This window comes from Methylohalomonas lacus (genome assembly GCF_024808875.1).
GTDB classification, from domain to species: Bacteria; Pseudomonadota; Gammaproteobacteria; order Methylohalomonadales; family Methylohalomonadaceae; genus Methylohalomonas; species Methylohalomonas lacus.
Genome location: NZ_JANUCT010000018.1, coordinates 1 through 54,145 on the forward strand (window position 1 = coordinate 1; position 54,145 = coordinate 54,145).

General features: G+C 59.6%; 43 protein-coding genes, 1 tRNA gene and 1 other annotated feature. Of the genes, 22 read left to right on the forward strand and 22 right to left on the reverse strand.

Going from position 1 to position 54,145, the window contains the following annotated elements; translation table 11 throughout:
• Positions 1 to 90: 90 nt before the first annotated feature.
• Positions 91 to 1,098: an alpha/beta hydrolase gene (locus tag J2T55_RS11170; protein WP_259056733.1), complete on the reverse strand. Its 1,008-nt coding sequence runs from the start codon at positions 1,096 to 1,098 to the stop codon at positions 91 to 93.
• A 254-nt stretch (positions 1,099 to 1,352) separates the two neighbouring features.
• Complete coding sequence (locus tag J2T55_RS11175; RefSeq protein ID WP_259056735.1) at positions 1,353 to 1,712, reverse strand: sirohydrochlorin chelatase; 360 nt, start codon at positions 1,710 to 1,712, stop codon at positions 1,353 to 1,355.
• 136 nt (positions 1,713 to 1,848) lie between these two features.
• Between J2T55_RS11175 and J2T55_RS11180 the strand changes: the two genes are divergently transcribed.
• The 3 genes from J2T55_RS11180 (at position 1,849) to J2T55_RS11190 (ending at position 7,389) form a co-directional block, all read left to right on the forward strand.
• The gene (locus J2T55_RS11180) at positions 1,849 to 2,667 is read left to right on the forward strand and encodes a M23 family metallopeptidase (protein WP_259056739.1); all 819 of its coding nucleotides are present in this window, start codon (positions 1,849 to 1,851) and stop codon (positions 2,665 to 2,667) included.
• A gap of 158 nt (positions 2,668 to 2,825) precedes the next feature.
• The gene (gene ileS / locus J2T55_RS11185; RefSeq protein ID WP_310521987.1) at positions 2,826 to 6,023 is read left to right on the forward strand and encodes an isoleucine--tRNA ligase; all 3,198 of its coding nucleotides are present in this window, start codon (positions 2,826 to 2,828) and stop codon (positions 6,021 to 6,023) included.
• A gap of 146 nt (positions 6,024 to 6,169) precedes the next feature.
• Positions 6,170 to 7,389 (forward strand): IS3 family transposase gene (locus J2T55_RS11190; protein ID WP_259056742.1). Its coding sequence is split into 2 segments (ribosomal slippage): positions 6,170 to 6,452 and positions 6,452 to 7,389, totalling 1,221 coding nucleotides; the frame shifts between segments, so codons are not numbered across the junction.
• Positions 6,448 to 6,564, forward strand: a sequence feature (AL1L pseudoknot). (Overlaps the previous gene by 117 nt.)
• Positions 7,390 to 7,641: 252 nt before the next feature.
• Here the strand turns inward: J2T55_RS11190 and J2T55_RS11195 are convergent.
• The 5 genes from J2T55_RS11195 to J2T55_RS11215 form a co-directional block, all read right to left on the reverse strand.
• A complete protein-coding gene (locus tag J2T55_RS11195; RefSeq protein ID WP_259056744.1) occupies positions 7,642 to 8,142 on the reverse strand; it encodes a DUF309 domain-containing protein in 501 nt (166 codons plus the stop codon).
• Between the two features lie 17 nt (positions 8,143 to 8,159).
• Positions 8,160 to 9,272, reverse strand: coding sequence for a DUF481 domain-containing protein (locus tag J2T55_RS11200; protein WP_259056751.1), 1,113 nt, complete (start codon positions 9,270 to 9,272; stop codon positions 8,160 to 8,162).
• Between the two features lie 176 nt (positions 9,273 to 9,448).
• Positions 9,449 to 10,015, reverse strand: coding sequence for a hypothetical protein (locus tag J2T55_RS11205; RefSeq protein WP_259056753.1), 567 nt, complete (start codon positions 10,013 to 10,015; stop codon positions 9,449 to 9,451).
• Positions 10,016 to 10,028: 13 nt separating this feature from the next.
• The gene (locus J2T55_RS11210; protein ID WP_259056755.1) at positions 10,029 to 10,727 is read right to left on the reverse strand and encodes a glutamine amidotransferase; all 699 of its coding nucleotides are present in this window, start codon (positions 10,725 to 10,727) and stop codon (positions 10,029 to 10,031) included.
• 176 nt (positions 10,728 to 10,903) lie between these two features.
• Positions 10,904 to 12,802, reverse strand: a complete 1,899-nt coding sequence (locus J2T55_RS11215; RefSeq protein ID WP_259056757.1) for a methanol/ethanol family PQQ-dependent dehydrogenase — start codon at positions 12,800 to 12,802, stop codon at positions 10,904 to 10,906.
• A 444-nt stretch (positions 12,803 to 13,246) separates the two neighbouring features.
• Here J2T55_RS11215 and J2T55_RS11220 point away from each other — a divergent pair, with 444 nt between their 5' ends.
• Together J2T55_RS11220 and J2T55_RS11225 are read left to right on the forward strand one after the other, a co-directional pair.
• Positions 13,247 to 13,537: a hypothetical protein gene (locus J2T55_RS11220; protein WP_259056767.1), complete on the forward strand. Its 291-nt coding sequence runs from the start codon at positions 13,247 to 13,249 to the stop codon at positions 13,535 to 13,537.
• 209 nt (positions 13,538 to 13,746) lie between these two features.
• Entirely contained in the window at positions 13,747 to 14,301 is a 555-nt protein-coding gene (locus J2T55_RS11225; protein WP_259056768.1) for a ferritin-like domain-containing protein, read from the forward strand.
• Between the two features lie 7 nt (positions 14,302 to 14,308).
• Here the strand turns inward: J2T55_RS11225 and J2T55_RS11230 are convergent, their stop codons facing one another.
• From J2T55_RS11230 to J2T55_RS11250, 5 genes are read right to left on the reverse strand one after another with little or no spacing between them, the layout of a single operon-like run.
• Positions 14,309 to 14,914 carry a DUF502 domain-containing protein gene (locus J2T55_RS11230; RefSeq protein ID WP_259056770.1) on the reverse strand — a complete coding sequence of 202 codons (606 nt, stop codon included), beginning with the start codon at positions 14,912 to 14,914 and terminating at the stop codon, positions 14,309 to 14,311.
• A gap of 37 nt (positions 14,915 to 14,951) precedes the next feature.
• Positions 14,952 to 15,755, reverse strand: coding sequence for a gamma-glutamyl-gamma-aminobutyrate hydrolase family protein (locus tag J2T55_RS11235; RefSeq protein ID WP_259056771.1), 804 nt, complete (start codon positions 15,753 to 15,755; stop codon positions 14,952 to 14,954).
• Complete coding sequence (locus J2T55_RS11240) at positions 15,733 to 16,734, reverse strand: amidoligase family protein (protein ID WP_259056772.1); 1,002 nt, start codon at positions 16,732 to 16,734, stop codon at positions 15,733 to 15,735. The genes J2T55_RS11235 and J2T55_RS11240 overlap by 23 nt, the downstream gene beginning before the upstream one ends.
• Positions 16,731 to 17,432, reverse strand: a complete 702-nt coding sequence (locus tag J2T55_RS11245; protein WP_259056773.1) for a TVP38/TMEM64 family protein — start codon at positions 17,430 to 17,432, stop codon at positions 16,731 to 16,733. The genes J2T55_RS11240 and J2T55_RS11245 overlap by 4 nt, the downstream gene beginning before the upstream one ends.
• A gap of 12 nt (positions 17,433 to 17,444) precedes the next feature.
• Positions 17,445 to 17,708: a DUF4404 family protein gene (locus J2T55_RS11250; RefSeq protein ID WP_259056775.1), complete on the reverse strand. Its 264-nt coding sequence runs from the start codon at positions 17,706 to 17,708 to the stop codon at positions 17,445 to 17,447.
• 132 nt (positions 17,709 to 17,840) lie between these two features.
• On the opposite strand from J2T55_RS11250, the gene J2T55_RS11255 reads away from it, so the two are divergent.
• From J2T55_RS11255 to J2T55_RS11280, 6 genes are all read left to right on the forward strand, one after another.
• On the forward strand, positions 17,841 to 18,953 hold the full coding sequence (locus J2T55_RS11255) for an XdhC family protein (protein ID WP_259056776.1): 1,113 nt from the start codon (positions 17,841 to 17,843) through the stop codon (positions 18,951 to 18,953).
• A gap of 4 nt (positions 18,954 to 18,957) precedes the next feature.
• Entirely contained in the window at positions 18,958 to 19,554 is a 597-nt protein-coding gene (locus J2T55_RS11260; RefSeq protein WP_259056779.1) for a nucleotidyltransferase family protein, read from the forward strand.
• A 50-nt stretch (positions 19,555 to 19,604) separates the two neighbouring features.
• Complete coding sequence (locus tag J2T55_RS11265) at positions 19,605 to 20,060, forward strand: (2Fe-2S)-binding protein (RefSeq protein WP_259056782.1); 456 nt, start codon at positions 19,605 to 19,607, stop codon at positions 20,058 to 20,060.
• Between the two features lie 3 nt (positions 20,061 to 20,063).
• Positions 20,064 to 22,241 carry a xanthine dehydrogenase family protein molybdopterin-binding subunit gene (locus J2T55_RS11270; protein WP_259056783.1) on the forward strand — a complete coding sequence of 726 codons (2,178 nt, stop codon included), beginning with the start codon at positions 20,064 to 20,066 and terminating at the stop codon, positions 22,239 to 22,241.
• Between the two features lie 147 nt (positions 22,242 to 22,388).
• On the forward strand, positions 22,389 to 22,955 hold the full coding sequence (locus tag J2T55_RS11275; protein WP_259056792.1) for a DUF3280 domain-containing protein: 567 nt from the start codon (positions 22,389 to 22,391) through the stop codon (positions 22,953 to 22,955).
• A 7-nt stretch (positions 22,956 to 22,962) separates the two neighbouring features.
• Complete coding sequence (locus J2T55_RS11280) at positions 22,963 to 23,604, forward strand: DUF3047 domain-containing protein (protein ID WP_259056794.1); 642 nt, start codon at positions 22,963 to 22,965, stop codon at positions 23,602 to 23,604.
• A 61-nt stretch (positions 23,605 to 23,665) separates the two neighbouring features.
• Here the strand turns inward: J2T55_RS11280 and rlmKL are convergent, their stop codons facing one another.
• Entirely contained in the window at positions 23,666 to 25,780 is a 2,115-nt protein-coding gene (gene rlmKL, locus J2T55_RS11285; protein ID WP_259056796.1) for a bifunctional 23S rRNA (guanine(2069)-N(7))-methyltransferase RlmK/23S rRNA (guanine(2445)-N(2))-methyltransferase RlmL, read from the reverse strand.
• Positions 25,781 to 25,893: 113 nt separating this feature from the next.
• Between rlmKL and yqeC the strand changes: the two genes are divergently transcribed.
• Complete coding sequence (gene yqeC, locus J2T55_RS11290) at positions 25,894 to 26,646, forward strand: selenium cofactor biosynthesis protein YqeC (RefSeq protein ID WP_259056798.1); 753 nt, start codon at positions 25,894 to 25,896, stop codon at positions 26,644 to 26,646.
• Positions 26,647 to 26,650: 4 nt separating this feature from the next.
• On the opposite strand, the gene J2T55_RS11295 is transcribed toward yqeC, so the two are convergent.
• Complete coding sequence (locus J2T55_RS11295) at positions 26,651 to 28,213, reverse strand: bifunctional GNAT family N-acetyltransferase/carbon-nitrogen hydrolase family protein (protein WP_259056800.1); 1,563 nt, start codon at positions 28,211 to 28,213, stop codon at positions 26,651 to 26,653.
• Between the two features lie 305 nt (positions 28,214 to 28,518).
• Between J2T55_RS11295 and J2T55_RS11300 the strand changes: the two genes are divergently transcribed.
• The 3 genes from J2T55_RS11300 (at position 28,519) to cynS (ending at position 32,585) form a co-directional block, all read left to right on the forward strand.
• The gene (locus tag J2T55_RS11300; RefSeq protein WP_259056802.1) at positions 28,519 to 30,861 is read left to right on the forward strand and encodes a putative bifunctional diguanylate cyclase/phosphodiesterase; all 2,343 of its coding nucleotides are present in this window, start codon (positions 28,519 to 28,521) and stop codon (positions 30,859 to 30,861) included.
• A 323-nt stretch (positions 30,862 to 31,184) separates the two neighbouring features.
• On the forward strand, positions 31,185 to 32,045 hold the full coding sequence (locus tag J2T55_RS11305) for a formate/nitrite transporter family protein (RefSeq protein WP_259056807.1): 861 nt from the start codon (positions 31,185 to 31,187) through the stop codon (positions 32,043 to 32,045).
• Positions 32,046 to 32,144: 99 nt separating this feature from the next.
• Entirely contained in the window at positions 32,145 to 32,585 is a 441-nt protein-coding gene (gene cynS, locus J2T55_RS11310; protein WP_259056867.1) for a cyanase, read from the forward strand.
• A gap of 293 nt (positions 32,586 to 32,878) precedes the next feature.
• Here the strand turns inward: cynS and J2T55_RS11315 are convergent, their stop codons facing one another.
• Positions 32,879 to 34,153 (reverse strand): alginate export family protein, encoded by a 1,275-nt coding sequence (locus J2T55_RS11315; protein WP_259056816.1) that lies wholly within the window; start codon positions 34,151 to 34,153, stop codon positions 32,879 to 32,881.
• A gap of 253 nt (positions 34,154 to 34,406) precedes the next feature.
• Between J2T55_RS11315 and J2T55_RS11320 the strand changes: the two genes are divergently transcribed.
• On the forward strand, positions 34,407 to 35,510 hold the full coding sequence (locus J2T55_RS11320) for a D-2-hydroxyacid dehydrogenase (RefSeq protein WP_259056818.1): 1,104 nt from the start codon (positions 34,407 to 34,409) through the stop codon (positions 35,508 to 35,510).
• 7 nt (positions 35,511 to 35,517) lie between these two features.
• Here J2T55_RS11320 and J2T55_RS11325 read toward each other — a convergent pair whose 3' ends face one another.
• Positions 35,518 to 36,102, reverse strand: coding sequence for an NADPH-dependent FMN reductase (locus J2T55_RS11325; protein WP_259056820.1), 585 nt, complete (start codon positions 36,100 to 36,102; stop codon positions 35,518 to 35,520).
• Between the two features lie 194 nt (positions 36,103 to 36,296).
• Here J2T55_RS11325 and J2T55_RS11330 point away from each other — a divergent pair, with 194 nt between their 5' ends.
• Positions 36,297 to 38,441, forward strand: coding sequence for a putative bifunctional diguanylate cyclase/phosphodiesterase (locus tag J2T55_RS11330; protein ID WP_259056822.1), 2,145 nt, complete (start codon positions 36,297 to 36,299; stop codon positions 38,439 to 38,441).
• A 13-nt stretch (positions 38,442 to 38,454) separates the two neighbouring features.
• Here J2T55_RS11330 and J2T55_RS11335 read toward each other — a convergent pair whose 3' ends face one another.
• A complete protein-coding gene (locus tag J2T55_RS11335) occupies positions 38,455 to 40,050 on the reverse strand; it encodes a GGDEF domain-containing protein (RefSeq protein ID WP_259056825.1) in 1,596 nt (531 codons plus the stop codon).
• Positions 40,051 to 40,276: 226 nt separating this feature from the next.
• On the opposite strand from J2T55_RS11335, the gene J2T55_RS11340 reads away from it, so the two are divergent.
• From J2T55_RS11340 to katG, 4 genes are all read left to right on the forward strand, one after another.
• The gene (locus J2T55_RS11340; RefSeq protein ID WP_259056828.1) at positions 40,277 to 41,623 is read left to right on the forward strand and encodes an APC family permease; all 1,347 of its coding nucleotides are present in this window, start codon (positions 40,277 to 40,279) and stop codon (positions 41,621 to 41,623) included.
• 111 nt (positions 41,624 to 41,734) lie between these two features.
• Positions 41,735 to 42,484, forward strand: coding sequence for an NADPH-dependent F420 reductase (locus tag J2T55_RS11345; RefSeq protein ID WP_259056831.1), 750 nt, complete (start codon positions 41,735 to 41,737; stop codon positions 42,482 to 42,484).
• 62 nt (positions 42,485 to 42,546) lie between these two features.
• The gene (locus J2T55_RS11350; RefSeq protein WP_259056833.1) at positions 42,547 to 44,148 is read left to right on the forward strand and encodes a mucoidy inhibitor MuiA family protein; all 1,602 of its coding nucleotides are present in this window, start codon (positions 42,547 to 42,549) and stop codon (positions 44,146 to 44,148) included.
• 390 nt (positions 44,149 to 44,538) lie between these two features.
• On the forward strand, positions 44,539 to 46,728 hold the full coding sequence (katG, locus tag J2T55_RS11355) for a catalase/peroxidase HPI (RefSeq protein ID WP_407660085.1): 2,190 nt from the start codon (positions 44,539 to 44,541) through the stop codon (positions 46,726 to 46,728).
• Between the two features lie 375 nt (positions 46,729 to 47,103).
• Here katG and J2T55_RS11360 read toward each other — a convergent pair.
• The 5 genes from J2T55_RS11360 to rpsU all read right to left on the reverse strand — a co-directional run bounded on the left by J2T55_RS11360 (position 47,104) and on the right by rpsU (position 52,413).
• A tRNA-Ile gene (locus tag J2T55_RS11360) sits at positions 47,104 to 47,180 on the reverse strand.
• A gap of 508 nt (positions 47,181 to 47,688) precedes the next feature.
• Positions 47,689 to 49,530, reverse strand: coding sequence for an RNA polymerase sigma factor RpoD (gene rpoD / locus J2T55_RS11365; protein ID WP_259056848.1), 1,842 nt, complete (start codon positions 49,528 to 49,530; stop codon positions 47,689 to 47,691).
• 271 nt (positions 49,531 to 49,801) lie between these two features.
• The gene (dnaG, locus tag J2T55_RS11370) at positions 49,802 to 51,553 is read right to left on the reverse strand and encodes a DNA primase (RefSeq protein WP_259056850.1); all 1,752 of its coding nucleotides are present in this window, start codon (positions 51,551 to 51,553) and stop codon (positions 49,802 to 49,804) included.
• Positions 51,554 to 51,726: 173 nt separating this feature from the next.
• The gene (locus J2T55_RS11375) at positions 51,727 to 52,179 is read right to left on the reverse strand and encodes a GatB/YqeY domain-containing protein (protein ID WP_259056860.1); all 453 of its coding nucleotides are present in this window, start codon (positions 52,177 to 52,179) and stop codon (positions 51,727 to 51,729) included.
• 18 nt (positions 52,180 to 52,197) lie between these two features.
• Complete coding sequence (gene rpsU, locus J2T55_RS11380) at positions 52,198 to 52,413, reverse strand: 30S ribosomal protein S21 (RefSeq protein ID WP_259056861.1); 216 nt, start codon at positions 52,411 to 52,413, stop codon at positions 52,198 to 52,200.
• A gap of 144 nt (positions 52,414 to 52,557) precedes the next feature.
• On the opposite strand from rpsU, the gene tsaD reads away from it, so the two are divergent.
• Positions 52,558 to 53,631 carry a tRNA (adenosine(37)-N6)-threonylcarbamoyltransferase complex transferase subunit TsaD gene (gene tsaD / locus J2T55_RS11385; RefSeq protein ID WP_259056863.1) on the forward strand — a complete coding sequence of 358 codons (1,074 nt, stop codon included), beginning with the start codon at positions 52,558 to 52,560 and terminating at the stop codon, positions 53,629 to 53,631.
• Positions 53,632 to 54,145 lie beyond the last annotated feature (514 nt).

The following is a 54,145-nucleotide window of genomic DNA, read 5'->3' on the forward strand; positions in this document are numbered from 1 at the left end:
GCGCTATGACAAACTGCAGCGAAACTATGCCAGTATGATTGCGTTGGCCTGTGCAATCATGTGGCTGCCCATGTGAAAGATCAACAGGCCCTAGTTTTGGGCCAGGTAGGTGGCCTGGTTGAGGATCGGCGCGATGACACCGTCGCTGTTGCTGGTAACCGCTTCCCAGTTGCGCCAGCGGGCGCGTGCCGCGGTCGCGGTCAGCAATACCGCGTAGCTGACCGCGCGCGGCTGGTCGAAGTGGACTAGGTGGCCGCTGTCGGCGGCGATGAGCTGTAGCGTGCGCGACGACAGATGGCCGAGTTCGGCCTGCAGTTCGGTCCAGACGCGTTCCATTTCGTCGCCGTAGGCGTTGTTCGGCCAGACCCGCTGGCCGCGGCTCAGCACCAGGATCGGCACGTCCGGCAGCACCATGTTGCGCACCTCGGCGGCGCTGGCCATGAAGCCGCGGAACTCTTCTGCCTGGGCCCGGCGTGCCTTGTAGGTGGCTGCCAACACCCGCGACTGGCGCTGCAGTTCCGCTGGGTAGTTGGCCGGCATGACCGGTCGGCTGATGAGCGTGTGGCGGTTACCGGCAGTTGTGAGCGCGCCCGGCGACTGCCTGCCCGGAAAACGGTCGAACTGGGCCGGATGCGAGGCATCGACCAGCACCAGCCCGGCCGTCTCATTCGGGTGGGCGTGGGCGAAGGCGCGGATGTTGTAACCGCCGAACGAGTGGCCGACCAGCAGGTAGGGCGGCTCGACTTCAGCCCGGTGCAGCAGGGTGTGCAGCTCGCTCGCCAGTCGGCTACTGGTGCGTGGCAACGGACCGCTGTCGCTCCAGCCGTAGCCGGCCCGGTCATAGCTGCAGACGCGCACCTGCGTGGCCAGATGGTTCTGGACGCGCTGCCACTCGAGCGAGAAGCCGCCCATGCCGGCGTCGATAATGACGCTCGGACTGCCCGAACCGCTGCAGTGGATATGCAACCGGTGGCCGCCGACGTCGACGAGCCGGCCGGGACGCTCGCTCGCGGCCAGCGGCACAGTCATGATCAACAGCAGCAGGCCCGATAGCAGGCCGGTGCAAAACGGGTCGGGACGCAAGGGACTGATATGCATGGTTCCTCCTGAAGCGGAGACCCTGCCGTCCGGCAGCGTGCGTGGGCGGCGGAGCCCTTGTTGTGGCTACAGAAAGGTCCTCGCAAAGCCTGTGCCAGCGCCATGATTTTTTAATTAATTATTAAAAATCAAAAGGTTGCTAAAATAAGCTGGTCTAGGCAGGAGCGGGGAACGGGCCGAGATCGCGTTGCGGGCACGCGGAATGGTGCGCTGCAATAACAAATGCACTCTAATGGTGCAATTTTAAGCGGCGGTCAGCGGCTCAGGTTCAGCAGTAATTCGGGCAGCTCGCCGGCGGTACCGAGGTAGGGGGCGATGCGGATCACCCGGTCGGGATATTCGGCCTGCTTGGCGGCGACGATCTCGGGGATGTCCTCGCTGACGTGGCGTCCGGCGGCGAGAAAGTAGGGCAGCACGGTGACCTCGTCGGCGCCGCCGGCGAGACAGGCGTCGATACCGTCCGGGATCGACGGTTCGGCCAGTTCCAGGAAGGCGTGCAGTACGCCGTCGTACTCGCTCGCGGCGGCCTCGGCAAGACGCGCCGCGACCTGCTCGACCTCGGTGTTGGATTCCGATCGGCGGCTGCCGTGGGCGACGAGGAGAAGGAATTTCATTAGTGAATATCCGCTTATGGCTGGCGTGAAACTGTAAACGACGCAATGAATCAGCAATAATAACCGTTTCCGATGTTTTATGTGTCCGCCCGATCCGTCAAATCAATCAGACTCGCATAGGTCAGTCATTATCAGCATGAAGTTCCGTTTTGGTTTGTCATTGTTTATGGCCCTGCTGGCGTCGCCGGTCGCGGCGCTGCAATTGCAGGGCGAACGTGTTCAGGGCGGCCTGGTTCAGGGTCAGCTTGATGACGTCGATGCCGAAGTCAGGCTTGACGGTGAGCCGGTGCCCATCACTGACGACGGCCGTTTCCTGTTGGGCTTTGATCGTGACGCCGCCGCCGAGGTGACGCTGCAGGTCATTTACGCTGACGGCCGCCGTGAGCAGCGACGCCTGGACATTCGCCAGCGCGACTACGATATCCAGCGCATCGACGGTCTGCCGGACAAGAAGGTCTCGCCGCCCGCGGCGGTACTCGAACGCATCGGCCGCGAAAGCGAGCAGATCAGTACCGCCCGCGCCGAACTGCAAAAGGATGACAATCTGTATGCCGGCATCGATTTCGAATGGCCGCTGGCCGGCCGCATCAGCGGCGTCTATGGCAGCCAGCGCATACTGAACGGTGAACCGAAGCGGCCGCACTACGGGCTGGATATCGCCGCGGATACGGGTACACCGATCCGGGCGCCGGCCGCCGGTGTGGTGGCGTTCACGCACCCGGACATGTACTTCAACGGCACCACCGTGATGCTGAATCACGGTCTCGGTCTGAGCTCGGTCTACATTCACCTGAGCGAGCTGGCGGTGGAGCGCGGTGACTGGGTCGACCAGGGCCAGCTGATCGGCCGGGTCGGTCAGAGTGGGCGTGCCACCGGGCCGCATCTGCACTGGGGTATGCGCTGGTTCGATCGCCACATTGACCCGCGTCTGTTGCTCGGCCCCATGCCCGATTGAGGCTTGTCATCATGGTTCGCCGCGGCTGAATCTGCCGCGCCGCTCGCCAATGACGACCTGATTTCTATATCATACAGGCGGCAAAGCGCATGCCGCCTGATTTCAATAATACTAAAAACGCGTCCCCGCGACGCCGACACGCAGACAGCCGTATTCACATGAGCATGACCTTCAAGGAAATCAAGGGCCTTGACCTGCCGGTCCTGGAACGCGAAACCCTGTCCCGCTGGGAGCAGGAAGACGTCTTCCGGCAGTGTCTCGACGCCCGGCGTGACGGACCGGTGTTTACCTTTTATGAAGGCCCGCCGACCGCCAACGGCCGGCCCGGTATTCATCATGTGCTGGGGCGGACGATCAAGGACATCTTCTGCCGCTATAAAACCATGAAGGGCTTCCGGGTCGATCGCAAGGGCGGCTGGGATACGCATGGCCTGCCGGTCGAGATCGAGGTCGAGAAAGAGCTCGGTCTGCAGGGTCGCAACCAGGTCGAGGAATACGGCATCGCGAAATACAACGCCGCCTGCCGGGAAAGCGTGCTGCGTTACAAGAACGACTGGGATCACCTGACCCGGCGTATTGCCTACTGGGTCGACCTCGACGATCCCTATATCACCTTCAAGAACGACTACATCGAAACGGTCTGGTGGCTGGTCAAACAGCTGCATGAAAAGGGACTGCTCTATAAAGGATACAAGATCCAGTGGTACAGCCCGGGCTCGGAAACAGTGCTGTCCTCGCACGAAGTCAGCCTCGGTTACAAGGAAGTCGACGATCCCAGTGTCTATATCCGCTTTCCCCTGCGGGATGCAACGGACACGGCGTTTCTCGCCTGGACCACGACGCCATGGACGCTGGTGTCGAACGCCGGTCTGGCAGTGGGCACCGACATCGACTACGTCAAGGTGGCCGACCCGCAGATCGAGGGACGTTATCTCGTTCTGGCACGCGCGCTACTCGACATTCTTGAAGTCGACGCGCCCGAAATTATCGCCAGCTACAAGGGCAGCGAACTGGTCGGCACACGTTACCAGCCGCTGTTCGAAACGCCGTTACCGGAAGGCGACTATCCGAATGCACACAGCGTCGTGGCGGCGGATTTCGTCTCCACCGAGGATGGTACCGGTGTGGTTCATATAGCACCGGCCTTCGGTGCCGATGACCACGAGGTCGGCAAGAGCAACGGCTTGCCGCTGATCAATCCGGTCCAGCCGGACGGCCGTTTCAATGACGATGTCGAGTTGATCGCCGGCCTCTGGTTCAAGGACGCGGACAAGAAGATCGCCCGTGACCTGAAACAGCGGGATCTGCTGTTCAAGCAGACGCAATACCGGCACAACTATCCGCATGACTGGCGCAAGGGTACGCCGTTGATGAGCTACCCGGTAGAAAGCTGGTTCGTGCGCACCACCGCGGTCAAGGATCGCCTGGTCGAACTCAACAACACCATCCACTGGTATCCGGCTGCGATCGGCCAGGGGCGTTTCGGCGACTGGCTGGAAAACAACGTTGACTGGGCGCTGAGTCGCAAGCGTTACTGGGGTACGCCGCTGCCGATCTGGGTGTCAGACAAACCCGGTTCGAATCATTTCGAGGTCATCGGTTCAGTCGCTGAACTGCGTGACAGGTGCGGCGAACAGTTGCCGGATGACGCGACGCTGGATCTGCATCGACCGTACATGGACGAGCTCACCTGGCCGGCACCTGACGGCGGCACCATGCGGCGCGTTACCGATGTCATGGACGTATGGTTCGACTCCGGGGCGATGCCGTTCGCGCAGTGGCATTATCCGTTCGAGAACGAGAATCGGTTTAAAGAGAATTTCCCCGCCGACTTTATCGCCGAGGGACTGGACCAGACGCGCGGCTGGTTCTACACGCTACACGCACTGGCGACGATGGTCATGGACTCGGTTGCCTATCGCAACGTCATCGTCAATGGCCTGGTGCTGGATGAAAACGGCGAGAAGATGTCGAAGTCCAAGGGTAACTCGATCGATCCGTTCGAGGCGATTGAGCAAAACGGCGCCGACGTGCTGCGCTGGTACATGACCAGCAATTCGCCGCCTTGGGAAAGCATGAAGTTTTCGCTGCGCGGCCTGACGGAAACGCGGCGCAAGTTTTTCAGTACCCTGGAAAACGTTTATTCGTTTTTTGCCAGCTACGCCAACATCGACGGTTTTCACTGCGATGAGGAGCGTTTGCCCGTCAGTGCGCGCAGCGAACTCGATCAGTGGATTATGAGCCGGTTGAATACCACCATCGCCAATATGGATGCGGCGTTCGATCGCTACGAATCAACCACCGCGGCGCGCGCCCTGGAAACCTTCGTCGATGATCTTTCCAACTGGTACATCCGCCGTTCACGCCGAAGGTTCTGGAAGGCCAAGCCCGGCCGCGGCGGTATCGTGTCGGACACCGACAAGTTGTCTGCCTACCAGACCACGTATGAATGTCTTACCGCCATTGCGCGATTGATGGCGCCGGTTGCCCCGTTTTTCGGCGACTGGTTGCATCGTGCATTGAACGGTATTGCTGATGAAGCAGCCGGTTCCGTGCACCTGGCTGATTTTCCAGAGGTTGAAGACAATGTGCGTGATGCCGATTTGGAAAAGCGCATGGATATCGCCCGGCGCATCGTGACCGCAACCCTGCTGCTGCGAAACAAGTCGCGGCACAACGTGCGCCAGCCGTTGCAGCGCATTCTGGTCGTCACCGGCAAGGGGGGCGTCGACCGGCAACTGGTGGAGAAGGTTAGCGACATCATTCTTGATGAAGTGAATGTCGAGGCGATCGAGTACATCCAGGATTCCAGCGATATCGTCCGTTACAGCGCCAAGCCCAACTTCCCGAAGCTGGGCCCGCGCCTGGGCAAGTTGATGGGGCCGCTGGGCAAGCAGGTGCGCGAACTGGATCATGATGTTATCGCGCGTTTCCTGGCAGATAATCAGCTGAGTATGAAAGTCAATGGCGAAACCGTTACGCTGACAGATGACGACCTGGAAGTGCTGAGTGAACCGGTGGGTGACTGGCTGGTGACCCAGGATGGCAGTATTACCGTTGCACTCGATACCACGCTGACCGATGAACTGTTGGCGCGCGGTCTGGCACGCGAGTCCGTCAACCGCATACAGAACCTGCGCAAGCAGGCGGATCTGAATCTCACCGACCGTATCACTATCCAGTACCAGGCCTCGCCAGCGATTGCCGCGGCCATTACCGCGCACGCCGACTGGATTCGTAGCGAAACGCTGGCGCTGGCGCTGGAAATGGCAACCGAACCGGCCGGTGATATGCGGGAATCCTATGACATTGATGACCAGCAACTGACCATTGCCATTTCGCGTGTGACTGGTTGAGTGGTTGATTGTAGGAGCGGCGACCGCGCCGAGAACAACCCATAAAAAAATTCTACGCTGTGGGAGCGCATCAACCAACAGCGCGTAGTGCCACCTTGAACCGCCCGGGATTTCCGGAGACGTCCTAGTTTGAGAGGATGACGTCCATGAGCAAGTCAACGAGATACTCAACGGAAGTGCGGGAACGGGCCGTGAGGATGGTGCGTGAGCAGCAGGCTTCGCATACCTCGGAGTGGGCGACGATCGAATCGATCGCTGACAAGATCGGCTGCAAGAACGAGACGCTGCGGCGCTGGGTCCGTCAGGCCGAGCGCGACAGAGGTGAGCGAGCGGGACCGACGACGTCCGAGCAGGAACGAGTGAAGGCGCTGGAACGCGAGAATGCCGAGTTGCGGCAGGCCAATGAGATCCTGCGTAAGGCGTCGGCTTTTTTTGCAGCGGCGGAGCTCGACCGCGGACGCAAGTAATGGTCGCGTTCATCGACCGGTATCGTGACCAATACGGGGTCGAGCTGATCTGCAGACAACTGCCGATTGCCCCGTCGGTCTACTATGAACACAAGGCACGCGAAGTGGCTACGGCCCGCCGGCCATTACAGGTACAGCGCGATGCCTGGCTGACCGATGAGATAAGGCGCGTCTGGGAAGCCAGCTTCCAGACCTACGGCGCCCGCAAGGTCTGGCACCAGCTGAAGCGGGAAGGCTTTGATGTGGCGCGCTGCACGGTGGAACGGCTGATGCGGCGCGATGGGCTGCAGGGCGTGGTCCGGGGCCGCAGCTGCCGGACCACGCGACCAACACCGGCGGCGGCCTGTCCGGACGACCATGTCCAACGGCAGTTCCGGGCCGGGCAGCCGAACCAACTGTGGGTTGCCGACTTCACCTATGTGGCGACCTGGGCCGGCTTCGTCTATACCGCGTTCATCATTGATGTATTTGCCCGGCAGATCGTCGGCTGGCGGGTGGCAAAGTCGATGCAGACCGGGCTGGTCCTGGATGCCCTGGAGCAGGCACTGCATGAACGCACGGGATGTGACGGGTTGATCCACCATAGCGACCGTGGGTCGCAATATCTGTCCGTGTGCTACACCGATAGACTGGCCGAAGCGGGCATCGAGGGTTCGGTGGGCAGTACCGGCGACTCGTATGACAATGCCCTGGCGGAAAGTGTTATCGGCCTGTACAAGACCGAGGTTATCCGGCATCGCGGGCCGTGGCGCGGTACCGACGATGTCGAGTACGCCACGCTGGAATGGGTCGACTGGTTCAACAACCGGCGGTTACTGGAACCGAACGGTTACCGGCCACCGGTCGAACTTGAACAGCAGTACCATGAAACCCTGAACCGTCAGGCCATCGCCGCCTGACTCACACAAATCAGTCTCCGGTATAACCGGGGCGGTTCACCTTTATCTCTTCCCCCTTGATGGGGGAAGCATGGATGGGGGGTGAGTTAAACATCCTCGATCATCCAATCACCCCCACCCCGACCCTCCCCCGTCGAGGGGGAGGGAATAAAAGGTAGCTGTCAATGCCCGCCGCCTATGGCGCGCATCAACCCATCATTTTTGTGCCGCCGGCGGTTAGCGCAGGGATTCGCGTTCATTAGCGGACAATGATCAATCTTTATCGTTACCCTTGTCGAAGTGCAGAACCAGCTCCGGCAGCGCATCGCGTTCACCATTGATGAGTTCGCGTACGGACCGTTGCAGGGCGCGCGTGTCGAGCCCCAGGTAGATCGGGTCGCGTACGCTGATCTTGTCCAGCCCCGATTGCCACAGGCGCTGGGCACCGCCTTCCTGTTCCTGGTGATGTTTCAGTATGCCGACACCGATCTGTAACAGGCCCTGCACGAAGCGACCCACTTGCGTGGTTCGCTGACCGGCGGCCAGCCAGATGGCTTCCAGTGATTCATGGGCTTCCCACCAGTAGCCGTGGTTGAGCAAATCGATGGCGTATAGATACTCGTCGCAGTTGTGCCAGTCCGCCGGGTCAAACTGCGCCAGCTCCAGCGGTTCGCTGCCGTAGGAATGACCGTCCGGATCCCGGGTCGGGTGCGGCTGCCGACCCGGGATATAACGGTAGGCGGGGAAGGGTTTCCGACTGTAACGCAGGGTCATGGCCCGGCATGATGCATTTATTTCCAGTCGTAGACCAGGTTCAGCTGATAGGTCGTGTCGGTGTTGTCGACACCGGCGGCCGGCTGGTTGTCGTACTGGTTGCGCACGTTGGCACGCAGCTTCCAGGCCTTGCCGTCGGTCAATGGCAGTTCGCCGCCCAAGTTGGTCACGATGCGGAAATCCTCGGCCGGATCGGTGAACGCCGGGTAGTAGGTCAGGTTGTGGAATACACTGATCCAGCTGTTATAAGTGTAGTTGACATCATAACCGAGCTGTCCGGTCGGCTCCTTGTTGGTCGTACCGTCGCTGAAGCTCTCGAACTGGTAACCGACACCGGCGCGACCCTTGAATTTGAGATTCGGCTGGCGAATAAAGAAGTAACCCAGACCCGTGGTTGCCAGGGCGCGCAGATCGAGATTTTCGAATTCATCGATCTCGAAATCAGTCTGGCCGAAGGCAAACAGGCGGTTGGTGATATCGCGTTCCAGCAAAGCGCCGGCCAGTTGCTCATCGACGGTTTTGGAACTGTCCTCGCTCTGGTAGTTGCTTTCCAGGTATAGCGCCAGACGGTCGAAATCGGTTTCCCGGTACACATCCGCACGGCCCTGGATACCAAAGCGCTGGGTGTTGCCACTGGCGCCCTGCAGGCCGAAGGCCAGACTGCCGCTCCACGGATCTTCCAGTTCGTCACGCCGCTGCCGCAGTTCCTGGACTTCGGCCTCGTAGTTCGACTGCAATTGTTGGACTTCCTGTTCCTGGCTCTCCTTGAGTTCAGCAACTTCCTGCTGGTGTTCCTGCTCCAGCTGGTCCATGACCGGACGCTTTTCATCCGTCCTCCACAACCCGTTGATGCGTGCGGTATCAATATCGATGGTACCGAAGGCGGTGCCGGCGATCTGCTGCTGGCCTTCATCGTTGATCACCAGCTGGCCGGCGATGCGGTCGCCGCTGTCCAGTTGTATAAAACGCTTGTCGTCGGTGGACAGGCGATCGATATTCTTCAGCGTGATTTGAACGTCGCCGGCAAAGGCAGTGTCCATGACGAGTGTGCCGCTGGCGATTTGTTTGACCGTGCCTTTCAGTCGACTACCATCGTCAAGCAGTACTTCGTCGGCATTAACGGGAGACATGGCGACGCTGGCCAGAACAAAACAACATACTTTCAGGCGAGAAAACAAAACGCAGTACCCCCTTGCAGATTTAAAAGCGGCGGATTGTAACAACGTGAGGGTGCGGTGCGTACCGGGATACAGCTTTTGTCCAGAAAGAGTCTGGCCGGGATTGTTCTGTTATGGATATGTCTACATTAGTTGCCGGCGCTGAGTGCTTGGCGATAATCGCGCAGGCAGCTTTCGGCCTGTCTGGTTACATAGGTGTCGAACGGTTGTTCGAAGGTATGTGTGTACGGCGTACTGTGCAGGGCAGTGATAAGGGTGAGTTTGAAGGGATCTTCAAGGATGTCGGCATAAAAAGCCTGTGCGTTGTCTCTGTTGTACCGGGCGCGATAGGCATTGTTATTGGCTGCGCGGCCACTGTCGGCAATTTCATCGCGGGTGCTGACTGTTTCTGTCTCGAGCCAGGCAGTCTCGACATAGTCGTAACTCTCGCGGCCATTGGTGTAATCGATATTGCCGGCGGCCACGGTATATTCCAGTTCGCTGTCACGCTCGCCGGCGCGCATTAATTTGATGATGGTGGAAATATATTCGCCGTTGATGCCGGTCGCGGTAATCATCAGGCCGCAGCCATTGAGGCGCCCATCCTCGGTGTATTGCCGGGTATCACTATGCACCATCATGGGCATGTCTTCGGCCAGCAGCGGCGATACGACGCCCGCCATGACAATGGTTGTGATAAAGACTATCGCTCGCATCGTGTCACTCCGATCAGTTTGTCTGTTGCCGCAGCCAGTCGCTCAGACAGTCGTGCGCAGCGGCGGCGAGCGCCGGTGCCCGCTCCCGGCCTTGTTGTCTTAACAGGTTGATATCAATACCGGCCTGAGTGAGTTCCAGCGTGTGGCCGATGTACCAGCTCTCCAGCTCAGCTGCATCGACCTCGGGATGGAACTGCAATGCCAGTGTGTGCTGTTCCAGCTGGAATGCCTGATGTTCGCAACTGGCGGAGCGTGCTAGGTGCACGGCTGTGGGCGGCAGCTCAAACGTTTCGCCGTGCCAGTGTATGACCGGCAATCCATCGAGGTGCCGCAGGCAGCTGTTGCGGCCCGCTGCAGTCAGTTCAACCGGCGCCCAGCCGATTTCCGGGGCAGCGGCCGGGTAAACCCGGGCACCAAGGGCGCGGGCGATAAGCTGTGCACCCAGGCACAGCCCCAGCGTCGGTTTCTTTTGCTCAATACGCTGTTCAATGGCCTGGCGTTCTTCGGCCAGGAACGGGTACAACGCCTCGTCATTGGCGCTGATCGGGCCGCCAAGCACGATCAGTAAATCGGTATTGGTCAGGTGCTCCAGCGACAGCGGCTCGCGGCCGGCGTCGATATACCGGATGTCGTAGCCCAGTGCCGGCAAGTACTGCGCCAGAGAGCCGAGGTCTTCGAATGCAACATGGCGAATGGCGATGGCTTCACGCATGAGAGCGTTTCCTGTTTTGTGAGATCAGGCTCATCTTACTACGCCTGATGCGGGTGGTCAGATGCAGTTCGGGGAAACAGGGTGTGATGACAGGACAAAAAAAACGGCCCGCCGGAGCGGGCCGTTTGATTCCCTCACTAATAGAGGAGGAAGGGAAGTACTTATGACACCTTCACTTACGGCAGGCTGAAGACGTTCAGCGTACCGCCGAGACGGGTGTACTTGTCGAGGCCCTTGTAGGCGCCGACCGCACCCAGACCGTCGGTGTCTTTCTCAAGACCCGCGGCGAAGCCGATACCGGCCCAGCCACCGAGACCGGACAGCACGCCGACATACTGCTTGCCGTCATGCTTCCAGGTATTGGTGTTGCCGATAATGCCGGACGGGGTCTTGAATTTCCAAAGCAGCTTGCCGGACTTGTCATCGACTGCCTTCAGGTAGCCGTCCAGCGTGCCGTAGAACACCACGTTACCGGCGGTGGCCAGGGCGCCGCTCCAGACCGAGAACTGCTCCGGAATGGACCACTTGATCTCGCCCTTGCCAGCATCCCAGGCGATGAAGTTGCCCATGTTGTTGGTGCCGTCATCTTCAACGGCGCCGGCCGGGAACATCGTCAGGATGGCGTTCACGTAGGGCTGACCCGCGGTGTATTCACTACCGCCGGCGGCGTAGCTGACCGGCTCGTAGTTCATGCAGACATGGTTGGTTGGCACGTAGAACAGCTTGGTCTTCTCGGAGAAGGCTGCCGGCTGGAAGTCCTTGGAACCGAGTGCGGCCGGGCAGACATTCTTGGAGTTGGTGTCCTCGCCCTGTTGCCGCGTGCTGTAACGCTCGTCGACCACCGGACGGCCGGTCTTCATGTCGACCTTCTTGGCCCAGTTGACGGCCGGGTCGAACTTCTCGGCAACCAGCAGTTCACCGGTCTTACGATCCAGCGTATAGCCGAAGCCGTTGCGGTCGAAGTGGACCAGGACCTTGCGCTCCTTACCCTTGACCTTGATATCGGCCAGGATATTTTCATTGACGCCGTCGTAGTCCCATTCGTCGTGCGGGGTCATCTGGTAGAACCACTTGGCCATGCCGGTGTCCAGGTCGCGGGCCATTAGGGTCATGGACCACTTGTTATCACCGGGACGGACCACCGGATTCCAGGTGCTCGGGTTACCGGTGCCGTAGTAGACCAGGTTCAGCTCCTTGTCATAGGAGTACCAGCCCCAGGTTGTGCCACCGCCGGTCTTCCACTGGTCGGAGGTCTCGGCGCATTCACCGCCCTCGTTCCAGGACCAGTTGTCATCGGTATTGCCAGCGCACCAGGAGTTCAGCGAGGAATTCTTGCCGATCGGCTCACCCATGTGGGTAGTCTTTTTGGGATCGACCAGCATTTCATCGTCCGGGCCGGTGCTGTAAGCCTTCCAGGCCTGAGAACCGTCCTCGATGTTGTAGGCAACGAGGAAACCGCGGACGCCGAACTCACCGCCGGAAATGCCGGTGATGACCTTGTCACCGAACACGTGCGGAGCGTTGGTGTTGGTCTCGCCCTTTTCCGGGTCGCCGTTCATGACTGACCATTCCTCTTCACCGTTGGCTGCATCCAGGGCCACCAGCTTGGTGTTGGCCTGCTGCAGGAAGATCTTGCCATTACCATAGGCCAGGCCCCGGTTGACCGTGTCACAGCACATCACCGGTACGACGGTGTCGTAGTCCTGCTGCGGGGCGTATTCCCAGACGATCTCCAGGTTATCCAGGTTGATGGCAAAGACGTTGTTCGGGAACGGGGCATGGATATACAGCGTGTCATGATCCAGACCGGTCGCCGAACCCGGCAGTACCAGCGGTCCACCCTCGTGACCGCGCAGAACGCCGGTCGAGAAGGTCCAGGCTGACTGCAGCTTGCTGGCATTCTTGGTGTTGATCTGGTCCAGTTCGGAATAACGATGGTTTTTATAATCGCCCGTGGGTGCGGCCCAGTAATTCGGGTCGTCCATCAGCTTTTCCAGCTCGGCGTTGGCCATAACTGGACTGCTGACTGCCAGTCCCAGCGCGGCAACGATGCCGGATACACTAAGCTTGTTCATGTAACTCTCCTCCTAACACTAGAGTTGTTGTTGCACGTGCTTTTGCACGCTGGTCAGGATGTTACGAGTCCGCGTCTGGGCGTGATATCAGCTTCTATCGAAACAACCATTCGAGACAAACGAATGGATAAAGTATTTGCCGGTCCCGTTTCGAGCTTGAACCAGTCCGTCGGGTGGTTAAATAAATCCATGATTAATCAGGAAAAACAGGCTTTTTTTTTCAGGAATAATTCCTGCTTGAGCGCTGCACCATTCCCGGGACCTTGCAGGCCGGTCACGGTGAAACCGCGCGGATGAATTGTTGCAGTGCGGAACTCTTGGCCACACATTTGTCGGGACGTGATAGAGACATGCACGCCGGTGTTAACGGAGCCGACGGGTTCCGCGGCGGCTCATGGCTCTGATTCAGATACGAAATTTTCACCAACGGAGGTGCAAGCCGTTATGCAGACCACCGTTAAAATACTTATGACAATGGGCTTGTTGGCCAGCCTTGGTAGTGTTCAGGCCGCCACGGATGACGAAGCGGACAAGCCGATGCCGGCAACCGAGCATCAGGAAGATATACTGGCAGTCAATGACGACTCCGATTTTCAGCCCATGTACCAGTTTTCACGCAAATCGGCCGATTATGTCGCGGTTACGCCCGTAACCTATCACCAGGCCGAGGTCTTGCAGCTGCAGTCTGACAAATCGGGTGATAGCGGGTCTGACCGACAGCAACGCCCGGGTTGAACCCGCGCTGAACCCTGGCGGGCGGCATGGCCACTATGCCGCCTTTTTTTTCGGACTGTGTGCGGCATGGAACAGCCTGCCGGTCATCGATATGATGAATTCATAGAGAACACGACAGTCAGATGAATACAGTATAAGTTCAGGCTGGACAATGTGGTTTGGGTCAGCCTTGTTTCGAATAACCATTACTTTGTTAAGGAGACAATGACATGAGCAACGCCACGGGAAGTGCCAGTCAACCCTTCCTCTCGGACATCAAGAAAATCCGTGAACGGGCGCGCGAAAATATCCAGAATGGCGCAATCACCGACGGCTATACCGCCGATCGGGAAACGGTGATCAGCATTCTGAACGAGGCCCTGGCGACCGAGATCGTCTGTGTACTGCGCTACAAGCATCACTATTATATGGCTGACGGGCTGAATGCCGAGATGGTGGCGCAGGAGTTTCTCGAGCACGCCCAGCAGGAACAGCAGCATGCCGACCAGATTGCCGAGCGTATTACTCAGCTGGGCGGCAAGCCAAACTTCTCACCCGAGGGTCTGCTCACGCGCAGTCATTCCGAATACGTCGAGGGCGATACCCTCAGGCAGATGATCGAGGAAGACCTGGTCGCCGAGCGTATCGCTATCGACAGCTATCGCGAGATCATTCAGTACCTGAGTGACAAGGATCCGACCACCCGGCGCCTGATGGAAGAGATCCTTGCCGTTGAGGAAGAGCACGCCGACGACATGGCCGGTCTGCTCGAGGGTTATAATTGAATCAGTGCTAGCGCGGTGTGTGCTGACCGTCTTCGCGGGTGATCCAGCCCGTGAGGGTGTTCTTCATGGCGGAATCCACGGGCATATCAACAGGCGTCAGCCAGTCGTTGGGTAAAAATAATGTGAACCCGCCGACCTGGTAGCTCATCGGTATATAAACCACGCAACGCCCCTCTTTTTCGATCTCTGCCGGCATATCATCCATGTCTTCGCGCATGACAAAGCCGATGATATCGAATTCGTAGCCCGGAAACCGTACCAGCACGACCTTGCTGGCGGCACGCTCGTCGGACGGTGCCAGAAAGTTGGCAAGTTCCTTCAGAGCGTTGTACAGGCTATTGACGATCGGGATGTTGCGAAACGGCAATTCGATGATCGAGTAAATGCGCTGGGCGAACTGGCTCGACATGAGCAGGCCGAGCAGAAACAGCGTCACGATGCCCAGCGCCATGCCGGTGCCGGGAATGTACTCGTACATCGGGATGAACGGCTTGAGCAGATTCTGCGCGATGCGATCGGTCCAGGAGAAGAAGTAATATAACGGATATATGGTCAGCACCAGTGGCAGCAAGGTCAGAATGCCGCGGAGCAGGTAGTTGGTAAACTTTTTCATGGTCATGCTGGCGCCCCAGGGTTGATTAGCCGGTATGTTATTGAGTCTCCCCCTGATACTGGTCGCTGGCGCGGACCAGTTCCCTGAATAACCGTTGTTGTCTGGCATGGTGTGGCAGGTATTCCGGGTGCCACTGTACGCCGATCACGTAGCTGCCGCGATTTGTCTCGATGGCCTGAATGATGCCGTTGGTTTCGCGTGCCGATACCCGTAGCGCCTTACCCAGCGTCTTGATCGACTGGTTATGCAGCGCGTTCACGCGGCAGCGCGATGTTTGCAGAACAGCGTGCAAGCGGCTGTCCGTGTCTATATCAATGGTCTTGCAGGGCAGTATCGACCAGCTCGGTGCGGATTCCGTGTAAAAGCCACTGATATTCTGGTGCAGGCTGCCACGCAGGTAGACGTTCAGCAACTGCGCGCCCCGGCAGATGCCGAGCACCGGCCGGTTTCCTTCTATGGCCCTGGCGAGTAGTTCGTATTCCAGCGTATCGCGTGCCTGGTCGATGCCGCTGTAGCGCTTGGTGCTGAACAGCCAGCGGGCCAGGAACAGCAGCGGGTAGACAGCAGCGGCCAGCAGCCAGTTCAGGAACGAACGTTCGCGTTGCGGGTGCGGCCAGCCCAGTGCTTCATCATACAGCTCCGGGTCGACATCGGCGCCGCCGCCGATGATAAGGCCATCGAATTCTTCCGGCCGGTCGGGCAGCGCCGCGGTCACCCGTCGGGCCCGGCCACCGGCGCGGCGTACCGCCAGCCAGGTGAACAGCCAGGCCAGCTGGCCGCCGCGCTCCGGGCCGCTGACCACGATCAGTGGCCGGTGCCTAGAGGTCACTGATGATCGCATCGACCTGCTCGGGCCAGTCGCCGCGCAGTTGCGTAAACCAGGAGCCGCGGTAGCGGCGATAGGCTTGCATGAGTTCTTCCAGCAGCGCTGCATTCGCGGCCAGCTTTTCCACCCGCACCCAGGTATTCCACTCGTCAGCCACGCGCCAGTCCGGGTCACCGATCAGGCAGTTGGGCAGGCGGTAGTGAAACGCTGGCCGTGGCTTGATGAGTGCCGGCTCCTTTACCTTGGTCAGCAGGCGGTCGCCCTCGAGAGCGACCAGTGCCGGCAGCATGTCGAGGGCATGATTGCGCGACGGTACCAGGCGGACGTAATCGTCGGCCAGTTGTGAGCGGTTCGGCGCATAGTCGACCTGCATGATCAGGTCGATATAGTCATCCGGATAGCGGTTGATGTAGGGACCGACGCGGCGCGACCAGTCAATTTTCGAATGCCTGCAGATCCAGTCGTACAGCAGACAGTAGGCGCGCAGATGCGCGAGTAGCGATGTCGCGCCGGTGTCCGGCAGTTCCGGGTTGAGATGGACGCCGAAGCCGTAAAGCACGGATTCGCGCGTGCCGCGCGCTTCGGCCTTGACCAGTTCGGCCCGGATGTCATCAATCACATGCATGTCGCTCAATGCCAGCGGCGGTGTGACAATTTCGTGCGGTACCATGATGGTGGCCACCGAGCGCAGCAGTTTTTCCAGCGGCGCGCGCAGGTCGAGCTGATCGAGATCGATGCCGGTGCGGTCCAGGTATTTTTCGTATTCCTGTTCGTGCAGCAGGCTGGCGTCGATCTCGACGCTGAACCGGCCATAGGCACTGTCACGGATCTCGTAATGAAACGGGTTGCACTTTTCCAGCGTGCCGCCGGCGAGGCGGTGGACGATATCGGCCGAGGCGTCGATATCGACGCCGGCGTACTCGATCTCGTAACCGACACGGCGTTCATGACCATCACTGCCGTAGCGCACCGGTGGCATGATGAATTCAGTCATTGCCTGAGTCCCTTGTTTGCGAGCTCGCGCCGTGCCCGACGGCCCACCAGCCAACACGCCAGCAGCGTGAATAATAAACCAGCGCCGTATAGTAGCAGATGCAGATAAGGCGACGGTGACGCAGTCGTCTGAAGCTGCGCGGCGGAGGCACCGATGTAACTGAGCAGCAGTATGAGCGGCGCCTTGCCGAAAAAAGTTGCCAGCGTGTAGTGGTGCAGGGCGATGTCGGTGATGCCACAGAGATAATTGAGCAGGTGCGACGGTATCACCGGGCTCAGGCGTAGCAGGAACACGATCAACCAGCCCTGGGCGGCAATGCTGTGCTCGACGGCCATTACTGTGGGATACGGTTGCATGAGTTCGCGGCAGCTGCGGCTGAGCAGGTGGCGTGACAATAAAAACGCGGCCAGCGCGCCGACGGTAGCGGCGAGCAGTGTGACAACAAAGGCCTGTTGCAGGCCGAACAGATAGCCGGCGGCGATGGCCAGTGGCGCCAGCGGCACCAGGATCAGTGTGGCAAGCACATAAAACAGCGCGTAAAACAGCGGCGCCAGCGGCCCCAGCTGTTGCAGAAGCGTGCTGAATGTATCCAGCCAGTCACCGAGCGGCAGGTAATGCCAACCGACGAGGCCGGCAATGACGATCAGGCTGAACAGAAGCAGCCGGCGCCGGGCGCCGATCAGGGCGGCCTTGAACACGACGGGGACGGCTTAGATGCCCATATTGCTCAGGGTGACCATGATGTCGTTGAGGATGGCGGTAGCACGCGGATGTTCGGCCTCGAAGTGTGAGACCGATTCCTGCAACTGATCGAACAGCCCTTCGTCATCATCGTCCTGGTCTTCGGCCAGTTTCGATTCAACGCGTTTGATGACTTCATCCAGCCGCGCGCGGCCGGCGGCATCGTCGCTCGGCAGTTTGGCGGCTTCCTCTTTCAGGCGTTCCAGTTCCTGACGCAGTTTGTCTTCAGACATAATTCCCATCCAGTCGGTGCTTACGATGATATGTTGCCAGTATACGCGAACTGTCGTCACTTGCGCGTGGGTGACCGTTCGCCCGGCAGATGCTAAGCTAGCTTATTATCTGTTCCTCATGGTGTGATTCGAATGTCGCAACCTGCCGCGACTGCGGAGTGTGGTCTGACCAGCCTTGTCGGCCACTACCATCGGCTGGCCGTGCAGTCGCAGCCACTGGTATTGGCCACCGTTGTTGAGACGCTGGGTTCGACCTATCGCAAGGCCGGTGCGCGCATGCTGATCAGCGCGGACGGTCGTTTCCACGGCCTCATCGGCGGCGGCTGTTTCGAGGGCGATCTCTACGAACAGACCCAGGCGGTGTTCGCCGACGGTCAGCCGCGCCTGCTGTTCTATGACATGCGGGCGCCCGAGGATGCACTCTGGGGTCTGGGCCTGGGCTGCAACGGCGCGGTGCGCATTCTCCTGCAACGGCTTGAAGCCACCGGCAGCGATCCGACGCTGGCGCTGCTGGAACAGACGCTGGCCAGCGACGACAGTCACGTGATCGCCACGGTCTGCGACGGTGCGGACGCCGGGACAAGTGTCGCCGACGGCCAGCCGCCGGCGGCAATGGCGGCACAGACCGCGGCCGCCATCCAGGCGGAGACGCGGGCCGTGGCCCTGCTCGGCCAGTCCACGCTGGTGCATCACGATAATAATGTCAGCGTGTTCTACGATTATATCCGCCCGGCACCGCGCCTGTTATTGATAGGTGCCGGTGCCGACGCCGCACCGATCGTCAACCTGGCGCGGCAACTCGACTGGCGCGTGCTGCTGGTCGACCATCGCCCGGCCTATGCCGAACCGGCGCGCTTTCCCGCTGCCGAAGCCGTCGTGCATGCGCGGCCCGAAACGCTGTTCGACGGCATTGCCAGCCGGCGTATCGATGCCGTCGTGCTGATGACGCACAACATCGACTACGACACGCGCTTTCTGCAACAGCTCGTCAACCTGCCGTGCCGCTATCTCGGCCTGCTCGGCCCGCGCGCGCGCCGCGAACAGCTGTTCCGAACGAGCGGACTTGCCGCGACGGACTTCGGCGATCGGCTGCACGCGCCTATAGGCCTGGATATCGGTGGTGCGGCGCCGGAATCGATCGCGCTGTCACTGGTCAGCGAAATTCACGCGGTGTTGCATGAACGCGATGCCCGGCCGCTGCGCGACAAGCAGCAGCCCATTCAGAGCCGGGCGCCGGCGAACTGAGCTCATGGCTGTAACCGGAGAAGAATACGAACTGCATGGGCTGGTGCTGGCCGCCGGCGGCTCGCAGCGGCTCGGCCAGCCGAAACAGTTGCTGCAGGTCGACGATGAAACGCTGCTGCACCGGGCGTGCCGGCAGGCCCTGGTGGTGTGTGACGAGGTGACGGTGGTAGTCGGTGCCGCCGCGGCCGAAATCGGTCAGGCCATCAGCGACCTGCCGCTGGGCCGGCTGATCAACCCGGACTGGCAGAGTGGCATGGCGTCGTCGATCCGCGCCGGTATCACGGCGCTACCGGTGACCGCCGACGGCGTGCTGATCCTGCCCTGCGATCAGCCGGAGCTGACCGCGACCGACCTGCAACGACTGGCAGCCAGCTGGCGTGTTCAGTCGGATCGGATCGTCGCTGCCGCCTACGACGGTATTCAGGGCGTACCGGTGATCTGGCCGCGCGATCGCTTTGCCGATCTGCTGGGCCTGTCCGGCGATCATGGCGCGCGAGAACTGTTAAAAGCCGACGCGGCGCAGGTGGTCAGTGTCGACATGCCGGCCGCGGCGCTGGATGTCGATACACCGGCCAGCGCCCGGGCGCAGGGACTGTTGTAATACCTGCTGATTATTAATGAATCGTTGAGCTGCAACCAAGGGAAAAGACCATGGCTAAACTGACTGTGAATGGTAAGGAACACGATATCGACGCCAGCGACGAGACGCCGTTGCTGTGGGCGTTGCGTGACATCGTCGGGCTGACCGGCACCAAATTCGGCTGCGGCCAGGGACTGTGCGGTGCCTGCACCGTACACGTCGATGGCGAAGTGACGCGTTCCTGCATCACGCCGCTGAAGCAGGCGGCTGGTAAATCGGTGACCACCATCGAGGGGCTGTCCGAGGACGGTGTAAGTCATCCGTTGCAAAAGGCCTGGGTGGCCGAGGACGTGCCGCAGTGCGGCTATTGCCAGTCCGGCCAGATCATGGCCGCCGCCGCGTTCCTCAGGGACAACCCCGAACCCAGCGACCAGGACATCTGGGATGGCATGGCGAATCTCTGTCGCTGCGGCACCTACCTGCGCATTCACCGCGCCATCAAGCGCGCCGCGCGCAAGGAGGTCTAGGCCATGACAACGATCACGAACATTTCCCTGAGTCGGCGCCGGTTTCTCGGCGGCAGCGCTGCCAGTGCCGGTGTCTTTATGCTCGGCCTGCATCTGCCGCTGGGCCGCGCCGCCCTGGCTGACGATGTTGACGGCGACATGAATGCCTATATCGGCATTGCCGATGACGGTACCGTCACGATCCGCAATCCCTACATCGAGATGGGACAGGGGACGTATACCTCGATCCCGATGCTGATCGCCGAGGAACTCGATATCGGCATGGACATTATTCGGGTTGAACAGGCACCCCCGGGCGAGGCCTATCGACTGTTGTACGATGGCAGCCGGCGCTTTACCGGCGGGTCGTTTAGCGTGCGCTCGGCATTCAAGCCGTTGCGCACCGCCGGCGCCACCGCGCGCAAGATGCTCATGAAGGCCGCGGCCGATGAGTGGGGCGTGCCACTGGCCGAGTGCAGCACCGACAATGGCCGGGTCGTTCATGAACAATCCGGCCGTTCGCTGGGCTACGGCGAACTGGCACCGCTGGCCGCACAGCTGGAAACACCTGCTGATGTCGAGCTGAAATCCAGCGCTGACTACCGTCTGCTCGGCACACCGGTGGCGCGCACCGACAGCGCGATCAAGTCAAACGGCCAGGCGCAGTTCGGCATCGACGTGCGGGTCGACGGCATGGTCTACGCGGCGGTCAAGCAGTCGCCGGTATTCGGCGGCAAGGTGAAAAGCGTCGATGCCGCAGCGGTGCGCGATAAACCGGGCGTGATCGCGGTCGATGAGATACCGAATGGTGTCGCCGTGATCGCGCAGACTTACTGGCAGGCGCAGCAGGCGCTGGCTGAATTGCCGGTTGAATTCGATACCAGCGAAACGGACAGCGCCGGTTTTTCCAGCGACGCCTACCGCGACGAACTCGATCAGCATCTCGACGACAGCGGCGTTGCCGCCGAGGACAGCGGCGATGCACCGGCAGCCCTGGCCGCCGCGGCGCGGACGATCAGTGCCGACTATCATGCGCCATTTCTTGCCCATGCCACACTCGAACCGATGAACTGCACCGCGCTGGTGGAAGAGGGTCATTGCACGGTATGGGCACCGAACCAGGGCGTTGACAGTGTCGTCATGGCCGCAACCGAGGTGACCGGTCTCGACGCCGATCGGATTACGGTACATACACCGTATCTCGGCGGCGGTTTCGGCCGGCGCTTCATCATGGACTACACGGTTCAGGCAGTGACGCTGGCAAACAGGCGCAAGGGGACGCCGATCCAGGTCATCTGGACGCGCGAGGAAGACACCCAGCACGACTTTTACCGACCGCTGATCGCGGCGCGTTATCGCGCCGGCTTTGACGATGACAACCAGCCGGTCTCGCTGCACACCACCACCGCCGGCGACGGCCCCATACGGCGGCACATGTCCAGTCCGGACGAGGAAATGAAAGTCGATCCATCCGTGATGGAAGGTGTCATGCACCAGCCCTACGCCATCGCCAACAAGCGTGCCGACTATGTCTACCGGCCGGTGGCCGCGCCGATCGGTTTCTGGCGCTCGGTCGGTCATTCGATGAATGCGTTTTTCACCGAATCATTTATCGATGAAATGGCGCATGCCGCCGAGCAGGACCCGATCGAGTTTCGTCGCTCGATGTTGAACGAAGAGCCGCGCTTCAGGAAGGTGCTCGATACCGCCGTGCAGATGGCGGGCTGGAAAGGGCAGGCCTGGGATGCCGATGACGGTCGCAAGCATGCCATGGGCGTGGCTTTGCACCAGTCGTTCAACAGCATCGTCGCCGAGGTCGCCGAAGTGTCGATCAGCGACATCGACGAGATCCAGGTGCACAAGGTCTGGTGCGCGGTCGACTGCGGCTTTGCCGTCAATCCGCGCATAGTCACCATGCAGATGGAAAGCGGCATTGCATTCGGCCTGTCGGCGGCCCTGCTTGAGCAGATCACGGTTAGCGACGGCAAGGTCGAGCAGGCCAATTTCGACAGCTATCCGTTCCTGCCGCCGCAGCGCATGCCTGAAGTCGAGGTCGAGATCGTCAACAGCGGTGCTGATCTTGGCGGTATCGGTGAACCCGGCACGCCGCCGATTGCGCCAGCGGTGGCGAATGGCTTGTTTGCCCTCACCGGCAAGCGCCTGCGTGATCTGCCGCTCCGGGCCGACGAGGTAACTGCTTGAAATAAAAGATCATAAAGCCCGATGGTGACAGATGTCACCTTCAGGAGTATTTCCCTGTCTTTGCATCTGTGGAACCGCCACATACGTAGGCGCTCCAACAGATTGCAGTCAATAGCCACGCAAGCATAACCAAAGGATAAATTTCTCATGTTGTTTCGTAATATTGTAATCGCCCTGGGTGCCCTGTTCAGTCCGCTGGCCATGGCCACGGATGTCGAGACCGTTGCCGTGCTCGACACGGAACTGATCATCGATAACAAGCCCACTCCCCATTCGCCGGACCGCCCCGGCGAAATCGAACGCGGCCGTTACATGACCGAACACATCCGCAAGGCGCTGGATGCGTCCGATGCCTATGAACTGGTCAGCCTGGATGCGGCCAGGGAAATTGTCGAGGACAAGGCGAGCTCTGTTAAATACATCCACCAGTGCCAGCCTTGTGTTCGCAAGATCGGCCAGGCGCTGGAGGTTGACTACGTTGCTACCGTCTGGGTGCAGGTGGTCAGCAACCTGATCATCAATTTCAATTTCGTATTGCGCGATGGTGAAACCGGTGAGGTTGTAAAAACAAGTTTTATCGATATCCGCGGCAACAACAACCGCAGCTGGCGCACCGGCACCAATTACCTGCTGAAGAAGCACTTCAACGAGTATTTCGACACGGTACCGGAGCAGGCACTGGAAGACGCGATGACGGTCTGGCCGGAGTCGTAATCGCATCATGAAAACACTGGCTGCCATCGTCCTGCTGATACCGTCGCTTGTTGCAGCCGAGACGGTCAGTGTCGGTGATTTTGCAGAGCATGGCCTTGCAGGCTGGCAAAGCCAGTCGTTCGCGGGAGAAACCGACTACCAGCTGGTGGAAGCCGGCGGCCGGCGCGTGCTCAAGGCGGATAGCCGCGGTACGGCCTCCGGTCTGTATCACGAGAAAAGCATCGATCTCGGTGCCACGCCATGGCTGCACTGGCGCTGGAAAGTGCAGGACACGCTCGAGGATGTGGATGAAACCACCCGGGACGGCGACGACTACCCGGCACGCGTATACGTCGTTTTTTCCGGCGGTCTGGCATTCTGGCGCACACATACGGTTATCTATGTATGGGCCAGTAACCAGCCACAGGGCAGCCACTGGGCCAATGCGTTTACCGATAATGCCCGGGTGATTGCCGTGCAGAGTGGGGATGCCAATGCCGGTGAGTGGCAGCGCGAGACACGCAACGTGCGCGCGGATTACGAGATGTTGTTCGGCGAGGATATCAGCGAGGCTGATGCGGTCGCCATCATGACCGATACCGACAATAGTGATCAGTCAGCTGTAGCCTGGTACGACGATCTCTATTTCAGTGGTCGTTCAGAACCCTAGTTTCAGTCTGTTCCCGTTTTTCTCTCTGGAAACGCTGCCGCAACGATCCGCGGACATCGTGTTACGCTGAATGGCTGATGCGGAAGCACTTGTGAATGCGCGGGTTGCGGGCAAAATCCTCGGGTATGGTTTGCTGGCTGATGTCCTCGATGTGGTATTGCGCCAGGCCCGCCTGATCGATCCGGAACTGGCGCAGGTTGGTGGAGAACAACAGCTCACCCTGTGCGGCCAGCAGGTTCATGCAGCCATGGATTAGATGGACATGGTCACGTTGGACATCGAGACTGCCCTGCATGCGTTTCGAGCGTGAGAAGGTTGGCGGATCCAGAAAGATAAGGTCAAACTGCCGTTGCCTGTTGTCACGCAGCCACTGCAGCACGTCGGCCTGGACGTATTCGTGCCGGCGATCCGCGAGTTCGTTGAGCAGCAGGTTGCGTTGCGCCCAGTCCAGATAGGTCTTCGACATATCCACCGTCACCGATGACGGCGCGCCACCGCGCACCGCGCAGACCGTGGCGGTGCCGGTATAGGCAAACAGGTTCAGAAAGCGGCGACCTTGCGCCCGTTGCTGGATGTAGCGACGCACCGGCCGGTGATCGAGGAACAGGCCGGTATCCAGATAGTCGCTGAAATTCACTAGGAAGCGGTTGCCGGTTTCGCTGACGATGTGCTGGTGGCCGCCGGCGGCAAGCTTTTCATACTGTGTGCCGCCGCGTTGCCGGCGCCGCTGCTTGAAATAGACAGCGTCGCTGCCGACCTCCAGTAATTCCATGATCACTGCAAGTGCGGCGTTCAAACGTGCCTGGGCCTTGCGTTCATCGACGCTGGCGGGTGCCTCGAATTCCTGCAGGTGCACGTGGCGTCGGTCGCCGTCGTAGATGTCGATCGCCAGGTTGTATTCCGGCAGGTCGGCGTCATAGACCCGGTAGCAATCGATGCCCTCGTGCCGGGCCCAGCGTCCAAGGCGCTTGATGTTTTTGCGCAGGCGGTTACTGAAATCGGCCGCTACCGTTGTCACTGCTACCGATTGTTCGGCGATCTCACAATGCAGCAGCTTGCATTTGAGCGCACCGTTATAAAGCGTGTGCGACTTGTGGGCGCGCATGCCGAGAAACGGTGCCAGTTGTGGTTCGCCGGTCAGAATGGCGGCCGACCAGCCGGCATAGCAGCGTTTCAGCATCAGACCGAGACTGCGGTATAGCACCGGCAATGCGGCGATGTCGCCAAGCCGTTCGCCGTAGGGCGGATTGGTGACCAGCAGCCCGTCGCTGGCCGCCGCCGGTTGATTCTCCTCGAGCGCGCAGCGGGCGAATTCGATATGTTGATCGAGTCCGGCGCGACCGGCATTGGCGCGGGCAATCCGGATCATGTCGGCACTGATGTCGTGGCCCTGCATCGGCATCAAACGCCGTAGGCCGGCGTCGCGGCGCTGCCGGGCCTCATCGATCAGCGACTGCCAGATCGCCGCGTCATACTGGCGCCAGCCATGCAGACCGTAGCGTTCACACAGCAGGCCGGGTGCAATGTCGGCCGCCATAAGGGCACCCTCGATCAACAAGGTACCGGAACCGCACATCGGGTCGTGCAGGCTGCCGCCGCGTTCGGCAACGGTCGGCCAGCCGGCGCGCAGTAGTATGGCGGCGGCCAGGTTTTCCTTTAGCGGCGCCTGGCCCTGTTCGCTGCGATAACCGCGCCGGTGCAGACTGTGACCGGACAGATCGATGCTGACGCTGGCGTTATCGGCATGCAGGTAGATGTTGATGCGCACGTCCGGGTTATCGGTATCGACCGTTGGCCTTGTACCCCGACCCTGACGCAATTGGTCGACAATCGCATCCTTGACCTTCTGGGCACCGAACTGCGTGTTCGTGATGGCATTGTTCTGGCCGAGAAAGTCGACGGCGATGGTGGCGTTGTCGCCGATATGAGCCTGCCAGTCGAGCGACTGGATACTGCTATAAAGGCTGTCGGCGTCAATGGCGGCAACATCGCCGAGCTGCAGTAGCACGCGACTGGCCAGGCGTGACCACAGGCAAACCCGGTAGGCCACTGCCATATCTGCATTGAAGCCGACACCGGCACGTGCCGAGTGAACATCGGTGGCGCCGAGTTCAGTCAGCTCGTTGGCCAGTAGATCCTCGATGCCTAGTGCGGCGGTGGCGAAAAATTTGGGCATGTAAATCGGGCTGTAGGTGCGGTTGAGTCTGTTGACGGACGATGATGTTATCATGAAGTTACCCGCCGTATGTAAGCGGACGGCGATAACAGTCATCTTTTGAAGATAGTCGAATGACCAATGAACTGCTGAATATATTCCGGGCTGAGCAGGGCATCGTTTGCTGTGTCGGCGCCGGCGGCAAGAAGACGACAATGTTCCGGCTGGCGCGTGAACATGCCGGCCGCGTTGGTCTGACCACCAGCGCGCATATTGAATATTTCCCGCGCAACCTGTCAGCCTGTTGTTATGTCGCTGAGGAGACAGAATTACTGCAGTCACTGCGTGACGATAATGACTCGCGAGTGATCGCGTTTGCCACACCGTCGCAGCGTACGGGCCGGCATGCCGGTATCGCCCCCGAGCGGATCGACGCGTTCTATCGTGGCGGTCGCTTTGATCTGCTGTTGGTCAAGTCGGATGGTGCGCGCAGTCGCCTGATCAAGGCGCCCAATGATAATGAACCGCCCCTGCCGGAGCATGCTGATACCGTGATCCCGGTCGTGTCCGCGCGTGTGATCGGCCGCCGTCTGAACGAGAAGATCGCCCACCGGCCGGAACGCATCGCCACCATTAGCGGTGCGGCGATAGGCGACAGTCTGCAGCCGGAACACCTGGCGCGCCTGCTCGCCGCGCCGGAAGGCGCGTTGAAAAACACCGGTCAGGCGAGCGTCGTGCCGCTGATTAACATGGTGGACGATACCGAGCGCACCGAACTGGCCCGCGCGGCCGCCGAGCAGGCACTGGCGCTAACGCATCGCTTCGACTACGTGGTGCTGGCGACGATGCGCGCCGAGCAGCCGATCGTCGATATCGTCCGGCGCTAGATCCTTACGAGCGTTTTTTCCAGCGTACCGAGTACAGATCGTAACGGCGATCACGCAGGTTCTGCACGGTGCCGCTGTTGCGGGCAATGTGCAGGCTTTCCAGGCGCAGATCGGCAAAGGCCACCGTCTCGACGTTGGGTGTGGTATCGGCGGCAATACCGTCGCGGGCAAAGACAAAGTCGCACGGCGTCAGGATGCAGCTCTGGGCGTACTGGATATCCATGTTCTCGACACCGGGCAGGTTGCCGACATTGCCTGACATGATCACATAGCACTGGTTCTCGACCGCCCGCGCCTGGGCACAATAACGCACCCGCAGGTAGCTTTGGCGTTCGTCGGTGCAGAACGGAATGAACAGGATCTGCGCGCCCTGGTTGACCAGGTGACGGGCCAGTTCCGGGAATTCAGCGTCATAGCAGATTAGAACGCCAATCGGGCCACAGTCGGTCATGATTGGGCTCAGGTCCGAGGCACCGTTGATGTTCCACCAATGGCGTTCGTTCGGCGTTGGATGGATCTTGGCCTGCTCATGGATCGAACCGTCACGCAGATAGACATAGCAGATATTCTGGATTTCCGTGTCCGTGACGTGCGTCGGGTGCGAGCCGCCGATGATGTTGACGTTGTAACGCACGGCCAGATCGCTCATGAAGGTCTTCAGACCCTCGGTATAGGAAGTCAGCGAGTCGATGGCCTCGGCCGGACTGAGCTTGCGATCCTCGAGCGACAACAGTTGCAGTGTGAACAGTTCGGGGAACACGGCGAAGTCGGCACCGTAGTCGGCGATGATATCGATGAAATACTCAACGATCTGGTGAAACTCATCCAGCGAGGCGACCCGGCGCTGTTCGTATTGCACCGTGGCCACGCGGATCGTGTCCTGCAGGCGTGCCCCGCCGGCCGCCTTGCCGCGTTTTTTCTCGTGACTGACCTGCGGGTTGTACCAGACCAGGTGGGCGGCGTGGCCGAGAGACTGACGGTCTTCGGGCGCATACTTGTGCAGGATGCCGAGAAACTCGAACCCGTTGCGCAGCTGGAACGACAGGACCTGGTCGCGGAACTGCTTGTTCATCACCGCCTCGACATAGGCCTCGGGCGAGCCGACTTCCTTGATACGCCGTGACAGGCCCGGCAGACGGCCACCGAAGACAATGCCTTTGAGACGCAGATACTGGCACAGCTTCTTGCGCTCGTTATAGAGCCGCTGGCCAATGCGCATCTTGCGGTAGTCCGGGTCGATGAATACCTCCATGCCATAGAGATAGTCGCCATCCGGCGCATGACGTGAGGCAAAGCCGTCGGCGGTGATCTCGTCCCAGGTATGGGGTTGCAGCGCGACACTTTCATCAGCGATGAAAGTCGCGCAGTAGCCAACCACCTTGCCCTCGAACTCGGCGACAAACTGGCCATCCGGAAAGTTGTTGATTTGTCCCTTGATCTGCGCCGGCGTATACGGTGGCTCATGTTTGTACACGCGCGCCGACAGCTGGCAGATGGCCGGGGTATCGGCCAGGCGGGCATTGCGAATGATCAGCACTGGCTTGCTGTCGGGATTGTCTTTGCTCATGTTCGAAACTCTCGGCGGGACTTAAGCCATGATGAAATTGATAAACGGACCACAAATTGTACCTGAACAGGCTGATCGGCACCCGTCCATGCGCCCGATGGTAGCAGGCCAGGCCGGGTTTATGTGGTAATCTGCTGCTAATTAGGACTGCATTAAGTTTACAGGATGGTCGTGCACTTGGTGCAGGGGGGGCAGCTGTCTGAACTGCCATACCGGGCATTCTCCTGAAGCGGGAGGTCAATCTGGATACTGCGATAGATAGCGCCGGCGTCCCGGACAATTTCTGGTCCTCGCAACGGGTCGCGTTGATCAGCTTTATCGCCATTGTCGGTCTGGCGGGCTGCGGCCTGGCCTTTACCATTTTCGCCCTTGACGTCCAGTCGGCGGCGCGTGCCTATGTGACCGGCAATGGCTATTGGTCCAAAGCCCATATCCAGGCCAATTATCACCTCACCCGCTACAGCTATACCGGGGATCCGAGGGCACTGCAGCAAGCGCGTGAAGCACTCGCCGTTCCGCTGGGCGATCGCCGTGGCCGGCTGGCGCTGGACAAAAATCCCCCGGACCTGGAAGCAGCCCGCGAGGGGTTTCTGGCCGGCGGCAACCATCCTGACGATGTTGCCGGGATCATCTGGATGTATCGCTACTTTGCCGATGAACTGTTCTTTGCGGAAGCGGTCGCCATCTGGCGCGAGGCGGACCAATACATCCTGGCCATGGATACAATTGCGGACGATCTGGAAACAGCCTTTAATAATGGCGATGTGAACGCAGACAAGGTTCGTGAGCTGCGCCGGCAACTCGTCGAGCTTAACCAGAAACTGCGACCGCTGGATGCTGCCTTTGCCAAAACGCTGGCCGATGGGACCCGCTGGCTGAACGAATTTCTGGTCGCCGTCAGTGTCATCATGCTCATCGTGATCGTGTTCGGCGCAGCGCTGATCTTTCGCTGGGCAAAGCGCAGCATCGCCAGTTCCGAAAGTAAATTCCGGGCTACTTTCAGGCATGCAGCTGTCGGCATGGCGCAGTTGCAACCCGATGAGCATTTCCTCGACATCAATGAAAGCCTGTGCCGGATATTGCAGCGTTCACGCGCAGACTTGCTGCAAACCGACCTGAACGAGATCACCTTTCCACCGGATCGCGCTAATGACGAGACAAATTTCCGTGCCCTGATGCAGGCCACGATAGAAAGCTATGCTGTTGAAAAGCGCTTGCTGCGTGCGGACGATACGCCGGTATGGTGCAAGCTGACGCTGTCACGAGTCAGCGATTACATGGATATGCCCCGTTATTTGATTGCGGTCGTCGAGGATGTTTCCGAAGCACATCGCCTTTCATCCGAACTCAGCTATCAGGCAACACATGACGCGTTAACCGGCATTATCAATCGTATCGAGTTTGAAACACGCTTGCAGGACGCTATCCATGATTCGGTCGACAAATACAACCGGCATACGCTTTGTTTCATAGACCTGGATCAGTTCAAGATTGTTAACGATACTTGCGGTCACGGTGCTGGCGATGCACTACTCTGTCAGGTAGTCGAAATTCTGAGCCAACAGCTCAGGCGCGGTGATGTGCTCGCCAGGCTGGGTGGCGATGAGTTTGGCATTATCTTTATCGAGTGTGATATCAATGCCGCGCGTCCGGTCGCGGAAAAACTGCGCAATGCATTGTCAAGTTTCAGTTTTATCTGGGAAGGTGCGACATTCAATATAACGGTCAGTATGGGCCTGGTCGAAATCAACTCGGTTACCAATGACGCCGGCACATTGCTGAAATCTGCCGACACAGCCTGTTATTCTGCCAAGGATCAGGGCCGAAATCAGGTGCATGTCTATAGTGAACATGACCTGGTTCTCGTCGCACGCCGTAACGAGATGGAATGGGTCAACCGCATCCGCGATGCGGTCAATAACGACCGGCTGCAACTCTTTGCCCAGGAAATACAGTCGCTGAGCCAAGCCGGCGTCAAACGCTGTGAAGTTCTGGTCAGGTTGATCGACACGGATGGTAAGTTAATCATGCCCGATACGTTCCTGCCGGCAGCGGAACGCTACAATATTGTCACACTGATTGACCGCTGGGTGGTCAATATGGCTCTAAAAACCATGCAGGCGCACCCGGAATGGATCGGACGAATCGAAGCCTTGCATGTCAACCTGTCCGGCCAGTCGATCTCGCGTGACGAGTTTTTGCGCTATATTGAAGAGCTGCTGGATCATTACGATGTGCCGGCTGCCAAACTCTGCTTTGAAATAACCGAAACAGCTGCCGTTTCCAGCCTGGTTGAAGCCCGCCAGTTCATGGAAGCCTTGAAGCGACGCGGGTGCCAGTTCGCGTTGGATGATTTTGGCAGCGGATTGTCATCGTTTGGCTATCTGCGTTCGTTGCCGGTCGACATGGTCAAGATCGATGGCAGCTTTGTGCGCAATATGAACGAGGATGAAGTGCACCTGGCCATGGTGCGCTCAATCATTGAGATCGGCCAGATCATGAACAAATTAACCGTGGCAGAGTTTGTGGATTCCGAACAGAAACTTGCGCGCCTGAAAGAGTTGGGCGTGAATTACGCCCAGGGCTACGCAATACACCGATCCTGTGACCTGGATGAACTGATCAACCGGACCGCCGCTGACACGTAGTCGCTTGACCATGGCCACGTTTATCCAGTGGTCTTCATCGTTGCCCGCCTGTCGATCGCAATCTGTGCGATCACTGCGCATCCCGCCTCCAGAATGCCCCAATGTGGTGCGGTTACCGACCCCAGCCTGATACAACTGCCGCTAACTGCTTGTTTGTACGGTTTTTGCTCATTGGCATGATGCATGCTTCAGCTATACACCAGTTACACCTACAGCTGCAGGTGCTGAAACAATGAGTCATTGACGCCGACGGCGGTGCCTAATTGTTTATCTGACTATCCACGCCTGTGTAGATTTATAGAACTGCAGACGGAGATAACCTCATGTCTTATTTAACCCCTCCTGAGTTCGTCAACAAGATGGTTGACGCCGGTGAATCCAAGGTATTCATGTCGACACGTGATACGCTGATTCGCGCGATCATGGCCGGCGCCATTCTTGCGGTTGCGGTCTGCTTTGCTGTGACCGCAGCAGTACAAACCGGTATGCCCATCGTCGGCGCCCTGATATTTCCAGTCGGGTTCTCAATTCTCAACCTTATGGGATTCGACCTGGTGACTGGTGTATTTGCACTGGTGCCATTGGCATTGCTGGACAAGCGAAAGGGCGTCACCTTCGGTGGCATGATGCGGAACTGGGGACTGGTATTTATAGGTAACTTTATCGGTGCTTTCACAGTCGCTGTACTCATCGGTATCACCCTGACCAACTCGTTTACGACCGAGGCCAATGCCGTGGGGCAGGCTTTTGCCGGCGCCGCCGAGGCACGCTCGGTGGGTTTCAGTGAACACGGTGCCGCCGGCATGCTGGAAGTATTCGTGCGCGGTATTCTGTGTAATTGGTTCGTCTCTCTCGGTGTTGTCGGCGCCATGCTGTCGAAGTCGGTCAGCGGCAAGGTGATCGCCATGTGGATGCCGATCGTCATCTTCTTTGGTCTGGTGTTCGAACATGCAGTCGTCAATATGTACCTGTTCCCGCTGGGCATGATGATGGGTGGCGAACTCACCGTTATGGACTGGCTCATCTGGAACGAAATACCGGTGGTGCTTGGTAATATCGTGGGTGGTCTGCTGTTTACCGGCATGGCCCTGTATGCCACACACAGCCGTACAGCGCCGCCGCGCAAACCGGTCAGCATGAGCCCCTCCGAGTCGACCAAAGCCACTCCGGTCACTGCGGGTTAATGCCATTCAATCCGGCCGGGCCCCGGTGGTCCGGCCGGGTCCGTTACGACAGCGACTGAATATTCACAGCTTACTGAAAAGAACTGGAGATACCGTATGATGGATAAAACAACCATGACGAAAGAGATCCTGATCGCCAAAGAAGACAAGGGTCTTTCATGGGAGGCGATCGCGCAGGCTATAGGCATGTCGCCAGAGTGGACAACCTCGGCCTGTCTAGGCATGAACAGCATGCCGGCCGACAAGGCTGCGGCACTGTGCAAGTGCCTGGATCTGTCCGGAGACGTCGCGGCGGCCCTGGAGAAATTCCCGCTGAAGACCTGGGAGCAGGCCGTGCCTACCGATCCGCTGGTTTACCGGATTTACGAGATCGTCGGTGTCTATGGCACCACCATCAAGGAGCTGATCCACGAGAAATTCGGTGACGGCATCATGAGCGCCATCGACTTCACCATGGATATTCAAAAGAAGGAAGATCCCAAGGGTGACCGTGTGGTCATCACGCTTGATGGCAAATTCCTGCCTTATAAAAGCTGGTAAAAAGCTGTGAACAATCGGGGAGTGAGACAGGCCGGCAAATTGCCGGCCTTTTTTTTAGGGCTGCTGACAGCAGTGGGCGGACAAACTGCCGAGATCCCGAATCCCGCCTTGATCGGTCAAATAGTGTGGTAAGCCGTGCCAGGGATAGTGGCGTGCTGAATCTGGCGCTAGCTATAGCGGAACGCCGGCGGTTCGTATTCAGGCATGATGCGGGCAGGAAGGTGGTTGCGTGCGCATGGATAAGCGTATGGAACCCGGAAATCCGTTTCCGGGTTTGCTTGCGGCCATTCCATCTAGAATTTTGCCTGGGCGAACAGCCAGAACTTTTCAGTATCCGCTGATCGTGATCCGCCGCGGGCCTGGTTGGTCGCATTGCTATCCGCATTGTAGTCCGCGTACTTGATGCCCACGGTGTAGTGCTTCATAAAGGACTTGGTGGCGAGCAGATCGATTTCGCTGCCGTAGTCATAACCGAGGTTGTCGGAACTGAAATCGTGGTAGACGGCCATGAATTTTGCGCCAAAGGCACTGATTGAAATACTGCCGTAGAGGTTCTCGACACCATCGCCTGGCGTCACGAGAAACCGATCCGCCCAACCCTGGAACGCATGATTGGTGCCCAGGATTGTCACGAATCGATCATTGCCGCCACTGCCTTCCTGGAGCTCGTAGTTCAGCTTCACGGTCACATTGTCAATCGGCCCATTCGGCGTCCAACCCAGGCCCAGCTCGCCGAAGAAGTAATCGGCGTCGATATCGGCCGGGTTGTCGGCATAGTCGCTCTGGTGCGCGTACTCGGCGGCATATAGACCTTTCACGTGGTCATTAAAGGGATAATGGCCCTCCGCCCGGACACCGTATGTCTGGGTAGAGAAGGCATCGCCGTTATCAAAGTCCAGCAGGTAGCTGTAAGCCTGCAGCTTGGTGTTCGGCAGACCCGTGTACTGGGCGTTGAACAGGTGCGAGTCGCTGTCGAATTCATCCAGGGGCGAGGGTGCGTCATCGCCGAAGATGCGGTTGACCTGCCACAGATAGGCATAGGACAGTTTTGTATCCGGCAGGCTGGAGTTCTGTACCGACAGGGCATCAAAGGTCTGCCAGTGCTGCCGCCAGCCGACCGTACCGATGAAGCGGTGAAATGGCGCGTCACGATAGGTGATGATCTGACGGCCGAGTTTCATTTTCGTATCCGGCACTCCGGCGTAGCCGATATAGCCCTGTAGCACCGAGGTCTGGATCGGGTCGGCAACGGTGTCATAGCGCGGGTCGGGATCCGCCGGGCTGTTGAATTCATCCGCACCGATCTCGCGAATGTCCTCGAACTGCAGGTAGGCATTGAATGCGTGAAACATGCCGGTTTCATAGCCGAGTGTGGTGCGCAGCGTGCTGGCGCGGGCATTGCGGGTGGTGCCGAATTCATCATCCACAGCCTCGTAGCGGTAACGGGCGTTGAAATCGAATGAGCCCTCCTGGAAGGCCTTGTAAAGGCTGTCGGCGGCACTGCTGGCGGTACTTGCAGTCAGTAGCAGCAGTCCTATGATATAGATAGACTGGGTTTGTTTTAACATGATTGAAGTATACCTCCGGGCATCGGTCGATATAGCCGACGGCTTATGCATGGTGGACTGAATATTTGATTCAATAAAGATAACTGGCAAATACCGGGCCAGGTATGTAAGTCACTGACTTTAATCATGTGTCAGGACGTATAGACATGATTCGGCACCAGGGCGGTGCGTCTTTGCCCGATCAGCGGGCAGTGCGAACATTCCTGCCCGGTCTGGGTCGCATAGGGATAACGGCTATCGACGGGAGACGACAATGCAACGAACGATTACAGCCACGCTTTACCTGTTGTTTCTGTTACCCGGAGTCATTCGGGCTGATGCCAGCGCTGAGCAGCTTATCGCCGATTACGACCTGGAAGTCGCAGCGACCCCGGTCAGCGAACGGCCCGGCTGGCAGGCGCCCAACCGTATTCTTGTTCACGGTGCCGATGAAGCACGCATGCAGTGGCTGCAGGCAGCAGTGCCGGATGTTGAGCTGATCGCCGTGTCGGGTTACGACGACGCCCGCCAGCACGTTGCCGATGCCGACGGCCTGATCGGCCTATGCAGCAACGATCTGCTGCAGGCAGGCGATCAACTTAACTGGGTGCAGCTGTATTCGGCCGGTGTTGAATACTGTGTCGAGTTGCCGGCGTTCGAACAGGACCCGCCGCTGCTGACCAATATGCAGCGCATCGCCGCGCCGGTGATTGCCGAGCATGTCATCGCCATGATGATGACGCTGTCGCGTAACCTGGAAACCTTCATTCGTGCCGAGGCCAATGGCGAGTGGCGCCGCGGCAATGAATACACCCGCGATATGCGGGTCATCAAGGGCAAGACCCTGCTGGTGGTCGGCCTCGGCGGTATCGGCACCGAGGTGGCCGAACGCGCCCATGCGCTGGGTATGACCGTGATCGCCACGCGCAACAGCAAGCCGGAGGGACCGGACTTTGTCGCGAAGGTCGGTTTGCCGCCGGACCTCAAGGACTTCATTACCGAGGCCGATGTCGTCGTCAACGCACTGCCGCTGACTGACAAGACCCGCGATCTGTTCGACGCCGGGCATTTCGATCGGATGAAGGAGTCGGCCCTGTTCATTAATGTCGGCCGCGGCGGCACGGTGGTTACTGACGATTTGCTTGCTGCATTGGAGAATGGTGGCATTGCCGGTGCCGGTCTCGATGTCACCGACCCCGAACCATTGCCATCCGATCATCCGCTCTGGCAGGCGCCGAACACGATCATCACGCCGCACGTCGCCACGCGTTCGGATCTCGAAGGCGAGGCGCGCTGGCGTGTGGTGCGCGAAAACCTGCGCCGTTACGCCAGCGGCGAACCGATGCTGTCAGTTGTCGATCCGGAGCGGGGTTACTGAGCCTCGCTCAGTCTCGCAACTGCCGGCTGACGCGCACCAGTTCACGCATGATACCCGTCAGCGTCTGCAGCTGCTGATCGCTTTTCAGCCTGCCGTCGTCGTCGAAGGCGTCGCCGGCACCGGCCACAGCCAGCTGCTGCGGGATAAGGTGCACGCCGATGTTGCCCAGCATCATGCGTAACGGCACCAGACCGCGCAGGCCGCCGTTGCCACCGGGTGAGGCGGCACTGAGCGCGGCAACCTTGCCCTTGTAGGCGGCCAGTGGCGGTTCGTCGGCAGACTCCTTGCGCGACAGCCAGTCCAGCGTGTTCTTCAGCAACGGCGGGATGGAACTGTTGTATTCCGGCGAGGCGATGAAAAAACCGTCGCAGTCGATGAACTTCTTCTTGAGTTCACGCGCCGGCTTCGGGATGCCCTGCTCCTCTTCCAGATCGCCGTTGTAGATTGGCAGCGGATAATCGGCGAGCTCCAGTAAGGTCACGTTCGCGCCTTCGCCTTCGGCGAGACCGGCGGCGAGTTTCGCCAGTTTCCGGTTAAACGAACCCTGGCGGGCACTACCGGCCAGGAAGAGTAGTTTCGGGTGTTCGGCCATGGTCGACTCCTGATGAATAGATTGATATTTGTCGCAGATTAGGGTTTGCTCGGCAACTTTACATGTCTAAACTGTAGGGGCAAGCAGTTAAACTGACGGGCAGGATAGCTGCCGAGGGGGGTTGATTGGGCCTCGCAACAAGTGCGACATACCGCTGCATCATTGTTTTTCTTCTAGTCACCATACCACTCGCGGTGGCCGCCGATACCAGAACGGTCGTCTTTGGCGGCGCATCCGAATACCGTCCACATTATTTCCTTGACGAACAGGGCCAGGCTCGTGGCTTCGACGTTGACCTGTTCAGGGCACTTGCCGATAAAGCGGGCTGGAATACGGAATACAGGCTGGGTGACTGGGGTGCCATTCAGCAGGCGCTGGAGCAGGGCGATATCGATGTCGCGCCCATGTTCATATCCGAACAAAGGCGTGATCGCTTTCTGTTCTCTACGCCATTTTACACCATGTCACATCGGCTGTTCGGCATCCGTGGCCGGGACTCGCGGCCCAGTCTTTATGATCTCGGTAACAGCCGGGTTGCCTCCGAACAGGCCGGCTATGGCTGGCATGAGCTGCAGCGTGTTCTGGACAGTGAACAAGTTGTTGCCACAGACAGTCAAGCCGCAGCTATGCAGAAGGTCGCGCGCGGGGAAGTCGATTATGCGCTGGTGGCGAGCGATATCGGCTATAGCATCATTGAAAGGCAGGGCCTGACGAATGTGGTTGCCCTGAGCCCGCCACTGCTGCCGGTCAACTATGCCTTCGCCATCAACCGGGATCGTCCAGAACTGGTTAGTGAGATGAACCGACACATGGAATCACTGCGGCGCGAAGGGGTACTCGACGAGCTTCAGGCAGCCTGGTTTAATCCTGCCGATCAAGCTGGCTGGTACGAGGCATGGATCAAGTTTCGCTGGCTGGTTCTGCCGCTTTTGATGCTGCTGGGCTTGGCTGTATTTCAGCTTTGGCGCTGGCGGTACAAGCTGCTTCAGTCGTTGCGCCTGGCCGAATCGGAAAGCCAGCGCCGACACGCGGCGGAACAGCGTGCCGAAAAGATGGCCCTCTATGACGAGCTTACCGGCCTGCCGATGACTAGTTTTTTCAGGGAATATCTTGAAGACGCAGTCACACACGCCGGGCGTAACAACCAGTCTCTGACCGTGGCCGTGCTGACACTGCTGGACATGGAAACGATTCAGCAGATAGCCGGCTATCGCGTCTTCGATGAATTGATCCAGCTTGAGGCGAAAGCTTTGAGCCGCGAACACAAGGGTTTCATGGCCGTACTGGGACGGGGACAGTTTGGCTTCATCTTTGAGCAGGACGGTGAACTGGATAAATCAGCTGCCCAAATGCAGAATCTGATAGATATCGCCAGTGATTCCTATGAAGTTCAGAAGATACCCATCGAGCCGCAAGTCGCCTGTGGCATCGCGACATTTCCCGACCACGGCCACGATGCCCAGCAGGTTTACCGTGCGGCGGAACTCTCAATGACGATGGCCCGGATCCGGCGCCAGCCGATTCTGTATTACGAACCGGCATTTGAACCGGATTCACGCAACCTGACCCTGATGGGGGATTTGAACAAGGCTTTGCAGTCCAATGCGCTCAGCTGGGTCTATCAACCCAAATATTGCCTGACGCAGTCACGGGTAACAGGCGCTGAAATGCTGGTGCGCTGGCAGCATCCACGCCATGGCTGGTTATCACCGGGCCTGTTTATCCCCCTGGCTGAAAAAACCGGCCTGATCAAGTCGCTGACGCGTAGCGCACTACATCAGGCAATTCAGACCGTACGCGATTGGGGTGCTGATGGTTTTGACTGGAAAATATCGGTGAATGTCTCTGGCAACGATCTGGCCGATCCACAGATCGTTAGTGAAATCATAGATGGGCTGGATGGTTATGCCGATTTGCTGACGCTGGAAGTGACTGAAACGGCGATCATGCAGGATGTTGAACTCATTATACGCCATGTGGAAAAACTACAGGCTGCCGGGCTGAAAATATCTCTGGATGATTATGGTACCGGTTATTCCTCTCTGGCTTATCTAAAGCAGTTGAATTTTGATGAAATCAAGCTTGATATGAGCTTTGTCCGGAATATGCGCTACTTGGAGAGGGATCAGAAAATCACCAATGGCAGTATTCAGATGGGTCATGAGCTTGGCGCCACGATCGTCGCTGAGGGTGTGGAAGATGTTGAAACAGGCATGCTGTTAAAAAAACTGAACTGCGATACATTGCAGGGCTTCGGTATCGGCAAGCCTATGTCCCTGGACAAATTTATCAATTTTGCAAAATCTTATACCCTTCATGAGCACAGCAAACCTGCCTGAGGTATTGGCTGACTCAGGCGGCAACTGAAATGCAGTTTCTGCCCTGTTCCTTGGCCTGGTACATGGCCAGGTCGACTCGTTTCATCATGTGTTCGGCATCCTCGTCCGCCTTGCGGCAAATGATGCCGATGCTGGCGGTCACGCTGAACCGGCGGCCGTCAGCCAGTACAATCGGCGTATCACGCAGTTTTTCCAGAAAACGTTGCGCCAGTGTACGGGCGCCCTCGATATCGGTATCCGGCAGCGCGATCATGAATTCCTCGCCGCCCATGCGGCCTGTGGTGTCGATGCCGCGCACGGTGTCGCGGCATGTCGAAGCCACTATGGTCAGTGCCTGGTCGCCGGCCGCGTGACCGTACGTGTCATTGATTACCTTGAAATGATCGAGATCAAATGCGAGCAATGACAGCGTCGTGCCCTGACGATCAGCGCGCCGCAATTCGTATTCCATTACTTCGAGGAAACCACGGCGGTTGAGTACGCCGGTACCGAAATCGGTTACTGCCTGCTGGGTCAGTTTTTTCTCCAGCGCGACACGTCGCCTGTTCTCGATCTTGAGCTTGCGGTTGAGGTTATAGAGCAGGATTAGAGCGACAGTTACGACAAGCGTGACCAGAGCAGTAACCAGTAACGTGTAAATCAGCCAGCGCCAGTTTTTGGGTTCATCCGCCTGAAACATGAACGCCTCAACATCAACATCATCTTGCAGCAGGCTTGCTGATCTGAACCCTTCGGCAATCTTTTGCCAGCGCGCCGGATTCATGTGACCGATTTCCATCAGGCCGGGAATCAGAAGCTGGGCGACCCGCTTCGCCTCGAAATCGAGCAGATCCGGTTCGATTGCGGCGTTGTAGTCATTACGTATGAGTGTAATGATTTCTTCTTGGTTGCGCAGTGCATAACGCCAACCCTTGATTAGTGCCTTGCGTAATGCGACCACCTTGTCGTTGTGTTGATGGGCAAATTCTTCAGTGGTGAACAGAGTGTCTCCGTAGTAGTCAATGCCTGCATCCTTCGGATTAAATACGCGATAGTCTTCACCGGCCTTGTCGAGCTTGTATGGATCAGTTGTCGTGTAGGCCGTCATACCAACGATGTCACCAGAAAAAATGTCGAAAGGCGAACCGCTGTGCTCGATCATATTGATATCGTCGATATCAACGCCCTGATGATGGAAATAGGTGAACAGTTCATGCGAGTACGGTTCGACCATGATTGTCTTGCCAACCAGATCAGCTGGCGAATGGATATCGGGATCATCACGGGTTATGAGTATGAAGGGTGACTGTTGAAAGATGGCAGCAACGGCGACAACCGGCTGGCCGCGGCTGCGGACCGACAGCAGTCCGGACGTGGCGATGCCGAAATCAGCCTTGCCGCTCAGGACCCGTTCACTGACGTGAATATGCGGGCCGCCTTCGTGCAAGGTGACGTCGAGACCGGCGTCGCGAAAATAGCCCTTATCCATGGCGGCGTAATAACCGGCAAACTGAAACTGGTGGTACCATTTGAGCTGGATGCTGACCGGAAACAGATCATCATCAGCGTATGCCGGCCGGCACCAGACGATTGCCAGAAACAGACCTGCAACCAGGAATCCAGTGCGCATACCCCCCGAGCCCATGTTGTTGCCCTCCGGATTCAGCTTCGCACAGTCCGGAGAGCACGGCAAGCGAGCAGTAATAGTGTCGATACCCCTGGCAAGTTCGGGTAAAACCATATTGCACTGCCAATAAGGACAGTAAACATTGAATGTGCCGGCGCGAGAATTCGCACCGGCAATATAGGTCATAGCCAGAAACGACACGCACCTGGTTTGTATGCAAGACACCGCAATGGCCCGTCTAAATAACCAGCCGCAGCCCGGATTCACAATACCGAGTTCGGTGGCGGTCGTGATCGGCGTCGTCGTCGGCATCGGCATATTCCGCCTGCCGCCCATTGTCGCCGATCATGCCGCCAGCGGCCTGCAGTTCATGCTGTTCTGGCTCGCCGGCGGCGTCATATCGTTGCTCGGCGCGCTATGCTACGCCGAACTCGCGGCATCCAGGCCCGACGCCGGCGGCGAGTATCATTTCCTCAGCCGCGCCTTCGGCCGGCCGCCGGCCTTTCTGTTTGCCTGGGCACGCATGACGGTGATCCAAACCGGCTCCATTGCCCTGATCGCATTCATACTCGGCGACTACGCCAGCCAGCTGCTGCCAATCGGGCCCTGGGGGGCTGCGGTCTATGCGACGCTAACGATCATAGTATTGACAGTACTAAACATGCTTGGCACGCGTCACTCGCGGCGCGCGCAGAACCTGTTTACGGGTCTGATCATTGCGTTATTGATCCTGCTGCCCATCGCCGCACTGATCAGCGTGCCGTCAGCGCCGGTCCCGGCCCCCGCCCCCGCTGATGATACGATGGGTAGTCTCCTGGGCGACGGTTCCCTCGGTATGGCCATGATCTTCGTGCTGCTGACCTACGGCGGCTGGAACGAGGCCGCCTATCTGTCGGCGGAACTGCACGACGTCCGCCGTAACATGGTGCGCGTGCTGATGTATGCCATCGGTACCATCACCCTTTTGTATCTACTGGTGAATGCGGCCTATCTGCACGTGCTCGGTCTTGAAGGACTGCGCGAGGCCGACACCGTCGCTTCACTACTGGCCGAACGGATCTTCGGTGACATCGGTTCGATCATCGTCAGTGTCATTGTAATGCTTGCCGCGCTGTCGACCGCCAACGCCACCATCATCACCGGCGCCCGCACGAACTACGCGCTCGGTCGCGATTTCGGCCTGCTGCGTTTCATCGGTCGCTGGAACGGCCGGCGCAACACGCCGGTGCATGCCTTGCTCGTCCAGGGCGCCATTGCCCTGCTGCTGGTCGCACTCGGCGCGGCTTTCGAGGAATCGATCAGCACCATCGTCGACTATACCGCGCCGGTGTTCTGGTTTTTCATCATGCTGACCACCGCGACGCTGTTCGTCTTCCGGCGCCAGCATGGCGGCGACACAAACTCCTACCGCGTGCCGTTATATCCGCTGGTCCCGCTGCTGTTTCTGCTGGCTTGTGCCGGCATGCTGTATTCCAGCCTGACCTACACCGGCCTCGGTGCCGTCATCGGCGTCGCCATACTGGCTAGCGGCGTACCGGTTTATCTGTGGGCGGTAAAACAGCAGGCCCGTGAGTGAGTGCGGTTCTTGTCCCGCCAGCCCGGACACTTGCCGCTCATGGTGAATGCTGGCATCGTCAATTTCAGACAATCGACTATGCTTGCCATAAAGCACCTTCTCGGAGACAACATGCGACGCACTATCATGACCGGCGGAACACGAACCGCCATTGCCACCCTCGCCATGACCCTGAGCGTTTTTCTGGCCACTGCCATGCTGCCCGCCGCCGCGCAGGAAGCTACGCCGCAAACCGATGAGCCGATGAAGATCGGCACCATCGGCGCCGGCGATCTCGGCGGTACCGTCGGCGAACTGTTCGCCAACGCCGGTCACGAGGTGTTCTTTTCCTCGCGCCACCCGGACGAACTCAAGCCCATGGTCGAGCGCATCGGTCCGAATGCCCACGCCGGCACGGTCGCCGAAGCGATTGAATTCGGCGACGTCATTCTGCTGGCCGTGCCCTACGGTGCCATGCCGCAGATCAGCGACGATTATGCTGACGATCTGGCAGGCAAGATCGTGCTCGACGCCGGCAACCCGTTCCCCGGCCGCGACGGCCCGATGGCCGAAAAGGCGCTGGACAAGGGCGCCGGTGTCGCGACCAGGGAATTCCTGCCGCAGGCGCGTATCGTGCGGGTGTTCAATTCCATCAACTACCGCACCTTCGCCAGTGAAGCACATCGCGATGGCAAGAAGCTGGCCGTGCCGCTGGCCGGTGATGATGAGGAGGCACTGGAAACGGCCGCGCAGCTGGTCCGGGACGCCGGCTTCGCGCCGGTGATTGCCGGCGGCCTGGAGCAGGGCCGCAAGTTCGATAACGGCTCGGATCTGTTTCTGCAGACGCTCACCGCCGACGAACTGCGCGAGGCCCTGCAGTAGGCAACGCACTCCGGTATATTGGGCGGTAGATCATCGGCCGGCCTGAAAGGAGGCACAAGCCCATGCACTATCTCTACAGGACGTTATTGTTTGGTGTTGTCTGTCTGGTCGCGCCGGCGCTGGCCGCCGATGTCGATTCACGCATCGACGCTGTCACCCTCTATCCCGGCAATGTAGCTGAAATTGAACGCGTCGCCTCGGTCGATCTGCAGGATGGCCGCGGCGACCTGGTCTTCAGCCACCTGCCGGCGTCACTGATTGACGGCAGCGTGCGCGTGGCTGTTACTGATGGCAACGTCCGCATCGGCGGTGTCGAGACTACGCGCGAACCGGTCGGCGAGTCACCGCGCGAGCGCGAACGTGAGCTTCAGAACCGGATCGAGGAGCTGCAAAGGCAGCAGCAGGATGCCTTCGACCGCGCCGCAGCGGCCGGCAACGAGATCACCTTCATCGAGGGTCTGGCCGGATTGCCGCAGGGTGAAAAGGCCGCCGAGGCATTGATGAACGACGGCGGCGCGGAGAACTGGGCGTCACTGTGGGAGCGCATCGGCAACGGCTCGCGCGCGGCCCGCGAGCGCCAGCGCGTCGCCGAACGCGCGGCCGCCGATCTGAATAAGCAGATCGAAACCCTGCAGCAGAAGCTTAATCAGCTCGGCCGCAGCCGCCCGGAAATGGTCCGGGTCAGCGTGCCGTACCGGGCAAACGGCGCCGGCAGGGCCGAGCTGACACTCAGCTACCGCGTGCGCGGTCCGAGCTGGCAGCCGCGCTACGAAACCCGACTGGATACAAGCGCCGGCAAGGTGACATTGAACCGCAGCGCGCGCGTCAGCCAGGCCACCGGCGAGGACTGGAATGACGTGACACTGGCGCTGTCGACTTCGCAGCCCGTGCACGGCGAACAGCCGCAGCTCGACCCCTGGTGGATCGACTTCGCCCCGGAAGTGGAACCGATGCCGCGCGCCGACAAGGCCGTGATGATGGAATCGATGGATGGTGTCGGTGCCGCCCAGCAGGCCGAGGCACCCGCGCAGACCGTCAACGCCGAGTTCGCCGCGACCTATCTCATCGATGGCCGCGTGACCATCGCGGCCGGCAATGAACCGCGCGAACTGCCGATCGGCAGTCATGACCTGACGGCGGTGATCGGCGCCGAGACCCTGCCGCAGATCGACCCGCGTGCCTGGCTGGTTGCCGAGACTACCTGGGACGGCGCGGGCCCGTTGCCGCCGGGCCGCATCGCCCGGTTCCGCGACGGTGCCTACATCGGCGAAGGCCGGCTGGACGGCTGGGCACCGGGCGAGGAACGCACGCTGGCGTTTGGCATCGACCCGAGCATCGAGGTCAGCTTCAAGCCGACGAAGGACGAGACCGGCAAGAGCGGCTGGGTGACCTCAAAGTCAACGCTCGTTCGCGACTATACCCTGGAAGTCATCAACCATCATGACCGCAGTCTGCCGGTTACGGCGCTGATTCGCATGCCGGTGGCGAAGAATGAGGACATTGAGGTCGAGCCGAACTATTCCGTCGAGCCGGATGAAAAGGATGTCGACGGCGATAAGGGCGTCATGGCCTGGCATCTCGATCTCGATGACAATGACTCGCGGCGCCTCCGGTTCGGCTACCGGATCAGTTATCCGGAGGGCAGGGAGTTGCGCGGCATGTGATCGCATCATCGCGCTGCTTCACCAGCCCATAAGACACATCACCCCAGCAATCGCCTGGCGATTGCCGGCGCGGCGATGTTCGCACCGTTGCTTCGTGAAAAATTCCCATTCCTTCCCCAGTCGGGCAACCCGCACCGGCGCCGCGTCCACTTGCGGCAGCGCATCATGTCCATATCCGACTGAATAACGAATCTTTTTGCGTGTTTCCGCCTTGACACCCGCTGCGCGGCCAACAGCGGACAAGCCCCCTTATTGTTTTTCTCAATGATCAGGATGAGTTTATTTAATTTCACCCACTGATCCCGGCGAACTACGATTTAGACTGAATATAAATAAAGAAGAAGAGGAGGATCTGCAATGTTTAAACAAGCGATACCATTGCTGACGGCGATGGCGGTGGTGATGACGCCGTTCGTATCATCAAGCGCCTTTGCCGGGAGTGAAGCCAAGTCGAATGAATTCTGGTGGCCGGATCAGCTGGATCTCGAGCCGCTGCGCCAGCATTCACCCGAGTCCAATCCATATGGCGAAGATTTCGACTACGCCGAGGAATTCAAGAAGATCGACCTCGAGGCCCTGAAGAAGGACATCGAGGAGGTGATGACCACATCGCAGGACTGGTGGCCGGCGGATTATGGTCATTACGGGCCGTTATTCATTCGCATGGCCTGGCACGCTTCGGGCACCTACCGCGTGCATGACGGACGCGGCGGCGCCGGCGGCGGCCAGCAGCGCTTCGAACCGCTCAACAGCTGGCCCGACAACGTCAGCCTCGACAAGGCGCGGCGTCTGCTCTGGCCGATCAAGCAGAAATACGGTCGCTCGCTTTCCTGGGCCGACCTGATGGCGCTTACCGGTAACGTTGCCATGGAATCCATGGGCTTCGAGACCTACGGCTTCGCTGGCGGCCGCGTGGACGACTGGGAACCCGACAAGGTTTACTGGGGCCCGGAGAAAGAATGGCTCGGCGATAAACGCCACGAAGGCGATCGCGAGCTGGAAAAGCCGTTCGGCGCGACGCAGATGGGCCTGATCTATGTGAACCCGGAAGGGCCCAACGGCAACCCGGACCCGGTCGCCGCGGCCAAGGATATACGGGCGACCTTCGGCAACATGGCGATGAACGATGAGGAGATCGTTGCCTTGATCGCCGGCGGCCACACGTTCGGCAAGGCCCACGGTGCCCACGATCCCGGCGAGTGCGTGGGGCCCGAGCCCGCCGCCGCGCCTGTCGAGCAGCAGGGCCTGGGCTGGAAAAACGAGTGTGGCAAGGGCAATGCCGAGGACACCGTCACCAGCGGCCTCGAAGGTGCCTGGTCGGCTACCCCGGTGACCTGGTCCATGCAGTTTCTGGAAAACCTGTTCAAGTTTGAATGGGTGAAGACCAAGAGCCCGGCGGGCGCAACCCAGTGGGTGCCGAAGAACGCCGAGGACGTCAAGTTCGTGCCGGATGCGCATGATGACTCGAAAACACACGCGCCGATCATGTTCACCACGGACCTGACGTTGAAGAAGGATCCGGAGTTCCGGAAGATCGCCAAACGCTTCCTGGAGAACCCGGAGCAATTCGAGGAAGCCTTCGCCAAGGCCTGGTTCAAGCTGATCCACCGCGACATGGGCCCGCGTGCGCGCTACGTCGGCGGTAATGTGCCGGACGAACCGTTGATCTGGCAGGACCCGATCCCCGAAGTCGATCACCCGCTGATCGACGCAAGCGATATCGCGGATCTGAAAGCGGCAATCCTCGATTCCGGCCTGAGCGTTCCGGAACTGGTCAGAACCGCCTGGGCCTCGGCCGCCTCCTACCGCGGCACCGACATGCGCGGCGGTGCCAACGGCGCCCGCGTGCGTCTCGAGCCGCAGAAGAACTGGCCGGTCAACAACCCGGATGAGCTGGATAAAGTTCTGCAGCAACTGGAAAGCATCCAGAAGGACTTCAACGACAGCCAGTCCGGTGACAAGCGCGTGTCGCTTGCCGACGTGATCGTCCTCGGCGGTGCCGCCGCCGTTGAACAGGCCGCCCAACAGGCCGGCCATGACGTCGAAGTACCTTTCGAACCGGGCCGCGGCGATGCCACGCCGGAACAGACCGACGTCGAATCGTTCGACGTGCTTGAACCGAAAGTCGATGGCTTCCGCAACTACTACAGTGATGTCAGCGGTCGTTCACCGACCGAGGCACTGGTCGAGCGGGCCAACCTGTTCACCCTGACCGTGCCGGAAATGACCGTGCTGGTCGGCGGCATGCGCAGCCTGGACGCCAACACCGGCGCGGCCGATCACGGCGTCTTCACTGACAAGCCGGGCACGCTGAGCAACGACTTCTTCGTCAACCTGCTCGACATGTCCACCAAGTGGTCGAAGTCATCCGACAAAGAGGGCATATACGAGGGCCATGACCGCAAGAGCGGTAAGCTCAAGTGGACGGCTACCCCCGTCGACCTGATCTTCGGCTCGAATACCGAGCTGCGTGCCGTGGCCGAAGTCTATGCCGCCGACGACGCAGAAGAGAAGTTCGTACGCGACTTCGTCGACGCGTGGACCAAGGTGATGACGCTTGATCGGTTCGATCTGTCCTGATCAAGTGGGTGAGTGAAATAACCCGGAAAGCAGTTAAGTTTTCAGGGTAGAGGTAAAGGAACGGCGGCGCTTATTGGCGCCGCCGTTTTGTTTTGTAGTATATAAACTTTCTAGCGGGACTGTGGAGTATCATAACAATTTACGATTACAAATCGCTCAAGACTAATCTGTTCATGTAAACGATCTGTCGTGAGTGCGATTCTAGTTACAGCAGATCGTACGTTCGAGGAGCCACAATATATATAATGTGGAACATAATATGGAGCTTCTTACTACACGTGTCCGAAAAAATAAAAACGCTATAATGTAGGTATTAAACCCAGCATTTTGGCCGGCCCTTAATATACAAAATTAATCAGGGTTGACTCTATTATTTGGTGGGCCTGGTAGGACTCGAACCTACGACCAAGGGATTATGAGTCCCCTGCTCTAACCAACTGAGCTACAGGCCCTTCGGGAAGGACGTACTGAATTCTATTGCTGCCAACAAGCCGGCTATCGAACCCGGCTTGTTGCGGGATTATGTCACTCACTCGTGGTGAGTGATCCGGGGCAGTCATTCTGACTGCCCGTTCGGCATGCTGCGACATTGCATGTCGGTCATGCCTCACCCCCTGACTCTAATCAACTGAGCTACAGGCCCTGTTATTGGGCTGATGCTAGCTTGGAATAAAAACGGGCGTCCAGTGATGGGCGCTTTTATATTCGGCTCGGGGCTTGTAAAGGGCTGAATTATAACGGATGTGGGGTTGCTGGGAATAGCGTTTGGGGGATAAAAAAAATCCCCTTTTCCTGGCGGAGAAGGGGATTTTTTAAGTTCGGTGGCAGGTTTATCCCCCCATCCTTGCTTCCCCCATCGAGGGGGAGGGGATTGGGTGCGCTGCGCGCTGTTGGTTTATTCACCCCCACCCGGTGCTGACGCACCGACCTCCCCCATCAAGGGGGAGGTGGGAACGGGGTTTAGTCGAGGAAGGTGCGGAGCTGGTCCGAGCGGCTCGGGTGGCGCAGCTTGCGCAGGGCCTTGGCCTCTATCTGGCGGATGCGCTCGCGCGTGACGTCGAACTGCTTGCCGACTTCCTCCAGCGTGTGGTCGGTATTCATGTCGATGCCGAAACGCATGCGCAGCACCTTGGCCTCGCGCGTGGTCAGGCCTTCCAGTGCGTCGCGGGTGGAGCGGCGCAGGCCCTCGAAGCTGGCGAAGTCGATCGGTGCCTTGGTGTTGGTATCCTCGATGAAGTCGCCCAGGTGCGAGTCCTCGTCGTCGCCGATGGGCGTCTCCATGGAGATCGGCTCCTTGGCGATCTTGAGTACCTTGCGGACCTTGTCTTCCGGCATTTCCATGCGCTCGGCTAGCTCTTCCGGCGTCGGCTCGCGGCCCATCTCCTGCAGGATCTGGCGGCTGATGCGGTTGAGCTTGTTGATCGTCTCGATCATGTGCACCGGAATACGGATGGTGCGGGCCTGGTCGGCAATCGAGCGCGTGATGGCCTGGCGAATCCACCAGGTCGCGTAGGTCGAGAACTTGTAGCCGCGGCGGTATTCGAACTTGTCGACCGCCTTCATCAGGCCGATGTTGCCTTCCTGAATCAGGTCCAGGAACAGCAGACCGCGGTTGGTGTACTTCTTCGCGATCGAGATCACCAGGCGCAGGTTGGCCTCGACCATTTCCTTCTTGGCGCGGCGTGCCTTGGCCTCGCCGATGGAGACCTTGCGGTTGATCTCCTTGATCTCGGGAATGGTCAGGTAGCTGCCCTCGAAGGAATTGACCAGGCGTTCCTGGGCCTTGAGGATGTCGTCGAGGTTTTCCTTCACGCCGGCGGCGTACTTCTTGCGCGAACGGGCGATCTTCTTTGCCCAGTCGAGGTTGGCCTCGTTGCCGGGGAAGGATTCGATGAATTCCTTGCGCGGCATCTTCGCCTGCTTGATGCAGACGTTCATGATGTTGCGCTCCTCGGCGCGGATGCTGTCGGCAACGTGACGCACGTTGTTGGTCAATATCTCGACGAACTTCGGCGCCAGGCGCAGCTCCATGAACATCTCGGTCAGCACGGACTGGGCCTTCTCGCTGGACTTGTGGTCCTTGCCGTACTTCTTCAGCGCCGTTAGCAGCTTCTTGTACTGCTTGGCCATGGCGGCGATGCGCACGCGCACTTCTTCCGGATCGAGCGAGTTGTCGGCGGCCTCGTCGTCCGACTCGTCCTCGTCGTTGTCCGCGGCGGTGGCGTTCGGGTTGGCCGGCACGGCCTCGGTGTTCGGGCCGTTGTACTCGTCGTTGTTGACGATACCGACGACAATGTCGGCGAGCTTCAGCTCACCGTCCTCGTACTTGGCCCAGCCGGCCAGCAGCATGTCGATGGTGCCCGGATAGCTGGCGAGCGCGGCCAGCATCTGGTTGATGCCTTCTTCAATACGCTTGGCGATCTTGATCTCGCCCTCGCGGGTGAGCAGGTCGACCGTGCCCATCTCGCGCATGTACATGCGCACGGGATCGGTGGTACGGCCGAACTCGGCGTCGACACTGGCGAGCGCGGCCGCGGCTTCGGCCGCCGCATCATCGTCCGCACTGCGCGCCTCGTCGCCAATCAGCATGTCGAGATCCGGCGGCGCTTCATGGACGGTGATACCCATGTCATTAATCATGCTGATGATGTCCTCGATCTGTTCCGGATCGACGATATCCTCGGGCAGGTGATCATTGACTTCATGGTACGTCAGGAAGCCCTGCTCCTTGCCCTTGGCAATCAGCAGTTTCAGTTGCGACTGTTCGTCTTCCTGGTCGAGTTGCTCGATTGGGTCAGCCATAGAGTGCCTTAAAGTGTCGCGTTAACGTGTTGAATAGAAAAATTTTTGCCCCGCAGACGGGGGCGAAACATAGCCTATCGATTATATACCATTTGCCGCATTACAGCCAGATTAAGTTGCTGTCGCGGCGCCGTCGCCAGTCCCGTTTCCGTACCGGGTTGCGCCAATAATCATTATGTATATCAATGAGTTGGCTCTTCTGCCCCGGGCGCGGCCAGGGTCCTGACTGGCTCAATATCAGACCACCGGGCGGCCCGGTGGTTCGCCCTGACTACTCGGCCGGGCCCGGCGCCGAGGTCAGGGCGCGCAGTTCCTCTTTCTGCGCCTCGGACAGTTCCGGCCACGGGATCTGGCGCAGTTCCTGCAGCCGCCGGCCGCGCTGCAGCTTCTGCAGCCGGGTCACGCAGTCGCGGAATTCCGCCGCCAGGTTGACCTGCTCGTCGAAGTCGGTGGCGGCCAGTTCGCTGAGGCGGCGGCCGTAGCGGCTGTCGCGCCAGTGCTCGAGGATGCCGGCTGTCTTTATGTTGGGATGGGCGTGGATGAATTCAAGCAGCTCGACCAGAAAGGCCATGCCCGGCATGTCGACCCTTGCCAGCGACTGCGGGTTGTCGACTTCCTGCGCCAGCGCCGGCTGCTGCAGCAGCAGGGCGATGGTGTGGCTGACCAGCGACGGCGCGTGGCGCCTGCCGCTGTGGCGCGGGCCGCGCGGCGCGGCCGCCGGGGTGTCGTTGCCGAGCTGGCGCTGCAGCTCGTGCTCGTCCATGAAGGTGATGTCCGAGATCTTGCGCACCATCAGGTCGCGCAGGCTGTCGCTGGGCAGCTGGCGGGTGTAGCGCATGGCGCGGTCCGACAGCTTCGCCTTGCCCTCGCGGCTGGAGGTGTCGATCTCGCGGCGCAGGTACTGGATCAGGTAGTCCGACAGTGGCGTCAGACGCGCCGGATCGGTGAACGCGGCCTGGCCCTCGCGGCGGACGAAGGTGTCCGGGTCGTCCGCCGGCGGCAGGAACAGGAAATCCACCTCGCGGCCGTCGCGGAGCAGGGGCAGGGCGGTTTCCATGGCCTTGAAGGCGGCTTTCTGGCCGGCGCTGTCGCCGTCGAAGCACAGCACCAGCTGCGCCGCGTGGCGGAACAGCAGTTCCAGGTGCTCCTTGGTACAGGCGGTGCCGAGCGTGGCGACGGCGTTGCGCACGCCGCTTTGCGCCAGTGCCAGCACGTCCGTGTAGCCCTCGACGATGTAGAAGCGGTCGAGCTGGCGCATGGCCTTTTTCGCCTGGTACAGGCCGTAGGTCTCCGAGCCCTTGTGGAAGATCGGTGTTTCCGGCGAGTTCAGGTATTTCGGTTCGCCGTCGCCGAGCACGCGGCCGCCGAAGCCGATGGCCCGGCCGCGGCGGTCGCGGATCGGGAACATGATGCGGTCGCGGAAGCGGTCGTAGTGGCCGCGGCCGGACTCCTTCTCGACCAGCAGGCCGATGCTGGCCAGCCGCTTGACTGAGTCTTCCGACTTGCCGAGGCTCGACAGCAGGTTGTCCCAGCCGGGCGGGGCGAAGCCGATCTCGAATTCGGCCGCCAGCTCGCCGCTGAGACCGCGCTGTTTCAGGTAAGCAATCGCTCGCTCACGTTCCGGATGTTCGCGCAGCTGGCGGCTGTAGTAGCGCACCGCCATTTCCATCAGCTCGTAGAAGTCGCTCTTGTCGTCGCTCGAGCGCGGCGTGCTGTCGCCGCCCTCGCGCGGCACCGTCAGGCCGACGCGGTTGGCCAGTTCCTCGACCGCCTCGGGGAAAGTCATGCCGGCGTGTTCCATCAGAAAGCCGATGGCAGTGCCGTTCGCGCCGCAGCCGAAACAGTGGTAGAACTGCTTTTCCTGGCTGACGGTGAACGACGGCGTCTTCTCGTCGTGGAACGGGCAGCGCGCCTGGTGGTTGCGACCGGCGCGCTTGAGCGGCACGTAGCCGTCGATGACATCGACGATGTCGATGCGCGACAGCAGGTCGTCAATGAAGTGCTGTGGGATCAGGCCGGCCATAGGGTGGCCAGTATAAATCACGACCGGGGCGAGGTGTTGTCCCGGTCGACAACCCGGATAAAGTAACTGGTGAATAGTGATTCGTGAATGGCCGGTATCAGACGGGGACTGGCCATTCACGAATTACCAGTCACCAATGACCCGAAAACGGGCTGCTTGTAAAGACGACTCTGTCAGCCGCCCAGCAGCGACTTGACCTTGGCGCTGACGGCGCCCATGTCGGCGCGGCCCTGGACCTTGGGCTTGACCACGCCCATGACCTTGCCCATGTCAGCCATGCCGCTGGCCCCGGTTTCCTCGATCGCGTTATTGATCAGCGCCTCGAGGTCGGTGTCGTTGAGCTGTTCGGGCAGGTACTCGGTGATGATGTTGAGTTCGTAGGTCTCTTTATTGACCAGGTCGTCGCGGCCGGCATCGCGGTACTGCTGGATGGAATCACGGTACTGCTTGGCCATCTTGTCGAGCACGGCCAGCACCGCGTTATCGTCGAGCTCGGTGCGCTCGTCGATTTCCTTCTGCTTGATGGCCGCGGTAATCATGCGCAGCACGCCAAGGCGGTCTTTGTCCTTGTCGCGCATCGCCTGCTTGACGTCATCGGTGATGCGCTGTTTCAGCGTGCTGCTCATAGGTATTGTGGTGGGCTGTCAGTAGTTGCGGGGACGGCGCACGGACTGCTTGGCGAGTTTCTTCTGGTAACGCTTAACGGCAGCGGCAGCCTTGCGCTTACGCACCTGGGTCGGCTTCTCATAGTATTCACGGCGATGGACATCGGCCAGAATACCGGCCTTTTCGCAGGAACGCTTGAAACGGCGCATGGCGACTTCAAACGGTTCGTTCTCACGGACTTTTACGGAAGGCATAGTGCTCCTTTGTTCCAATTCGGTTAATTTACGGGCTCAGTCGGACCGGGGATCCCATCCGGGCCCGGAAAAGCCAGCAATTTTAGTAAGCTCACCGGCTAAATGCAAAGTATTAATGCAGTACAGATCAGGACTTAAGGCCCCATGACCCGTCAGCCACTACGCGTGCTCGGCATCGAAACCTCCTGCGACGAGACCGGGATCGCCATCTATGACGGCGAAAACGGCCTGCGCGGCCATGCCCTGCACAGCCAGGTCGACCTGCACGCCGTCTACGGCGGCGTGGTGCCGGAACTGGCCTCGCGCGACCATATTGTCCGCACCGTACCGCTGATCCAGCGGGTGCTGGCCGAATCCGGCCTGGCGCCCCGCGACATCGGCGCGGTCGCCTACACCGCCGGACCGGGCCTGATCGGCGCCTTGCTGGTAGGCGCGGCCATCGGCCGCAGCCTGGCGTACGGCTGGGGCGTGCCGGCGTTGGGCATCCACCACATGGAAGCCCATCTGCTGGCGCCCATGCTGGAGGACAATGCACCGGAATTCCCGTTCCTGGCGCTGCTGGTGTCCGGCGGTCACACCCAGCTGGTCGAGGTCGACGCCCCCGGCGCCTACCGGATGCTGGGCGAATCGATCGACGACGCTGCCGGCGAGGCCTTCGACAAGACCGCCAAGCTGCTCGGTCTGGGCTATCCGGGCGGCCCGGCGCTGTCGAAACTGGCCGGCCAGGGTACGCCCGGCCGCTTCAGCTTCCCGCGGCCGATGACCGATCGGCCGGGGCTGGATTTCAGCTTCAGCGGCCTCAAGACCCAGGCGCTGGTGACGCTCAACCAGCTCGGCGGCGCCGAGGCGATCGACGAGCAGACCCGTGCCGACATTGCCCGCGCCTTCGTCGAGGCGGTGGTCGATACCCTGGCGATCAAGTGTCGTCGGGCGCTGGAACAGACCGGCCTGAAGACGCTGGTTGCCGCCGGCGGCGTCAGCGCCAACAGCCAGCTGCGCGCAAAACTCGCCGACATGACCGCTGAACTCGGCGGCCGCGTGTACTACCCACGACCGGAATTCTGCACCGACAATGGCGCGATGATCGCCTACGCCGGTTACCTGCGCATGAAGGCCGGGTTACAGCAGGACGATCTCGGCTTCCAGCCGCGCCCGCGCTGGCCGCTGATGGAGCTGGAGGGGATGCCGAGCGGTGAGCATGCCGCTGGCGAAAAATGAATCCGCAAATAAACGCCAATTAACGCGAATTTTGGTCTTCGGGCAGTAGGCTGTCATTCCGGCCGACCGTCAGGGAGAGCCGGAATCTGCAAGGCATGGCCAGGCAAAGATTCCGGATAATCACTGTGTGATTTCCGGAATGACGATGTTTATATTCACCGTGGTATTCGAATCCCCGTCATTCTCGCCGACCGGAAGGGCGAGACGGAATCCATTGCCGAGGGGCCCGTTCCCGGGCCGAATGGGAAACCAGTTATGGCGTGGTATCTGAATCTTTGCTTCGCGGTGGGGCGCTGCTCTTATCAGTTACGTTCCCTCCCCCTTGACGGGGGAGGGTTAGGGTGGGGGTGATTGAATTATCGAGGATGTTTAATTCACCCCCATCCTTCCTTCCCCCATCAAGGGGGAAGGAATAGGGTGGGTACGAACCGGAGACATAGGTTACAGAACGAACCGGGGACATGGGTAACACTTTGCGGCATAGGTTTAACAGGAGAAGCGACCGATGCCCTGG

What these genes read in the sequence shown, in the direction of transcription:
- J2T55_RS11170 (WP_259056733.1), bottom strand. Translation starts at nt 1,098, where the DNA reads ATGCATATCAGTCCCTTGCGTCCCGACCCGTTTTGCACCGGCCTGCTA.
- J2T55_RS11175 (WP_259056735.1), bottom strand. Translation starts at nt 1,712, where the DNA reads ATGAAATTCCTTCTCCTCGTCGCCCACGGCAGCCGCCGATCGGAATCC.
- J2T55_RS11180 (WP_259056739.1), top strand. Translation starts at nt 1,849, where the DNA reads ATGAAGTTCCGTTTTGGTTTGTCATTGTTTATGGCCCTGCTGGCGTCG.
- ileS (WP_310521987.1), top strand. Translation starts at nt 2,826, where the DNA reads ATGAGCATGACCTTCAAGGAAATCAAGGGCCTTGACCTGCCGGTCCTG.
- J2T55_RS11195 (WP_259056744.1), bottom strand. Translation starts at nt 8,142, where the DNA reads ATGACCCTGCGTTACAGTCGGAAACCCTTCCCCGCCTACCGTTATATC.
- J2T55_RS11200 (WP_259056751.1), bottom strand. Translation starts at nt 9,272, where the DNA reads ATGTCTCCCGTTAATGCCGACGAAGTACTGCTTGACGATGGTAGTCGA.
- J2T55_RS11205 (WP_259056753.1), bottom strand. Translation starts at nt 10,015, where the DNA reads ATGCGAGCGATAGTCTTTATCACAACCATTGTCATGGCGGGCGTCGTA.
- J2T55_RS11210 (WP_259056755.1), bottom strand. Translation starts at nt 10,727, where the DNA reads ATGCGTGAAGCCATCGCCATTCGCCATGTTGCATTCGAAGACCTCGGC.
- J2T55_RS11215 (WP_259056757.1), bottom strand. Translation starts at nt 12,802, where the DNA reads ATGAACAAGCTTAGTGTATCCGGCATCGTTGCCGCGCTGGGACTGGCA.
- J2T55_RS11220 (WP_259056767.1), top strand. Translation starts at nt 13,247, where the DNA reads ATGCAGACCACCGTTAAAATACTTATGACAATGGGCTTGTTGGCCAGC.
- J2T55_RS11225 (WP_259056768.1), top strand. Translation starts at nt 13,747, where the DNA reads ATGAGCAACGCCACGGGAAGTGCCAGTCAACCCTTCCTCTCGGACATC.
- J2T55_RS11230 (WP_259056770.1), bottom strand. Translation starts at nt 14,914, where the DNA reads ATGAAAAAGTTTACCAACTACCTGCTCCGCGGCATTCTGACCTTGCTG.
- J2T55_RS11235 (WP_259056771.1), bottom strand. Translation starts at nt 15,755, where the DNA reads ATGCGATCATCAGTGACCTCTAGGCACCGGCCACTGATCGTGGTCAGC.
- J2T55_RS11240 (WP_259056772.1), bottom strand. Translation starts at nt 16,734, where the DNA reads ATGACTGAATTCATCATGCCACCGGTGCGCTACGGCAGTGATGGTCAT.
- J2T55_RS11250 (WP_259056775.1), bottom strand. Translation starts at nt 17,708, where the DNA reads ATGTCTGAAGACAAACTGCGTCAGGAACTGGAACGCCTGAAAGAGGAA.
- J2T55_RS11255 (WP_259056776.1), top strand. Translation starts at nt 17,841, where the DNA reads ATGTCGCAACCTGCCGCGACTGCGGAGTGTGGTCTGACCAGCCTTGTC.
- J2T55_RS11260 (WP_259056779.1), top strand. Translation starts at nt 18,958, where the DNA reads ATGGCTGTAACCGGAGAAGAATACGAACTGCATGGGCTGGTGCTGGCC.
- J2T55_RS11265 (WP_259056782.1), top strand. Translation starts at nt 19,605, where the DNA reads ATGGCTAAACTGACTGTGAATGGTAAGGAACACGATATCGACGCCAGC.
- J2T55_RS11270 (WP_259056783.1), top strand. Translation starts at nt 20,064, where the DNA reads ATGACAACGATCACGAACATTTCCCTGAGTCGGCGCCGGTTTCTCGGC.
- J2T55_RS11275 (WP_259056792.1), top strand. Translation starts at nt 22,389, where the DNA reads ATGTTGTTTCGTAATATTGTAATCGCCCTGGGTGCCCTGTTCAGTCCG.
- J2T55_RS11280 (WP_259056794.1), top strand. Translation starts at nt 22,963, where the DNA reads ATGAAAACACTGGCTGCCATCGTCCTGCTGATACCGTCGCTTGTTGCA.
- rlmKL (WP_259056796.1), bottom strand. Translation starts at nt 25,780, where the DNA reads ATGCCCAAATTTTTCGCCACCGCCGCACTAGGCATCGAGGATCTACTG.
- yqeC (WP_259056798.1), top strand. Translation starts at nt 25,894, where the DNA reads ATGACCAATGAACTGCTGAATATATTCCGGGCTGAGCAGGGCATCGTT.
- J2T55_RS11295 (WP_259056800.1), bottom strand. Translation starts at nt 28,213, where the DNA reads ATGAGCAAAGACAATCCCGACAGCAAGCCAGTGCTGATCATTCGCAAT.
- J2T55_RS11305 (WP_259056807.1), top strand. Translation starts at nt 31,185, where the DNA reads ATGTCTTATTTAACCCCTCCTGAGTTCGTCAACAAGATGGTTGACGCC.
- cynS (WP_259056867.1), top strand. Translation starts at nt 32,145, where the DNA reads ATGGATAAAACAACCATGACGAAAGAGATCCTGATCGCCAAAGAAGAC.
- J2T55_RS11315 (WP_259056816.1), bottom strand. Translation starts at nt 34,153, where the DNA reads ATGTTAAAACAAACCCAGTCTATCTATATCATAGGACTGCTGCTACTG.
- J2T55_RS11320 (WP_259056818.1), top strand. Translation starts at nt 34,407, where the DNA reads ATGCAACGAACGATTACAGCCACGCTTTACCTGTTGTTTCTGTTACCC.
- J2T55_RS11325 (WP_259056820.1), bottom strand. Translation starts at nt 36,102, where the DNA reads ATGGCCGAACACCCGAAACTACTCTTCCTGGCCGGTAGTGCCCGCCAG.
- J2T55_RS11335 (WP_259056825.1), bottom strand. Translation starts at nt 40,050, where the DNA reads ATGCGCACTGGATTCCTGGTTGCAGGTCTGTTTCTGGCAATCGTCTGG.
- J2T55_RS11340 (WP_259056828.1), top strand. Translation starts at nt 40,277, where the DNA reads ATGGCCCGTCTAAATAACCAGCCGCAGCCCGGATTCACAATACCGAGT.
- J2T55_RS11345 (WP_259056831.1), top strand. Translation starts at nt 41,735, where the DNA reads ATGCGACGCACTATCATGACCGGCGGAACACGAACCGCCATTGCCACC.
- J2T55_RS11350 (WP_259056833.1), top strand. Translation starts at nt 42,547, where the DNA reads ATGCACTATCTCTACAGGACGTTATTGTTTGGTGTTGTCTGTCTGGTC.
- katG (WP_407660085.1), top strand. Translation starts at nt 44,539, where the DNA reads ATGGCGGTGGTGATGACGCCGTTCGTATCATCAAGCGCCTTTGCCGGG.
- rpoD (WP_259056848.1), bottom strand. Translation starts at nt 49,530, where the DNA reads ATGGCTGACCCAATCGAGCAACTCGACCAGGAAGACGAACAGTCGCAA.
- dnaG (WP_259056850.1), bottom strand. Translation starts at nt 51,553, where the DNA reads ATGGCCGGCCTGATCCCACAGCACTTCATTGACGACCTGCTGTCGCGC.
- J2T55_RS11375 (WP_259056860.1), bottom strand. Translation starts at nt 52,179, where the DNA reads ATGAGCAGCACGCTGAAACAGCGCATCACCGATGACGTCAAGCAGGCG.
- rpsU (WP_259056861.1), bottom strand. Translation starts at nt 52,413, where the DNA reads ATGCCTTCCGTAAAAGTCCGTGAGAACGAACCGTTTGAAGTCGCCATG.
- tsaD (WP_259056863.1), top strand. Translation starts at nt 52,558, where the DNA reads ATGACCCGTCAGCCACTACGCGTGCTCGGCATCGAAACCTCCTGCGAC.